Below are 54277 nucleotides of genomic sequence, written 5' to 3' on the forward strand. Positions count from 1 at the left end.
GTTGGCCTTGACGGACTCGGCCTGGGCCAGGCCCGGTACGGCCAGCAGACCAAGGGAGAGCAGAATGGGGTTCAGTTTAAAGAGGCCGTGCTGCAACTGCATTGTCAAAAACTCCATGGATATAACTGAGGTTATGGGGTCCGGATTCTTCTGATCCGGTGCTCACTGACTTCCTTGTCTGGCGGTGCCAGAGGCAGGATTATTGTTATCTCTTGTGCTCTTCAGGCTCCGGATGAGGAACCAGACACCGGCGCAGGCCACCAGGGTGCACGCAATGTTGATCCAGGCCAGGGTGGGGAAACCGTGCAGGGCGCCCCCCTCGTCGGAGACCAGATATCTGGCGGAGAGCAGGCTGCCGAGGCCCGCGGCCACATTGGTGACCGAGCCCTGGAAAGACATGAAGGCGGCGCGCTGGTGGGGGGCCGGAATGGCCGCCGTGACCGCGAGGGTGGTGCTGGCACGGGCGGAGCTCAGGGCCATGAAGAGGGTGAACAGCAGATAGAGAGGCAGGCCTGCCGGCAAGGCAAAGCCCACCAGGGTGATCAGGGCCAGGGCCAGGCTGGTGAGCAGGATGGCGCCCTGGGCGCGGCCCTGATCGATCCAGCCGCCGCACAGGCGCATGGTGGCCATGCTGGCAAGGCCGCCGCACAGATAGAGGCTGGCGATCTGCTCGCGCGGGAAACCCAGGTTGAACTGGAAGTAGTTGGCAAAGTGCGGAATGAGCAGGAAGTGGCCGAACATCTGCAGGCAGAGGATGAAGAGGGCTCCCTGGCAGAGCGGTGACCCCAGCAACTGGCGCATCCCCTGGCCTGCCGGGGCCCGGTTGACCGGCAGGGACGGCAGCCAGATGGCACACAGCAGGGCCAGCAGCAGGCCGCCTGCACCAAACAAGAGGAAGGGGCTCTGCCAGCCAGACCGCTGGGCCAGCACGAGGGCCGCGGGCACGATCAGAATGGCGGCCAGGGAAAACGCCATGCCCACGTAGGCGAGGCGGCGGCCCCGCTCGGCGGGCGGTACCAGATCCAGCACCGCCGCCATCAGGATGGCCCCCAGGGGGCCGGCCACGCAGCCGGACAGGATGAAAAGCAGCAGCAGTGTCTGGCTATCCTCGGCCAGGGCGCAAGCCATCAAGAGCAGGAAGCGCAGGACCAGCAGTACCAGCAGGGCGGGTTTGCGGTTGACCCGATCGAGCCAGGGGGCGGCCAGGAGGCCCAGCAGGGCGGCGCCCAGGGTGGCGCCGCCGCTGAAGTAACCTGTCTGCTCCGGCAGCATCCCCAGGCGGGTTACCAGTTCCGGGCCAAGGGGCATCACCATCATCATGCAGCCCATGGAGAGCATGTTGATGAGCAGCGCCAGGTGGATGGCGGCAGGGGTGGATGCGACGGATTCTGGCTTCATCAGAGGCTGACTCGAAAAAATGAGTCCGAATTGTATCCGAGGGTTTTTGTTGTGACAACAAATGATAACCATTTTTATTTGTATTGATTGGTATCTTAACGAGTCTTTATCTGGTGCCTCTGTGTGGGGATGCATACCAGGCCCGTTGCAATCGGGGCGCCATGGACCATGATGGCAGGAAGCGAGAGGGTGGCGGTGAACGCCGGGAGGAGAAGATGCGCGCAGGATCAGGGTATTGGGGGCTGGGGTGCTGCCTGTTGCTGGCATTGCCCCTGAGGGCCGAAGTGAAGGTCATACCGGTATTCGAGGCGGATGCCGCGGTGCAGACGCTCAAGGAGATCTACCCGGATCTCGGGGTGAGCGCCATGGGCAACCAGCTGGTACTGAGCGGAACCCCCGCCCAGTTGCAGGAGGCCGAGCGTACCCTGGCGCAAGTGAACCAGCCGCCCCAAAGCCTGCTCATCGAGTGGCGGGTGGATGGCGCCTCCAGCCGTCAGCAGGCCGGAGTGGGGCTGGGCCTTGATGCCAAACGGCAGTGGCTGCTGGAGGGGGATGCCCGGCACTATGAACGCAGCCAGAGTGACAACTGGCAGGTGCGTGGCCTCTCCGGGCGGCCCGTGTTGTTGCAGATGGGGTCCTATCAGCCGGTCACCTTTTACCAGTGGCAGGGGGGAAGGGTGGTGGGCATGATGCCGCTGATGAACGGTCTCTACGCCACCGCGACCCTGATAGGGGACAGGGTGCAGGTGGCCCTCAGCAGTGAACAGGCAAGAGTGGAGCGGGGCAACATACACACCGGCCAGAGTGCCACCGAGGTGAGCGGCGCCCCGGGCCAGTGGCTGACGGTGGGGGAGCTTTCCACAACCCAAGGCAGCCGGGAGGCCGCGATCGCCAATCCATCAGGCATGGGCGGGGCCAGCGGCAGCGAGCGCCAGACTCTGCAGATCCGGGTCACGCGCCAGTGAACCAGTCTGTCAGTGGGGCTGATCCAGGGCGTAATCCCGCAACTGGCGGCTTCTTAGCAGATACCAGAGCGCCCAGAGGCTGGCGATGAGCACCAGGGCGGTGGGCCAGTTGAACGACCACTGCTGCAGATTGAGGCTGTGCAGTTGCATCAGAAGGCCGCTGACGGCAGAGCAGAGCAGCAGCAAGGGGCTGTGGCGTCTGAGCCAGGCTCTGGCACTGTGGGTCTGGCGATGGGTGCCGCCGCAGGCGAGCAGCGCCAGCATGGCGGGCACGTCCGTCAGCAGGCTGACATAGAGGGTGAGCTTGTCCGGGTAGAAGAGGGTCAGGATGGCGCTGCCACTCTCCCGGGTGACCCCCGCCATCAGAAACAGCCAGACCGAGCGGGTCAGCAAGAGGGCGATGGGCCAGAACCAGAGCGGGGGGCGCAACTGGCCGTGATCGTCGTAACGGTGTTCGGGGTAGAGGGTCATGGTGGCCCGGTATCCATTCATGCAGTGCGAGTGATGAAGGGGATATGGGGCACAGGGCAGGCCATTGCAAGGCCGGCAACGGCCGGGAATTAATCGGGGGGCCAGGCCCCCCAATCCGCAGTCTTTAGTTGCCGGGTTCCGGCGTCACAGCCAGCCTTTTCGCTTGAAGAAGAGACCGGTGCCCAGCGATGACATCACCATCAGCACCAGGGAGAGGGGATAGCCATACTCCCAGGCGAGCTCCGGCATGCGGCCAAAATTCATGCCGTAGATGCTGGCGATAAGCGTCGGCGGCAGGAAGATCACCGCGGCTACCGAGAAGATCTTGATCACCTTGTTCTGCTCCAGATTGGTCACCCCCATGGAGGCCTCCAGCTGGAAGTTGATCTTGTCGAACAGGAACTGGGTATGGGGCAGCAGGGATTCCACGTCGTGCAGCATCTCGTCGATCCACTTGTTCTGCTCCCCCGTCATGCGCTGGCGCAGACTGCGTTTGAGGAAGCGCAGGGCGCGGCGGGTATCGTGCAGGGAGAGACGGATCTGGCCGTTGGCCTCTTCCTGGGCCATCAGCTCCTTGAGCATGGGGTTGATCTGGTCCGGCTCGAAGATCTGATCGGCGGTGTTCTCCAGGGTCTTGTAGCCATCCTCGATGAGATCTGAGAGGTACTCCACCTTGAGGTTTTGCACCTCCAGCAGGATGTCGAGGGCGTCTTCGACCTCCAGCCTGTCCTGGCGCATGTAGTGGCGCAGCAGACGCACCAGGCCGATGTCATCCTCGCGAATGCTGATCAACAGGTTGTTGCGCAAGGTAAAAGAGACGTGCACACCCTTGGTGTCGCGACCGATGCGCTGGGGAAACAGGGAGTGGATGTGCAGACCGTCGGTGTCCCAGTAGAATCGGGCGGATGCCTCGATGTCATCGAGCTCCTCCTTGTCCGGCACCTCCTCCAGGAACAGGCCCGTCAACCATTCTCGCTCCGCTGTGTCCGGCTTGTAGGCATCCAGCCAGACGGTGTTGTCGGGAACGATGTCATCCGGCCCGAGCGTGACTATGTCCAGCACCTTGTTGTTGAGAATGTAGGCGGTGATCATCTGTCCCCCCTTAAGAAGTCATGGGTAATCAGGGATGGTTGCACAGGTTCATGCGGCCTTAGATCGCACGGAAAGCGATCCCATGAAATAGCATAACGAGGCCGATGGACAACCTGAATGCGGCGAACTATACAGGGGCGGGACCCGCTTGTCAGGGCCTATTCATCAGGGGTTCAGCCTGTTCGCTCAAAAAAGCGGCGAGGTCGGATCAGCCGTGGCGACCCCGATGCGGGCGATCCCGGCGTCGCCTCCTTTGTTCGCCCTGGTGTGGGGGAGGGCCCGGGCTCACCGGCGGGAATGGCGGGTTGCTGGTCGCCCTGCGACAGCCCCCGGCCAAGCGCAGGAAACGGTCTCCGGGCGGTGTTCCGGGGCTGCGTCTCCTTGTTATCTGCTCTGGTTTGCGTGGGCAAGCCTGTTACAGATTGGGGTAGTTGGGGCCCGAGCCGCCCTGGGGCGGCGTCCAGACGATATTCTGGCTGGGATCCTTGATGTCGCAGGTTTTGCAGTGAATGCAGTTGGCGGCGTTGATCTGCAGCCTTGGCCGGGTATCCCCATCGAGGATCTCGAACACCCCCGCCGGGCAGTAGCGCTGGGCGGGTTCGGCCCAGGTGGGCAGGTTGACCTCGACCGGAATACGCGCGTCCTGAAGGGTCAGGTGACAGGGTTGATCCTCGTCGTGGCTGGTGCTGGCCAGATAGACGGAAGAGAGCTTGTCGAAGCTGAGCTTGCCGTCGGGTTTGGGGTAGTCGATGGGCTGGCAACGGCTGGCCAGGCGCAGCTGGCGGTAATCCGGCTCCTTGTCCAGCAGAGTAAAAGGAGGAGTCCGGGCAAAGAGTCGCTGCTCCAGCCAGTTGAAGGCGCCGCCGAGCCAGGGGCCGAAGCGGTGCAGGGCGGCCCCAACGTTGCGGGCCCTCTTCAGTTCCCGGGTCAGCCAGCTTTGCAGCAGCGCGTCCTGAAACTCGGCCAGATCCCGTCCCCCTTCATCCCCTCCTCGCAGTGCCATGGCGACCGTCGCGGCCGCCACCATGCCGGACTTCATGGCGGTGTGGATCCCCTTGATGCGGGAGAAGTCCAGGGTGCCCGCATCACAGCCGATGAGCAGGCCGCCCGGAAAGTGCATGCGCGGCAATGAGTGCCAGCCCCCCTTGGTGATGGCCCGCGCGCCGTAGCTGATGCGCTCGCCCCCCTGCAACGTTGCCGCGATGAGGGGGTGGTGCTTGAGACGCTGGAATTCGTCAAAGGGGCTGAGCCAGGGATTCTGGTAGTTGAGATCGACGATAAGGCCGACCGCCACCTGATCCTGGGCCAGATGATAGAGATAAAAGCCCCCCTGACTCTTGTTGCCCTTTCCCTCACCAAGGGGCCAGCCGCTGCCATGGAGCACCCGCCCAGGATGGGATTGTCCCGCAGGCACCTGCCACACCTCCTTGAAGCCGATGGCGTAATGCTGCGGCTGGGCGGTATTTTCCAGATGGAATCGGGCGATCAGCTGTTTGCCGAGGTGGCCGCGCGCCCCTTCGGCAAACAGGGTATAGCGGCCATACAGGGCCATGCCGGGCACGTGATCCGGCTTGGGGTTGCCCTCCTTGTCGAGGCCAAGATCGCCGGTCACCACCCCGCGCACCCGGCCCTCCTCCACGATGAGGGTGCTCGCCGCAAAGCCCGGGTAGATCTCGACACCGAGGGCCTCGGCCTGCTTGCCGAGCCAGCGGCAGAGGGTGCCGAGGCTGATGATGTGGCTGCCGTCATTGTGCATGCGGGGTGGCACCGCCCAGTGGGGCAGTTGCAGGGAGCGGCTGTCGCTTTGCAGCAGATGGACCTGATCATCCGTCACCGGCACGCCGAGGGGGGCCTCCTGCCAGCTCTCTGGCAGCAGCTCCCTGAGGGCGACGGGATCGAGCAGGGCGCCGGAGATGACGTGGGCACCGATCTCGGCCCCCTTCTCCAGCAGGCAGACCGAGAGGGCCGGGGCCTGCTGCTTCAATGCGATGGCGGCGCTCAGGCCTGCCGGGCCACCACCGACGATGACGACATCAAATTCCATTGCTTCGCGTTCCATCTTGCCTCTGCGCTCGACTTGGCCTAGGGTAGTGCTGGTAGTTTACGTAAACGTAAACCGCTTTGTCAGCAGAAAAGTGAGTGACGACAAGGTGGACCCACACAACAGGTATGAGGGATGACCGCCATGAAGCTGCTGGTCGCAGTCAAACGGGTCGTTGATTACAACGTCAGGATCCGGGTCAAGGGGGATGGCTCCGATGTGGAGCTCGCCAATGTGAAGATGGGCATCAACCCGTTTTGTGAAATCGCGGTGGAGGAGGGGGTCAGGCTGCGGGAAGCCGGCGTGGCATCCGAGCTGGTGGTGGTGACCTTCGGCCCCGAGGCGGCGGCCGAGCAGTTGCGCCATGCCCTGGCGCTGGGGGCGGATCGGGCGCTGCACTATGTTACCGGCGAGTCCCTGACTCCGCTCACCGTGGCCCGGGCCCTGCAAACGGTGTGCGGGCAGGAGCAGCCCGATCTGGTGCTGCTCGGCAAACAGTCCATCGACTCTGACAACAATCAGGTAGGGCAGATGCTCGCCGCCCTCAATGACTGGCCGCTTGCCACTTTCGCCTCCGCCATCAGGCTGGTGGAGGGGGAATTGCAGGTGACCCGCGAGATAGACGGTGGCCTCGAGACCCTCGGCATGGCGCTGCCCGCCGTGGTGACCGTGGACTTGCGCCTCAACGAGCCGCGCTTCGCCTCCCTCCCCAACATCATGAAGGCCAAGCGCAAGCCGCTGGAGAGCCAGCCGTTCGCCGCCCTCGGGGTGGTGCCGGCCGGCCAGACACGGCAGCTCGGAGTGATGGCGCCGCCGGTGCGCAGCGCCGGCATCAGGGTGGGCTCGGTGGACGAGCTGCTGGACAAGCTCAAGCACGAAGCCCGGGTGCTCTGATGGGCAGGGGCATGAGAGGGATGCCTCCCGCAGGCGTGAGCGCCATGCATGGGGCAGCGGCCCCGGGGAGCAAGGGATCAATGGATGACATGAAGGTGCTGCCATGAGCGTACTTGTGATTGCGGAACATCATCAGGGGCGGATCGCCGACAACCTGGCCCAGCTGGTCACGGCGGCGGGGCGCCTGGGGGGCGAGGTGCATCTCTTGCTGCTGGGGCAGGGGCTGACGGAGGCGGGGGAGCAGGCCGCCGCCCTCACGGGGGTAAACCGGGTGCTGCTGGCGGAACATCCCATGCTGGCGGAGGGGCTCAACGACGGGGTCGACAGACTGCTCGCCGAGGTGGCCAGGGACTACCAGCACTGCCTGATGGCGGCCAGCAGCCAGGGCAAGGATCTGCTGCCGCGGGTGGCAGCCAGGCTCGGGGTGGAGATGATCGCCGAGGTGACCGGCATCGAGGGGCCCGACACTTTCCTGCGTCCCATCTATGCGGGCAACGCCATCGCCCGGGTGGCAAGCAGCGCCCCCGTCAAGGTGCTCACCGTGCGGCCCACCGCGTTCGCCAAGGCCGGGTCCGGGGAGGAGCGTGCCGTAATGGAATCGCTGCCGGTGGCCGAGGTGCGCTGCCGTACCCGGCTCATCGAGCGGCGTGCGGTGCGCTCCGCCAGACCCGAGCTCGGGGCGGCCCGGGTGGTGGTCTCCGGCGGGCGGGCGCTCGGCTCGAAAGAGCACTTTGCCCTCATCGACGCTCTGGCGGACAAGCTGGGGGCTGCCGTCGGGGCATCGCGGGCCGCCGTGGATGCGGGTTATGTCTCCAACGACCTGCAGGTGGGGCAGACCGGCAAGGTGGTGGCCCCCGAGCTCTACATCGCGGTGGGCATCTCGGGCGCCATCCAGCATCTGGCGGGGATGAAGGAGTCCAAGGTGATCGTCGCCATCAACAAGGACGCCGATGCCCCCATCTTCCAGGTGGCGGACTACGGTCTGGTGGGGGATCTCTTCACCCTGCTGCCGGAGCTCACTGCCAAGCTGTAAATTTGCCACAAAGGGGCGAAGAAAGCCGTCCGTGCTGTCTTGCCCCCGTTTCCATGCATATTCTCTGCAAGCCCTGGCCCGTTCAGGGCTTTTGTCTGATGGGGGCCCGGTGGCGCCGGGGCAAAAGGTTGCGCTGGATCCCAAAAAGCCTTTGCCCCCACGGGGGGCTGTCGTGTAAAAACGTTCGAGTCACCGATCACACACATCCATTCACGGAAAGCGTCATGAGCAAACAGATTTACAACTTCTGCGCCGGCCCCGCCATGTTGCCGGTTGAAGTCATGGAGCGCGCCCAGCGCGAATTTTGTAATTTCCAGGGGCTGGGAGCCTCGGTCATGGAGCTTTCCCATCGCGGCAAGCCCTATATGGCGGTCGCCGAGAAGGCCGAAGCGGACCTGCGCGACCTGCTGGCGGTGCCGGACAACTACAAGGTGCTCTTCATGCACGGCGGTGGCCGCGGCCAGTTCTCCGCCGTGCCCATGAACCTGCTGGGTGGCGCCAACAAGAAGGCGGATTACCTGGTGACCGGCGTCTGGGCCCAGAGCGCCGTGGATGAAGCCCAGAAATACGGTGACATCCAGACCTTCCAGGGGGTGGCCAAGAACGAGCAGGGGGTCTCCCACCTGCTGCCAACGCCGGCGTTTCGCACCGATGCTGCCTATGTGCACTACTGCCCGAACGAAACCATCGATGGCATCGAGATGTTCGACATCCCGGCCACCGGCGATGTGCCCCTGGTGGCGGATCTCTCCTCCACCATCCTCTCCCGTCCCCTCGACGTGAGCCGCTTCGGCATCCTCTACGCCGGTGCCCAGAAGAACATAGGCCCCTCTGGTCTGGCCATCGCCATCGTGCGCGATGACCTGCTGAACCAAGCCCGCGCCGATGTGCCGTCCATCTTCGACTACCAGCTCACCGCCAAGAACGACTCCATGTTCAACACGCCCCCCACCTACGCCTGGTATCTGGCCGGTCTGGTGTTCGAGTGGCTGAAAGAACAGGGCGGCCTCGAGGCGATGGAAGCACGCAACAAGGAGAAGGCCGACTTCCTCTACGGCTACCTCGATCAGTCGAGCTTCTATGGAAACAAGGTGGATGTGGCCTGCCGCTCCCGCATGAACGTGCCCTTCCAGCTGAAGAACGAGGCTCTGGACAAGCTGTTCCTGGCGGAATCGGAAGCGGCCGGTCTGCTGGCCCTCAAGGGACACCGCATCGTCGGTGGCATGCGCGCCAGCCTCTACAACGCCATACCCCTGGAAGGGGTCAAGGCCCTGGTCAGCTTTATGGATGATTTTGCCAAACGCCACGGTTGAGGCGTGCCTCCCCATTGCCAGACGCCGGGGACTCCCCGGCGTCTGTTTTTCAGACCCATCCTGACCCAGGCTGCCCTCTCCCGCGGTCGTGCCACTGTCGAACTTGCCGCGGGGGACGCGGGCTGTTAACGTCCGGTCAGGTGATTTAATTGAGATCGAACAGGAAGTCTATGAATTCGTTGCGTTTGGAACCCATTTCTAGCGTGGCCGGGGTGGTCAATCTGCCCGGCTCCAAGAGTGTCTCTAACCGGGCTCTGCTGCTGGCGGCCCTGGCCCGGGGCACCACCCGGCTGACCAACCTGCTCGACAGCGATGACATCCGCCACATGCTGGCGGCGCTGACCCAGCTCGGCGTCAAGTACAAGCTCTCCGCCGACAAGACCGAGTGCACCGTGCACGGTCTGGGTCGCAGCTTCGCGGTCTCGGCGCCGGTCAACCTGTTCCTCGGCAATGCCGGTACTGCCATGCGCCCCCTGTGCGCCGCTCTGTGCCTGGGCTCCGGCGAGTACACCCTGGGCGGCGAGCCGCGCATGGAAGAGCGCCCCATCGGCCATCTGGTGGATGCCCTGCGCGAAGCGGGTGCCCACATCCAGTACCTGAAGAAAGATGGCTATCCGCCCCTGGTGGTGGATGCCAAGGGGCTCTGGGGTGGCGATGTCCACATCGACGGTTCCGTCTCCAGCCAGTTCCTGACGGCGTTTTTGATGGCTGCCCCCATGGCAGCCGGCGACACCCGCATCCACATCAAGGGGGAGCTGGTCTCCAAGCCCTACATCGACATCACCCTGCACATCATGAAGCAGTTCGGGGTGGTCATCGAGCACGACGACTACAAGGTGTTCTACATCAAGGGCAACCAGACCTATGTCAGCCCGGGGGACTTCCTGGTGGAAGGGGATGCCTCCAGCGCCTCCTACTTCCTCGCGGCGGGCGCCATCAAGGGCAAGGTGCGGGTTACCGGCATCGGCAAGCACAGCATTCAGGGCGACATCCACTTCGCCGACGTACTGGAGAAGATGGGGGCCCGCATCACCTGGGGCGATGACTTCATCGAGGCCGAGCAGGGGCCGTTGCACGGCATCGACATGGACATGAACCACATCCCGGATGCGGCCATGACCATCGCCACCACGGCGCTGTTTGCCGAGGGCACCACCACCATCCGCAACATCTACAACTGGCGGGTGAAGGAGACCGACCGCCTGCACGCCATGGCGACCGAGCTGCGCAAGCTGGGCGTGGAAGTGGAGGAGGGGCACGACTTCATCACCGTGATCCCGCCCGCACAGCTGACCCACGCGGCCATCGACACCTACAACGATCACCGCATCGCCATGTGCTTCTCCCTGGTGGCGCTCTCCGATACGCCGGTCACCATCAATGATCCGGGTTGCACCTCCAAGACCTTCCCGGACTACTTCGACAAGCTGGCCAGCGTCAGTCAGGCCTGAGCCCTTTCGGCCCGCTTCGTGCGGGCCTTTTCATCTCTGCCCCCCGCTTTTTTCATGCCTCCTAGCAGCATTATGCAAACTTGCAAGGTGCGATAATAAAATTCCTTGCCGAAGAATGTAATTTTCTATTTACACCGACCCGGCACAGGGCTAGATTGAGATCTCTTTATCGCAGTCATCTAGCAGGAAACTTGGTCATGCAGCATCAAACCGACGACGTTCGTATCAGTGAAATCAAAGAGTTATTGCCCCCGGTTGCGGTGCTTGAGAAGTTTCCGGCGACCGACACCGCCTCGGCCACCGTGTTTGAATCCCGTCAGGCCATCCACAACATCCTGGCCGGCGACGATGATCGCCTGCTGGTGGTGATCGGCCCCTGCTCCATCCACGATCCGGTCGCCGCCCTGGAATACGGCAAGCGCCTCAAGGTGCTGCGCGACGAGCTGAAAGATCAGCTGGAGATCGTGATGCGGGTCTACTTCGAAAAACCCCGTACCACAGTGGGCTGGAAGGGGCTGATCAACGATCCCTACCTCGACAACAGCTGCCAGATCAACGACGGCCTGCGCCTGGGTCGCAAGCTGCTGCTGGATCTCAACGACATGGGGCTGCCGACCGCCTCCGAGTTCCTCGACATGATCACCCCGCAATACGTGGCGGATCTGATGAGCTGGGGTGCCATCGGCGCCCGTACCACCGAATCCCAGGTTCACCGCGAGCTGGCTTCCGGTCTCTCCTGCCCGGTGGGCTTCAAGAACGGCACCGACGGCACCATCAAGGTGGCCATCGACGCCATCGGCGCCGCCAGCGCCCCGCACCACTTCCTGTCGGTGACCAAGTACGGCCACTCCGCCATCGTCTCGACCGCCGGCAACCCGGACTGTCACATCATCCTGCGCGGTGGCCGCGAGCCCAACTACAGCGCCCGTCACGTGGATGAGGTGGTGAGTGGTCTGGACAAGGCCGGTCTGCCCCAGAAAGTGATGATCGACTTCAGCCACGCCAACAGCAGCAAGCAGTTCAAGAATCAGATGCTGGTGGCCGAGGACGTGGCCGGTCAGCTGCGTGCCGGCAGCAAGGCGGTGTTCGGCGTCATGGTGGAGAGTCACCTGGTGGAAGGGCGTCAGGATCTGGTGGACGGGTGCGAACTCACCTTCGGCCAGAGCATCACCGACGCCTGCATCGGCTGGGCCGATACCGAGGTACTGCTGCGCAACCTGGCGGACGCCGTGGCCGCTCGCAACGCCCTCTGAGCCCAAGGCGCCCCGTTGGCGGGGCAATAAAAAAGCGCGACCCTGGGTCGCGCTTTTTGTTTGGCCATCTCTCGGCAGGTCGCGGTTTACTTGGCCCGCTCCTGGTGGCCGCGCAGGCGGATGTTGATCATCTCCACCACCAGCGAGAAGGCCATGGCGAAGTAGATGTAACCCTTGGGAATGTGCAGATCCAGCCCTTCGGCCATCAGCGCCACCCCGACCAGGATAAGGAAGGAGAGGGCCAGCATCTTGATGGTGGGGTGGGTATCGACGAAGTCGCCGATGGCCTTGGCGGCAAACATCATGACGCCGACGGCGATGATGATGGCCAGCACCATGACAGGGACATGATCCGCCATGCCCACGGCGGTGATGACGGAGTCCAGGCTGAAGATGATGTCGAGGATGGCGATCTGCACCAGGGTGGACAGGAAGCCCGCGGTCTTGCTCACCACACCCGCCTCTTCGGCAGCCCCTTCCAGGCTCTGGTGGATCTCGTGGGTGCTCTTGGCGATGAGGAACAGACCCCCCACCAGCAGGATGAGATCCCGTCCCGAGATGGCTTCCCCCAGCACGGTGAAGAGGGGCTCGGTGAGGCGCATCACCCAGGCCAGGGAGAGCAGCAGCAGGATGCGGGTGCCCATGGCGAGCCCCAGCCCCAGGATGCGCGCTTTCTGGCGCTGGGCTTCCGGCAGGCGACCCACCAGGATGGAGATGAAAATGATGTTGTCGATGCCGAGCACGATCTCGAGCAGGGTCAGGGTGGCGAGCGCGACCCAGGCGGAGGGGTCCGCAATCCATTCCAGCATGATTGAACCTTGGTTGAACAGTGATTGAGGTAGAAGCCGCGCATTTTAGCAGGGGGTCATGGCTTGTCCCAGTGGCGGGAAAAGATAAAAATGGCGGCGATCCAACAGGAGGGAAACATGTTTCGATTAGGGCTCATCATCAACCCCGTCGCCGGAATCGGCGGGGCAGTCGGTCTCAAGGGCAGTGACGGCATGGTCGCCGAGGCGCTGGCGCGCGGGGCCGTCCCCAAGGCCCGGGAGCGGGCTCGCCAGGCCCTGTTGCCCCTGTGCGAGCTGACCACCCCCTTCGAGCTGCTGACGGTGGCCGAAGAGATGGGGGCCGACCTCGCCGCCGAGCTGGGGTTGCCCCATCGCATCGTCCATCGGCCTGCCGGGGCGCAGACGAGCGCCGAGGACACCCGGGCTGCCGCCCTGGCCCTGCGCGATGCCGGGGTGGATCTGCTGCTCTTCGCCGGTGGCGATGGCACCGCCCGGGACATCTGCGCGGCGGTGGGGGAGTCCTGCCATGTGCTCGGCATCCCGGCGGGGTGCAAAATCCACTCCGGGGTCTACGGGGTGACGCCGGCGGCGAGTGGCCGGGTGGCGGCCAGAATGATCGCAGGGGAGCTCCTGAGCCTGGTGGATGCGGAGGTGATGGACATCGACGAGGAGGCGTTTCGCGCCGGCAAGGTGCGCGCCCGCCACTACGGCCAGTTGCTGGTGCCCGGGGATCTGCGCTACGTGCAGGCGGTCAAGCAGGGGGGACGGGAGTCCGAGGAGCTGGTGCTCGCCGATCTTGCCGCTGGTGTGGTGGAGCAGATGGAGCCCGATACCCTCTACCTGATGGGGTCGGGGAGCACGGTGGCCGCCTGCATGGGTGAGCTGGGTCTGGAAAATACCTTGCTCGGTGTGGATCTGGTGGAAAATGGCCGGCTTATCGGGCAGGATCTCAGCGCCGCCGAGATCCTGACCCGGATCCGCGGCCGTCGCTGCCGCCTGATCATCACCCTGATCGGCGGTCAGGGACATCTGTTCGGGCGCGGAAATCAGCAATTGAGTCCAGACGTGATCCGGGCCGTCGGGCGCGAGCATATCCAGGTGCTCGCCACCAAAGCCAAGCTGGCGGCGCTAAAAGGCCGTCCGCTGCTGGTGGACACCGACGATCCGGCACTGAACCGGTCGTTGAGTGGTTATCTGCGCATAACCACGGGATACAAGGATCAGGTCATCTACCCGGTGGCCAACCCGGAATAGGACATCAAGGATGCGGCTGGCCTGGCGCCAGAGAGCCGCGATCAACCGGATCGCGGTTCCACTCCCCGAATTTTTTGCCGGCAACCCCGGAAATGAGGCTGCGTTAAATGACGATTCACGATTTTGAACACAAGTTGTTGGGACTGATCGACGCCATGGTCGCCACGGCCAGCGAAGACGAGCTGTTTGCGGGTGGCTATCTGCGAGGGCACATCTCCCTTGCGGTGGCGCGCGCCGAGCTGGAGGGCAAGACCCTGGTGCGGGACGTCAAGAGCTATGTGCTGCGCAGCCTGAACGAGGCCATCTTGCAGGGTGAGCTCTCCGAGCAGGACGAGGTGCTGGTGCAGAAGATGTGGAAGCGTCTGCAGGCCCAGGCGGAAGCTTGATCCCATTCGCAGTTCAAACACAAGTTTAAGTAATCTGCTTCCCTGAGTGTTATCAAAAGGTTAATAATGAGGCTCGCCTTTTGTTTCAGGGATTAAACCATGGCCTCCACCTCACGCATTGCCACCAGACTGCCGCTCGAGATGCTCTATCACTGGGAGCGGCAGTGTCCCGACCGAATCTACCTGCGTCAGACCATCCACCGCGAATACGTCGACTTCACCTGGGGTGAGGTCGCCGACGAGGCGCGGCGCATGGTGACGGCACTGCGTGCCCTGGGCCTGGTGCCCGGTGACAAGGTGGCCCTGCTCTCCAAGAACTGCGCCCAGTGGTTCATCGCCGATCTGGCGATGCAGATGGGGGGATACGTGAGCGTGCCCATCTACCCCACCGCCAACGTCGACACCATCGAATACGTGCTGCGCCACAGCGAAACCAGGGCGATCTTCGTCGGCAAGCTGGACGACTGGAAGAGCCAGGAGGCGGGGGTGCCCGGGGATCTGCTGCGTATCGCCCTGCCTTACGACACCATGCCGGCCGCCCACCAGTGGGACGATCTGCTGGCGCAATACGACCCCATCCCGGACAGCCCGGTGCAGGCGCCGGATGCCCTGCTGAGCTTGGTCTACACCTCCGGCAGTACCGGCAAGCCCAAGGGGGCCATGCTGAGCGTGGAGCGCTACGCCTGGTCCTGCGAGAAGCTGGTGGAGGCGGTCTCCCTCACCGCCGAGGATCGCGGCTTCTCCTACCTGCCCCTTGCCCACATCACCGAGCGGGTCTACATCTACGGCGGCAGCCTGTTCAGCGGTGCCACCATCGCCTTCCCCGAATCCCTCGACACCTTCATCGAGGACGTCAAGCGCTGCCGTCCCACCGTCTTCATCTCGGTACCGCGGCTCTGGGCCATGTTCCGCATCAAGATCCACGAGAAGCTGCCCCAGAGAAAGCTGGCGCTGCTGCTCAAGATCCCCCTCGTCTCCAGCCTCATCAAGAGCAAGCTGCAAAAGGGGCTGGGGCTGGATCAGGCGCGGGTGCTGGGCTGCGGCTCGGCGCCGGTGGCCCCGGCGCTGCTGGAGTGGTATCACAGCATCGGCATCCATATCACCGAAGCCTGGGGCATGACCGAGAACCACGCCTACTCCACCCTCAACTACCCGTTCCGGGCGGACAAGATAGGCACCGTCGGCAAGGCCGGGCCCGGGGTGACCATCAAGATCTCCGACGAGGGGGAGATACTCTGTCGCTGCGACGGCATGATGGTGGGCTACTACAAGGATCCCGAACACAGTGCAGAGGCCATCGACGCCGAGGGCTGGCTGCACACCGGTGACATGGGCAAGCTGGACAGGGAGGGTTACCTCACCATCACCGGCCGCATGAAGGACGTCTTCAAGACTGCCAAGGGCAAGTACGTGGCCCCGGTGCCCATCGAGGGGATGCTCGGGCAGGAGCCCATCATCGAGCAGCTCTGCGTCATCGGCTACGGCATGCCGCAGCCGGTCGCGCTGGTGCAGCTCGCCGAGAGCGCCATGAAGGGGGGCAAAGCCGGGGTGGAAGCCCAGCTGGAGGCCGCCCTCAATCGGGTCAACGACAAGCTGGAATCCCATGCTCGCCTGCGGGGCATCCTGGTGGTCAAGAGCCCCTGGAACATCGAGAACGGGGTGCTGACCCCCACCATGAAGATCCGCCGCCACCTGCTGGAACAAAAATACGCGGACATCGGCGAGCGCTGGTCCGGCAGCCAGCGCATCCTGTGGGAGTCCTGACAGGGGTCGGTGCCGCCATATGGGCCACATCAATGACAGCGGGGGAGCCAGTGGCTCCCCCGCTGTATTTCAGGGGGGAAGCAAGCCGACAGGGGGCTGGGGCATTGACCCCTTACCCGATGCTTCCCGCTGCCGCCATACCGCCCCGCGTCGGGGGAACAGGCAGGGAAAGGTATTTGCAAAATCCATGGAAAGGCGGGATCCCAGTGGCTTGGCAAATGCATCTTGGGGTCACACACGGGGGCCGCAAGGGGCAGGGTGGGGCATTGACGCCTTCTCCGATGCTTCCCGCTGCCGCCATGCCGCCCCGCGGCGAGGGAACAGGCAGGGAAAGGTATTTGCAAAATCCATGGAGAGGGGTGATCCCAGTGGCTGGGCGAATGCATCTTGGGGTCACACACGGGGGCCGCAAGGGGCGGGGTGGGGTATTGACCCCTTAACCTGGGCTTCCCGCCACCGCAGAGGAGGTCTGCCAATAAGGTCATCGGAGGGAGACCGCCCTCACATGGGGCAGGTGGGCATCTGATGCACGGCGCCAGAGGCGCAGAGAAAGAGGGTGAGGGGCAGGATGAGAGCCGCAGAGAGCAAGAAGGGGAGCCGCAGCTCCCCTTCCCGTTGGCGGATGCCGGGGTCAGACGGCTTTGTACTCAAGCTCGACTGAACCCAGGGCCTTCAGGGTGGACTGGGCCGAATCCCGCTGACTGATCTGGCCATCCTTGCTCTCCAGCAGCACGGCGCGGCGCACGGTGGCGAGATCCTCGCCACCCAGCACCGCGTGGGCGCAGGCCATCTGCATCGGCGGCAGGCTCGGGTTGAAGGCGGCGTTCTCGGCATAGCGGCCGCAGAAGATGCGCCCGTCCTCGAACTGCAGCGCCACCGCGGCATAGCCCTGGCTGTAGGGGGCATAGCTCTGGCGGGCGGCGGCGAGCGCAGCCTGCCACAGGGGGTCGTCGCTCTCGAGCACCAGCTCGTCATGGGCCTGGGGGCTCATCAGGGCATCGGTAATCTCGAGATCGGCGGGGCCGAAGGAGTGGGGCAGGAAGGATTGCAGCTCGCTGAGATCGTCCGGCAGGGAGACCTTCAGGGTCTTGGCGGTGCTCAGCTCGTTCATGAACTGGCGGCAGTGGCCGCAGGGGGTGTAGTTCACGGTGATCTCGGAGATCCCGGTCTCGCCACCCAGCCAGGCGTTGGAGATGGCGGACTGCTCGGCGTGGACCGAGTGGAACAGCCCCTGGCCCGCGAACTCCATGTTGGCGCCAAAGTACCAGGTGCCGCTCAGGCCGCAGGCGATGGCGCCGACGAAGAACCTGGAGATGGGGGCCACCGAGCAGGCGGCCGCCAGCGGCAGCAAGGCCAGACGCAGGGCCCTGTCATCCAGCCCGGTGGCGGCTTTCAGGGTCGCGACCTGGTCCGGGGTAAAACGGGCCTGGAAATCGTCCCCCAGCATGGGCAGCAGGGCGGCCTGGAGCGGGGCGGAAAGGGTCTCGAATGGCTTGGCAAAGCGGGGATGCATACTGTGTCCTCAAAGGCCAATTGGGGGGCCATTGTAGGGAGCAAGCGCGGCGAATTGTGTGAGCGCGCTCACGCCTTGATGGGCAAAGGGGCGGGGATGGTAAAGGAAACGTTTGTCTTTCGCAATCTGTGCGCCAGCTCCCGGCATCAGGGAGGTGAGGGTATCGGATGGAAACGGTGAAAGGGCACAGAGGCCATGGCCGCAGGGGCGGCCATGGCAACGGGGATCAGGTCAGCCAGTGGTAGAGGGCGAACAGCAGGGGGGCGATGGCTGCGGTCAGCACACCGCACACCACCATGGCCAGCGACGAGAAGGCGCCCTGGGTCACCCCCTGCTCGGCGGAGGCGGCGGTGCCGATTGCGTGGGCGCAGGCTCCCATGGCGAGCCCCTGGGCCTCGGGGTCGGTGACCCGCATCAGCTTGAGCAGGGGATAGCCCGCCAGGGCCCCCAGGATCCCCACCACCACCACCACGGCGGCGGCGATGGCGGGAATGCCGCCGAGGGACTGGCTGACGCTCATGGCGAGCGGCGTGGTGATGGACTTGGTGGCGATGGAGGCGAGCAGCGCCGGATCCGCCCCCATCAGGTGGCCGACCCCCAGGGTGGTGCAGACCGAGATGAGCACCGCGGTGAGGGTACAGGCCAGGATGGGTGTGAGCTTGTCGCGGATCTGGCGTGCCTGCTGGTAAAGCGGCAGGGCCAGGGCCACCACGGCGGGTTCCAGCAGGGCGGTCAGGGGCGAGGCCCCCTGCTGGTACTGATCCAGAGGCAGATCGAGCCAGAGCAGCAGGCCGATGATGACGGCGGTGGGGATCAGCACCGGATTGATGACGGGCCAGGGCAGGCGGCGGTAGAGGGCCCGGGTCATGAAATAGAGCGCCAGGGTCAGGGGAATGGCCAACCAGAAGATCATGGCTGCATCCTTGTGATGACAGGGTAAGGTGAGGTGAGGGGCAGGGCAAACCAGAGGATCATGGCTTGTTCATCCTTTGATAGAGGTGGCCAACCGCGCCCAGGATGAGCACGATGCCGAGCACGACGCAGAGCATGATGAGACCGAAGGATTGGCGCAGGGGCTCGAGCCAGGCCACCAGGCCCACCGCCACCGGCACGAACAGCACCCCCATGTGGCGCAGCAGCAGGCCGCCCCCCAGCTCGACCCAGGAGAAGCGGACGATCTGCAAGGAGAGCAGCACGAACAGCAGCAGCATGCCGATGATGCTGCCGGGGAAGGCGAAGGGCAGGATGGCCGCCACGGCTTTGCCTGCCAGCAGACAGGCGATGATGACCAGAAAATCACGAAGGTAGCGCAGGGTGCGTTGCAGCAGCACGGGGGCCTCATCTTGGCAAGTGTGAGCAAGGTCGCAGTTTAACAGGCACGGGGGGGAGGGAACAGGGTCAACTGGCCCGCAGGGGATACAATGGCCCCGGCTTCATCCCCATTCACAAGAAGGAGTTCCCATGTCGACCCCCTCTCTCCTGGCCCGGTTGCGTCAACTGCCCGCCGATCCCGCCCTCCCTGACACCCTGCTGCAAACCCGCCAATGGGAGGGGCCGCTTTGCCGGGTGAGGCTTGACAACACCGGGAAGCAGTCCGAGGCCGTCCACCACTGGCGGCTGTTTGAGGGGGATCTCGGACTTGCGCCCGACGCGGCCATCTACGGAGAGGGGTTCCAGATGCTGGCCCAGACCGGGGGACGCTGGAATGCCCCCGAGCACCTGGGCCGCTGCCCCGATGCGTCTGTCTATCGCATCACCGCCGACCATGGCTACCACACGGTGCACAATCTGCTGCTGGTGGCGCAGGAGGGGGGCTGGCTGCTGCTGGCCTTTGCGAGCTGCCAGCGCTTTGGCGGGGAATTTCGCCTCCATCCCGACGGGCGCCTCGAGATCGTGATGAACACCGAAGGGCGCACCCTGGCGCCGGGTGCGTACTGGCAGAGCGAGGCGCTGATCTGCCTGGAGGGGCCGGACAGGGAGGCCCTGCTCGCGACGCTGGCGCAACATATCGCCGCCGAGCACGGCTCCCTGGTGGGGGAGGTGCCCACGCGCCCGAGCGGCTGGTGCTCCTGGTATCACTACTACGCGAACGTGAGCGCGGCGGACATTCGCGAGAACCTGGCGGTGCGGGCCGAGCGTTTCCCGGCCCTGCGCTACGTGCAGATAGACGATGGCTATCAGGCCAGGATGGGGGACTGGCTCACCCCTTCCGCCAAGTTCGAGGAGGGGGTGGCGGCCCTGGCAGGGGAGATCCGCGCCGCCGGTTGCGAGCCTGCGCTCTGGGTCGCCCCCTTTATCGCCGAGCCCGGCTCGCAAGTGTTCCAGGATCACCCTGACTGGTTCGTGAAAGGGGAGGATGGCCTGCCGCTCCCCTCGGAGCGGGTCACCTACGGGGGCTGGCGCTGCACCCCCTGGTACGTGCTGGATGGCACCCACCCCGAGGTGCAGACGCACCTGGAGCAGGTATTTCGCACCCTGCGTACCCAGTGGAGCATTCACTACTTCAAGCTCGATGCCAACTTCTGGGGGGCCATCCACGGTGGTCGCTTCCACGACCCCGCCGCCACCCGGGTGGAGGCCTATCGGCGCGGCATGGCCGCCATCCTGCGCGGTGCCGGGGAGGGGGCTTTCCTGCTCGGCTGCAATGCGCCGCTGTGGCCGAGCCTCGGCCTGGTGCACGGCATGCGGGTGAGCGATGACGTGGAGCGCCAGGGCCCCCGTTTTCGCCAGATAGCGCGAGAAGCCTTCTGCCGCGCCTGGCAGCACGAGCGGCTCTGGGTGCTGGACCCCGACTGCGTCTGCCTGCGGGATATTCCGGGCCAGCACGGGAGCCGCGCCGAGTACGACTTCCACCTGGCCGCCCTGGTGGCGAGCGGTGGCATGGTACTGGCGGGGGACAGATTGCAGGATCTGGACGAGGCGCAAGGGGCGCGCCTTGGCAAGCTGCTGGCCCTGTGCGCCGCGCGCACCCCGGCGGCCCGCTTCGAGGGGATGGCATTCGAGCGCGGGCGGGTGGCGCTGCCCGGGGGCGGCGAGCTGCTCTGCCTGTTCAACTGGGGGGAGCACCCCTGCGAGTTCCCGTTGGCGCCGGGGGGCACGGACTTCTGGGACGAGACGCCCCTGGGGAGCACCCTGGTGCTGCAAGGGGGGCAGGGGGCGGTGATCCGCTACCCCTGATGGCGTTGCACTGCAAAAAGGCTCCCTCGGGAGCCTTTTTTACGTGGCGAAATGGTCTCTAGAAGTGCCACTCCATCCCGATGGCGTAATTGGCGGAGCCATAGCCCGGGATCTCGTTGCTGGAGGCGAGCGCCTTGACGGTGAGGCGGGTTGTCAGGGGGATGCCGAGCCCCATGCCGATGGCGATCTCGTCGCTCTGATCCCCCATCATGTCCACCCGCAGGGTGCGATAGAGGGAGAGATCCTGGCTCATCTGGGCATAGATCTGGGACGACTTGTTGTAGAGCTGGCCGAACACCTCCATCTGGAAGCCGTTTTGCGGCGTGATGGCCAGGGGAATGCCGGCGAAGCGGTAGAGATCCGAGTGGTTGAAATAGCTGTTGGTGATTTGCGGGGTGAAGTCGGTCTGCTGGTAGAGGGTGCTGAAATTGCGCTCGATGAGCCGGTAGGTCTGCTCCGGCAGGCGCAAGAGGTAGTCTGGCACCTCGAACCGGGCGCCAGCGAGGGCGGCCTGGGGCAGCAGGGCACAGGCGACGAGTGTCAAAGCAGGCAGAGCTGAACGCATAAAACGAGAGTTCCCCAACAGTCGAAAGCACGGCATCCATGCCGTCAGCGTATCTAAATATTCACACTATCAGGAGCTTGGGCTCCCTGCCCATTATGTCGCGAGCCAGGGAAACGCATCGGTTTTTAACTGTGAAACGGCTCACATCTCACAGATTTTCAAGGTAGTGATAGAGACTCTTTAGAATCGCAAAGTTCCGTTCGTTCCCCTGGTTCTGTTCCGCCAGGGCTTCCAGGCGCGGCACATAATCCGGCAGGCGGCGGCTGAAGTAGTCGCTGCAGTGCAGGCGCCAGCGCTTCTGCTCCGCTTCGCTCAAGGTGTGAGGCCAGTTGCGGGCGCGGTAACGGAACAGCATCTCGGGCAGACGGGGATCCGTGAAGGCAAACTCCCGCTCCCCCAGCAGATCCGCCGGGGTGGCGCGCACCAGATCCATGGTGGACTTGTCGCCGTGGCCGAAGAAGCCGGCGTAGAGCTGGGTGTCGGGGTCGCCGTCGGTGCTGCCGGCAAACTCCTGGTTGAACACCTCCACCAGTTTTTCCCGCACCTCGGGGTGGGCCCGCAGCAGATCCAGGCTCTTGCGGCACTGAGCCCGATTGATGCCCAGTTCGTCCGCCCGCTCCGGCGTCAGGGTGGCGGCCGGGGCCAGCACCGGGCACTTGTTGATGTGCACCAGTTTGACCGGAATGCCGGCCAGATCCCCCAGCTCCTCTTTTTTGGTGTAGAGGCGCTCGCGGATCTCCTCGCAGGAGAGCTCGATGAGCGGAGTCGGGTCACGGGTCAGATCCACCATGATCACCGCGTTCTGGTTGGTGGGATGCCAGGCGAGCGGCGACACCCAGCTCGCACACCCCTGCCAGGGGGAGAACATGCCGGAGACGTGCACCAGGGGTTTCATGGTCACCACGTCGATGAGGGCCTTCACCTTGTTCTTGTTGCGAAGATCAAAGAGGTACTCGAAGAGCTTGGGCTGGGCTTTTTTCACCAGCCTGGTCATCTCGATGGTGGCCAGCACATCCGAGAGCGCATCGTGGGCGTTGGCGTGGGCCACGCCGTTGGCCACCGTCAGCTTCTCCAGCCTGAAGCTCGGCTTGCCCTCTTCATCGAAGGCCCACTCTATCCCCTGCGGGCGCAGGGCGTAGCAGGCCCGCAGCATGTCGAGGATGTCCCAGCGGGAGTTGCCGTTCTGCCAGGCGTAGGCATAGGGGTCATAGAAGTTGCGATAGAGGGTGTAGCGGGTCACCTCGTCATCGAAGCGGATGCTGTTGTAGCCGAGCACGCAGGTGCCCGGGGTGGCGAACTCTGCGTGGATCTGGCGGATGAAGTCCGCCTCGCACAGTCCGTCCTTCATCGCCTTTTGCGGCGTGATGCCGGTGATGAGGCAGGCTTCCGGCTCCGGCAGGTAATCCGCCGGCGGCTTGCAGTAAATCACCAGCGGCTCGCCGATGACGTTGAAATCCGCGTCGGTGCGAATGCCCGCAAACTGCGACGGCCTGTCTTTGGCCGGACTGATGCCGAAGGTCTCGTAGTCGTGGAAGTAGTAAGTGGGCTGGGTGGTCTGCTTCGCTGATGTGCTCATGTGTTCTTGTGTGTTCGCGCTTCTGATTGATTTTTCAGGGTTTAGTGCTGTTCTGGTGAGGTGCAAATTCCGAAGACACTTTCATCGTTCACCCAAACCTGACGTTGTTCAATGGCCTGCTGGTACATTATCTGGTACAAAACACCCCATGAGAGTGGTACATAATTTTAATGGGGTAGCAATGGCGTTATCAGATAGCTGGCTTCGAGGGGTGAATGGTAAACCATATGCTGGCCCGAGCGAAGTGAGCGACGGTGATGGGTTGAGTGTCCGGGTCTCACCGAAGGGGGTGGTTGCGTTCCAAGTTCGGCATGTAGTCGACGGGAAGCGGGTTCGGACCTCTCTTGGTCGGTACCCGGCTCTGACCTTGCGAGAGGCCCGGATAAAGGCCGATGAGCTCAAAAGCGGTGTTGCGCCGATCAGTGCCTCGGGCGACGAGCCTACGCCTGCAGCCTTGTTTGATGAGTGGTTCGAGAAGTACGTGATGCGGGAGTGCCGAGAAGGCACCCAGAAATACTATCGCTATACCTTCTCGTCAGTGAAGAACCGCTTGCCAGACCGGCCAATCAACCAGATCACCATGGACATGTGGTTGAGCTATTTCGATACCATCAGTGAGCGGGCACCAGGGGTAACCCGGGCTGTGATCACTGCATTGAAGGCGTGCTTCAACTGGCATGCTCGCCGCGGCACGATCTATATGCCCAACATGATGAGTCTGCGGGCCAGGGATGTTGGCGCTCCCGCTAAGACCGGTCACCGGGTGTTGACGGTGCCAGAGGTTGCGAAGATCTGGCGGGCCATCGAGGCCAGCCGGGCTGGCACCAGCAACAAGGTGATTCATCTGCTCTGCCTGGTCTATGGGTGCAGGCTTTCCGAGGCCAGAACGCTCAAGCGTCAGGACCTGGATTTCGAGTCTATGGTCTGGACCGTGCCGGCGGAGATCAGCAAGACGGGCCGGCCTATCCGCCGCCCGATCACATCGGTGGGCAAGCAATTGTTCGAACGAGCCTCCATGGCGTCGGTGGACCCGGTCTATCTGTTCCCTGGGCAAGGGGAGGGGAATGGGCCGTTGGAGATCCACTCGTGCAATCGGTTGGTGAGCCGCTTGCGCAGCAGCCTGGGGATCCCCCATTGGCGGATTCATGATGCTCGTCGAACGCTGTCGACCCGGTTATCGGAAATGGGGGTGTCGCCCCATATCACCGAAGTGATGCTGGGGCACACCCTGCTTGGCGTGATGGCTGTTTACAACAAACATGACTGGCTTGAGGATCAAGCGGCTGCCTATGAGCGCTGGTGGACAGTGATCCAGCGGGAGCTAGGCGTTGCCACTGATCCGGTTGTGGCTGTCAATCCAGGCCATGATGTGTGATTTGATCCAGCGCAGTGGCTGGTGGTCGATGGGTTTGGGAAAGGTGGTATCCCTCATGCGCAGGTGATACAGCGCTGTGCGCCCTTTTCCCAGCATGACCATCAGCTCTTTCTGCTCAATTTTTTCAATGGGTTCTAACATGTGTCCCCCGGTGATCTAGAACGGCAGATCGTCGTCGTAATCGATGGGTGGCTCGTTATAACCACCTTGATTCGGATTGGCAGCCGGTTTCGCTGCCGATTTGCTTTGTTGCTGGCGCGGTGGCTGAGGCGCCTGATTACTTTGCCCTGAGCGGCCCAGCATCTGCATCACGCCGCTGAAGCTGTCGACCTGCACCTCGGTGGTGTAGCGGTCCTGACCGCTTTGGTCCTGCCACTTGCGGGTCTGCAGTTTCCCTTCCACATAGACCTGTGAACCCTTCTTCAGGTACTGGCCCGCCACTTCGGCCAGCTTGCCCACAAGCACCACCCGGTGCCACTCGGTACGTTCCTTCTGCTCGCCGGTCTGCTTGTCGCGCCAGCTTTCGCTGGTGGCCAGAGAGAGGGTGGCGATCGCCATGCCACCCGAGGTGTATCTGATTTCAGGATCCTGACCCAGGTTGCCGATCAGGATGACTTTGTTGATGCCTTTCATTCATTACCCCGCGACACTTGTCCTTCTGCCAGCTGCATCTGTTCGGCATCCCGGATACAGTCATGAAGTGAGTGATGGGGGACGAACCAGTCTGGCTTTTGCCACTCATCCAGATACCCCTTGCTGCCACCAGATAGCGCATCGATGTAGGTCCGTACATCCCGCACCTGGTTGTATTTCCATGGAACCGGCAGGCTGAAGTCCTCGAACAGGGAGACCAGAATCGGCGGATCAAAGTCGGTGCCGCGGGCAAAGGGCTGTGCTCCCTTCATGAAATAGGAGAGCAGGATCAGCGCCTCCCGCACCGGGGTATTGCTGCCGTTGATGATACCGTCACGGGCCTCTTTACCCTGCTTGTTCCACCAAGCCACCGTCCCCGGGTCAACGGTGCGACCCGCCAGCAACTGCTCGGTCACATTCAGCTTGAGGTGCAGGACGTTCTCGCCCTCGGTGGAGAGGCGGCCATTGTCGATGGTGATCCCCACCTCGGCATCGTGCTTGTTGAAGCGGACGGCAGAGAGAGTGAGCACCACCGCCTTCTTGTCCATGGCCAGGGTTTCGGTATCGAATACCACGGTGTCGCCCTGATACCGCTCGGCTTTATCGTTCATGTCGTGATTTCCTCTGGACGGTCAGCTGTTCGTGATGGTTGCAAGCAGGGCATGGATTGCGTTGATTGATACCGCCTTGTCCGCATCAGGAGCAGGAAGGGATCGCATAACCCCCTCCATCTGGCGCAACTCGGCCTCGGTGTTAACACCGATCAAGCCAGCCAGCGCCGAGCGCAGCAAGGCAATGTCAGCCTCGGCCTTTCGCAGCGGATGCGCCTTGCACACTTTGATGTGATCGGTCAGGACTTGGCTGCCATGTGCCGGGGTATCCTGCGGATATTCGTGGCCACAATACACACAGGTGAGAATTCTTTCGTTCATGTCGTGTTTTCCTCTAACCATTCTGTTCGCTTGATGCGACCGCCCAGCGATAGCCGCCGTGGGTCGCCTGAGAGTTGTTCAGGCACCGGGTGATGCTGACCCGCACAAACCCGCCTGTTCGTTCCGCCTCGACAATGCTGTCGAACCTCACAATCTGCTGCTCGTCGTTGATGCCGATCACTGGCGTCTTGTGCCATTGCGGATCCCGCACTTGGTCCACGAAGAGGCGGCGAGTGTGCCGCCCTCTGCCGTTCTCCCCGACCATGCAAAAGTGCTCAACCCGGGTGGTGAAGCGGGCCTCCCTGTGTATCTGGCCCATCACGATGCTGGCCTTGCTGACCGTGAGGGAGAAGGCCGCAGCCACCTCTGCGCTGATGGCGCCATCGGTTCGGGCATGAACCCACTCGGCAACCTCCTGAATGATGCTCATGCGCCCACTCCTATAACAGTGCCAGCGCAACGAGCGCGGCCAGTGTGTTGAGTGCCAGGATGGTGATTCCGGCCGTTTGCTGCTTGGTCATTTTTTCATCTTCTTCACCATTTCGAGAAACTGCTCGGGATGGCCTCTGAGGGTGAGCAGATCCGCCCGCACATAGGGCACCTCGCAGGCCATCACCGAATTAGCGCACCAGCTCACTTCGCTGGTATCTGATGGGAACGGCTCGCTGTGGTAGTGGAGCTGATCGCCAACCTGCAACCAGATCCGCTCCGGCGCAGTGCGAATGGTTTCGGTTACGGTCACAGCAGGATCCGGCAACTGGCCAGCCAGCACGGAGTCGATGCTGGACACTATCGACTGCACGATCTGTATTTCAGACTCAGGGCACGATAGCGGAGAAACGTACCTGCGCGCACGCCGCAACAACTCCGCCAGCGCCTGCTCGCGCTTGTGGTGGTTGGCCAGCAGCTCAAGGCGTGATCGTAGAGGGTGCTGTTCTGGCACGATGCCGGAGAGGATGGCCTTGTCGATGGCAAGGCCGGTGCTGTTGCGCTCTGCAAGGAGCTGCTGGATCCGTTGCTTGCAGTCGAGCAGGCTTTGCCTTGATGCCAACAGCTCACGGTATGCGTTTGCCTGTGGGTTGTTGCCGCACACCATTCCCACCAGATCTTCATCGCTGAAACTATTGGCGCTTTGTTCCTCTGTTAAACCAGTGCGTTTGATCATGCTGCGACCTCGTCTTGCTGGGTGATGGCGTTTATCAGGATGCGTTGTCGGTCGAGGCGGCGGATCTTGGGGTTGTCCTCGATGGCCTGCAGCAGGGCGGCCACGCCAGCCTGACGCTGCGAGTCGGTGATAGCAGGGGCCTGCCGCTCGACGAGTGCCAGTATGGCGACGCACTGACGCAGCTGCTCCTTGGTCTCCTCGTCCAGAGTGGTGTATTCGTCCATCAGCTGCTCGTCGCTGACCGAGATGGCGATGGCCACCTCGCGGGCGCTGTAGGTCTCCTTGATGCCGTAGAGCACGGTCAGCACGGCGACAAAGCACGACCACTCGGCGCCGCCCAGATTGAGCTGGTCGTTCTGGTAGTCGAAGGCCCAGTCCTCGAGCGGTTTGGTGCTGAACTCCTCGGCCACCTGGTGGGCATCCGGTTCTTGTCCCGGAACATCGACCATATCGAGCTGCTGCTCGGCATGGTCTGGCTCGGGGCTGGTGGGCTCGGCGCTTTGGGCCAGCAGCTCGGCGGCCTTGGCGGTGGCCAGCGTCAGCAGATCGCCGGGGGCCGTCAGGTTGTCGATGATCCAGGCGGCCAGCTCTGCAGTCTTGGCTGGGGTCAGGATGTCGGCATCGTCGATCTGGTAGATGATCGCCTTCACTGCTGGGTGACGCTGCCAGCGGGGCAGGGTGGGGCGCGGTTATCTTCCATGACAAAGCCCTGGTGGATAGGCTGACCGGCCAGCAGGTTGGCGGCGGCCAGCTCGAGCCGATAGAAGATCTCGGAGAGCGGATAAGGCTCGTCCAGCCAACCCTGCACATAGCCCCTGACCGTATCCTGTTGCTCTTCGCCGAGATAAACGCGCCCAATCTGCTTGGCCATGATGCTGCTGGCATCGGCATAGCCCAGTTCGGCCAGCTTGGTGCTCGCACTGGTGGGGATCGTCTGCTCCAGCATTGCCAGCTCGCTGGCAGCTGCGGCGTTGGTTGCCTCATCGCTGGCCACTGGTGGCTCCCATGCTGCTGGCTCGGCTACCGCGGGTTGCTCCTGCATCATCGCTGGCTCCAACGCGGTCTGGGCAACCATGTTGTTGGTGTCGCCGATATGGTTAGGCTCGACCATTTTCCCGGCGTCGGGAACATGGCCCTGACGGGTCTTCGCGAGGGAGTACTCGGCCTCCTCGATAAGGGTCACCGCCTGGCGGTGGATCATATCGAGGATGATCTGACCGGTGGTGATGAGGTCGTCACGGCGCAGGCGTGCCTCGGGGCGTCGCTCGCCCTGCCAGCCAGCGTCGAAGATCACCACGGCTGAGGCGAAGCCGCTAGAGCTGGGCTTGTCCTTTTTGGGATCGCGAGGCACGTACCAGCTCGGTACCTCAAAGCCGATGCGACCGCTGATGAACTGGATGAAGTCGGCATCTTCTGGCCACCAGGTTTCGCTGGTGGCAGCCTTGATGAGCAACATGATCTTGGCGCCCAGCGCCCGTTGCTCGCGGCAGTAGTTGAGGATGGCCTCCATCCCGGTGATGGGGTTCCCCTCGCTATCCGTGCAGGGGCGCGAGTAGGGCGGGTTGGCGTAGGCAGCTCCACCGAGGCGGCGCAGGTCGGCGGCCAGCTCCTGGGTGAGGGCGTTGTCTTCGGCATCGTAGTAGTGCGGCACCAGGTGGTTGCAGTCGTCGGCGAACATGTCGAGCACCACCGGCCCCAGGGTGGGGGCGAACTGGTGGAACAGGCCCCAGGCCAGCGCCTTGGGGGTCTGCCATTGGTCGCCAATCTGCTTGAGCTCGTGGTCAGGCTGGGCCTGCAGTTCGGCCAGCGCTTGGGCGTAGTGGTTCATGCCGCCACCTCCGGGCTGGTGGGGTACCAGGCAAAGCCGTCTTCGGCTTGGCGGATGACTTTGCCGCACTTCATGGCGAGGTGGAACTCGGCGGTGGCGCCCTGGCTATCGCGCCAGCCCGGGAGCATGACCAGTTCGTCGGCGAGCATGACCATGGGCAGGCAGCAGGCCATGTACTCGGCTTGGTTCAGGCCCTCGGGGAGGGTGGCAGGGTTGAGCGGGATATGGCCGCGATCACGCTGGTGGTTGGCCTCGGCATGGAAGGCGGGGCGGTTGCAGTCAGGCAGGCCCGACATGGGGCCGGCGATGTAGATGCGCTTGTGGTGTTGCTGGTTAGACATGGTTTATCCCGTTCACTGGTGTGTCTGGGGTAAAAATACGATATGTATTCATGGTGGTCAATACGATTTGTATTTTTTGGTGTTTGGACATGAAAAAGCCCACCATGCTGGTGGGCTTAGCTGATCATTGGCTAACTGCAAAGCACCATCATGATTGAGCCCAGTGCGGCATCTGAGCCAGAAAATAACGCGGACGACCGTTACCAACTTGCGTTTTGGTGACGTCGATCTGCACGGCTTGGTGCAAATGGCTATTGATGGCGTCCACGTCTTGCACCCGTGGGGAGACTTTGCCACGGACAATCTGCCCATCGCCGACGAGTCTGAATTCAAAGCTGCGGCTGTTTGGCAACACGCCGACGAATTCGCCCTGTAACTGTTCCACGCTTTCGTGCAGGTTGTCTGCTTCCAGTCGCGCCAGACTACGGCTGACCTGCCCCACATCGGTAAAGCGGACACCCTGACCACCATATTGCAATGCACAGACAGCACCATTGTCTGCCAGCACTCTCAAGAAGTTACGCACCTTATCCAACGCACGCGGATCGGTCTCCGAGGCAATATCTGCAAGAGCATCGTCATCGCCCAAGGTGCTTTGCAGCAATGCCTGTGTACGCTCCAGCGCGATGGCTACTGGACTCGCATTCTCTAGCCCTAGCACCAGTTGCTCTGCGCTATGCTCTTCCAGTTCAAACCCGAATGAACCCACGGCGGTACTAGTGATCAGCAACTGGTTCTGATCCCGGTTGGGTATGCGGCCCATGGCTGCCAAGGGGGTGGTGAGCGAGGCGGCTATGGATGCTACCGCATCGGTAAAGCTGCTCACGGCCTTCATGCCAAAGTCGGCGAAGATACCATGGCTGCGGATCACGGGGACGCCGTCAAACGTCAGTTTGGCGCGGGCAAGCACTCGTTCATCTGCGGGCAGTGCCGCGAGCTGTGCCTCGACTGTGTGCAAGCGGGCTTCTTGACTCATTCGGGTCAGGCGTGCCGTGGTCGGCGTGTCAGCCAGCATCCGTTGCAGGAAAGTGCGCTCAGCCAGCAGGTGCTGGCGATCTTCGTTGTTCATGGCTGCACCTCCGGAGTATTGAGTTGGTTTAGTCTGGCACGAGCATCCGCATCGTAGGCGGGGTTCAGGTCGATTTGCAAATACCCTTTCCAAGCCTGATTGCGACGGTGTGACCACATGCTGTACCAGTATGCGCTTTGCTGGACGATGGCTTCGAGCGGCAAGAAATTGAGTTCGACGATATAACTATCCACCAGAAAGCTGGCCTTCGCGGTATCGTGATCCAGTATCTCAAGTTGTGCATCAGACGGGGCAAAGTCATCAGGGGTATGCAAGAAGGTCACCACGTCGATGTCTCTTGGTGGACGGCGCTCCAGGGTTTCCACCTGTTCTGTGAAGCTGCCATCCAGCCACTGAAAACCGTTGACCAGTCCCATGCCATGCAAGGCTGCGCGATAGTCCAGAAAGCCCAGCAGCACCTGGCGGCGCTCGGGCGATGTGGCAAAACGCATGATGACGTCCAGTAGCGCAACGTTATAAGGAGAGCGCTCGGGACTGATTGGGTTAGCCTGATTAATGGGGGGTAATAGGCCCACGGTGTTCCATTCAGGAATGGAAACAATTGTCATGCCATAACTCCTTACTCTACCCCGGCATATGCGGGTAGAAATACGATGTTGGTGATCTTCCAGCCAAACAACCCCTGCCTGCGAAGGATCCAGTCCTCTATATTGACACCGTCGTATTCGACATTGATCACAAATTTATCAAGGGACTCGTAGGACAGTGATGCATCAGCGAATGCCTTTCGGTTTGAAGAGGTAGCGTTACCCGAGCTTTGAATTGAACTCTGCCTAGGCTCCAGAGCAGGTTTTTCGCTGGATATCAATTCAACTATCCGAGCCGGTGTCACGTAGGCATCGACCATCTGTTCCACCATCCTACCGCCAAGCGCTGCACCTGCTTTTGCAAATGGGTTATTTTTCATTTCTTCATTTTCGGCCATATCTTTTTCCAGCATGGCAGTTATCTGGCCTTTGTAGCTCTGGCGGAGGCTAGGAAAATCAATATATTCAGACAGTGTGGTCGCGTCATTATTCTCTGCGGCAGATTTAATTTGATAAACGGTTATATAGGGTGATGCGAACATGTATGCGGCAAAGAGCCCTGCTGCGACCCCAAGTGCTAATTTACCTTTGCTCATAATTTTTTGCCTCACTACCGCCGTTTTCTGCGCCTGCGGTGTTCCACCATGGTGCCGATGATCTGGATATGCTGGCGATCGGAGCGCATGGTGGGGTAGTCGTCATTGAGAGGTGCCAGCTCGAAAATCTCCTGGCCATCTTCGCCGTAACCCCGGGGGCGGTACTTCTTGAAGGTGGCTTCTTCTTCGCCGTTCTTGGCGACCACGAAATCCCCCGGGTGGAGTGGCTCGTCCGGGTCGATCAGCACCAGGTCTCCTTCGGTAAATTCCGGCTCCATAGAATTGCCCCTGATCACGATAGCGAAGGCACGCTGGCCCAAGTCCAGATCGGTGGTGACATAGGCCATGTTGCCATCACACTCGCGGATCTCGCTGGTTTCAGTCCAGACCCCGGCCTGCACATAGGTGATCACCGGGATCCGGTGAATATCCGGCGGGGCGAGCTCCATATTCGGTTCGTCGCTGACGATGCTGCCATCTACCCCGATATTGATGCTCTTGAGATCCAGGGCGCCCATTATATCGAGGATTACATCCATCGCTGGTTCGCGACGCTTGTTCAACCAATGCCCAATCGCACCCTGAGTCACCCCCAGCTTTTCAGCTAGTTGCTCCTGAGTGATGCCGAGCTTTTTCATCCGGCTCTTGGCCAGGCTGTGCCATGTATCTTTTTCCATGCTGAAAATATTACGTTGCGTATTGTTTTTCTCAACGCACAAATTGTTATGGCTGCAAATCGTGTTATAGTACATATCGTATTAATTAACCCCAGAGAGAATGGAGTTGTCGATGAACAACATCAAGGAACTGCGCGATCAGGTGGGCAAGACGCAGTCTGATTTGGCCGCTGAGCTAGGAATCACTCAGGGGGCGGTTGCTCACTACGAGAAGAGCCGTCGCAAACCCGGGTTGGACACCTGTAGAAAGATTGCTGCTGCCATTAGTCGTTGGGGGATTCAGTGCTCTATCAATGATGTTTTCCCCCCTGAGAAGTGATGAGAACCATCATGACAAAACCCACCAGAACAACCACGAGAGTGAAGCGGGATCACTCCCACCTTTCTGACCCTATTGACGCCGCTTATCAGTTGAGCCGCAGCTACAACGTCACCGAGCTGGCAAGACTGATGGGCAACAAGCGCCCGACCACCCTGAACAACAAGTTCAATCCGCAGTGTGAAGACCACCACTTGTATCTGTCTGAGGCGATCGCCGTGACCGAGCTGACCGGTGACAACGCCATTCTGCAAGCCTGGGCGCTGTCTCGTGGCCAAGTGCTGGTGGCCCTGCCGGATACCACGGTGACCGAGGAAGAGCTGGCTGACCAGGTGATGACGGTCACCTCTGTGGTGGGGGCGGTGTTCGGTGAGCTGCATCTGGCGCGTCAGGATGGGGTGATTGACCCGATCGAGCGGCAGGCGATCACGGCGGCGGTGCATCGCGCCATCAGGGAGCTGTTGAGTTTGGAAGAGTCAGTGGCAAGTCAGGTTCGTCCGTTGCCAGTGGCTGTGCAAGGAGGAGCGAAGTGATGAACGTCGTTGAAATGAATCGGGCCCGCGCTGCGGTAACAGCCGGACCCACGGTCGATTTCACTGGAGAAAACAACATGGATAAGCGTATCGAAGCTGGCGACAAAGCGCAAGGCAAGCGGCGCAACGTGATCCCGGCTGTGATCCCGCGTCTGGTGGAGAGTCAGGGCCAGTCCTATCTGGTCTATGGCGGTCTGCTGCGCGGCATCAAGATCCCGGCAACCAAAGAGCAGGCCAAGCGTCACCTGAACTGCCTGATGCAGCACCTGCAGGAGGTGGCTCATGGGTAACCTTGCCACCGTTATTCAATTCCCAGCCCATAGCGCACCAGCGAAGCCACAGGAGGTCATGGTGGCAGATTGTGATGATGGTTACACCAGACTGGCGAACGACCTGCTCGACGCGCTGATTGAGGCTGACCTGACCAAGCACCAGTACAAGGTGGCCCTGGCTGTCATCCGCAAGACCTACGGCTTCAACAAGTCTATGGACTGGATGACCAACGAGCAGATTGCCGAGGCGACCAATATCCCTGCCACTCGGGTAAGCACTGCCAAGAATGAGCTGTTGCGCATGGGTGTGCTCATCAGTCGTGGCCGTAAAACTGGCCCGAACAAGGTCATTTCTGAGTGGCAAACTCACATTCCCCAAAATGGGGAAACATTCCACAAAACAGGGAAGGAAAGTTTCCCCAAAACAGGGAAGGCATCTTCCCCGAAACAGGGATACACAAAAGACACTATTCAAAAGACAAGAAAGACAAAAGATCAAAACACTAGCGCCGAGCCCGCTATCGCGGCCTCCACGCCGGTGGTGATTGAATCTGTTTCTGCTGAGCCTGTTTCTGCTGAGCCTGTTTTACTGCCAGCCAAGCTGTCAGCACAGCAGGAGCCTGTGGTGATCACCATGCCGCTAAACAGCGGGGAGCATCAGGTCACCGAATCGTTCGCTGCCCAGATGCAAGCCCTGTATCCGGCGGTGGATGTGGCTCAAGAGCTGCGCACCATGACTGGCTGGCTGATTGCCAACCCCACCAAGCGCAAGACCAAGACCGGCATCAACCGGTTTATCAACGCCTGGCTGTCGAAGTGCCAAGACCGTGGTGGCAGCAATGGTCTGCAGGGCTTCACTCCGCGCCGCAATGATCACACCGACCTGACCCAGACCATGACGGCCGCTGAGCTCAATCAGCGCATGCAGGAGGGTTTCTGATGACCATGAAACCACTCAGTGCCGTGCTGCTCGAGATCGCCACTGTGCCGACCGTGGAGACCATCACCCAGCAGCAGCGCCCGCTGACCGATCGGGATTCCAAGATGGTTGCCACCCTGTTCGAGCAGCTCAAAGCGGTGTTCCCGGCATGGAAACAGGCATTCCCCACTGACGACCATCAGCGCCGCGCGCTGGCCGAGTGGACCCGCGCCCTGGTCGATGCCGGTTGCACCAGCCGCGAGCAGCTGCAGCTGGGGATGCGGATGGCCCGTAGCCACGGCGGGGACTTCTTCCCGAGCACCAGCAAGTTCATCAAGTGGTGTGAGGTAACGCCGGAGTCACTCGGCCTGCCCACGCTGGATAGCGCGCTGGTTGAGGTTCGCACCCGCCGTTACACCCATCCCGCCGTTGAGCTGGCCGCCAAGGCGACCAGCTGGGAGCGCCAGACATTGAGCGCAGACGCTTACCGCGCCGTGTTCGATCAGGCCTATGCCCAGCTGGTGCGCCGGATGATGGCCGGTGAAGACCTGAACGCCGAGGTGATGAAGGGGCTGCCAACCCGGGCGCAGATCCAGCACAGCCCTGAGTTTTACCAGCAGGCAGGCCAGCGCGCCGTGGCAAACCTGAAAAAGCTGTTCAAGCGGGGAGGTGAGCATGGTGGCCAATAAACACGAGCTGATCGCCAATGCGGCGATGGCTCAGCTGCACAAGATGTGGCCCTGCACCTTCGATATCGAGATCCCTGAGGCGCCCGCCGGCTGGAGCTGGACGATGGCGCAGAAAGCGGGGGAGTTCGAGCCGGTGCCGGCCCGCATCGGTGAAGGTGACGATTTCGAGTTGTCATCGGTCGAGGTGATCACCAAGGACGCAGTGGCGCTGCAGGCCTCGCTGCTCAGAGCAAACATCAGTTGTCTGGGGGTGCAGTGATGGCAGTGACATTCAGTGAAGCTTGCGAGCGGGATATCAAGGCCGCCAAGCATGTGCGGGTGGCTGTGTACCCCGAGGTGAAGGATTGGCTGCCGGTACAGGTGCGCCTTGAGGTGTCGGATTGTCCGCGCCAGCTGGGGGCTACCTCTGCCGCCCACCGTGCCGGGCACTACCTGGTGCAGGATGCCGATCTCGGCGAAGTCATGGCGGCGGTAAACGCCCTGCGCGGCCAGCAACAGCGGCCAGCCACGCTGGAGATGATCCCATGCGCGATTTCATGAGGGGTACCCTGATGGTGGTGGTGCTGGTGGGGTTAGCGGTGTATCTGGCCGCGAATGTGTCGATGGGGGTGAGGTGATGGAACTGATGATGCGGGGGGCAACCCCTTTGACGATGACCAGCGTGGAGATCGCCGAGCTGACCGGAAAGCGCCACGACAACGTGATGGCCGATATCCGCAAGATGCTGGTGGAAATTCAATCTCCTGAGAAGTCAGGCGATTACCAGGATGGCCGTGGTCGCACCCAGCCGTGCCTGTTGCTGGACAAGGACGAGACCCTTTGTCTGGTGGCCGGTTACAGCGCCCAGTTGCGGATCCGGATTATTCGCCGCTGGCAGGAGCTGGAGCAGCAAGCCCACCAGCCCGCGATGATGATCCCCCAGACCCTGCCGGAGGCACTGCGCCTTGCTGCCGAGCTGGCCGAGCAGAAGATGGCGCTGGAACAGAAGGTGGCGATGGATGCCCCGGCGGTGGAGTTCGCCAAGCAGATCGCCAGTGTGGAGAAGGGGATCACCTTGTCGGCGTTCGCCAAGACGGTGGGCCTTGGCCCCAATACCCTGTTCACCCTGCTGAGGGAACGCAAGATCTTGATGAGTTGCCGCGGGGAGCGCTGGAACCTGCCGATGCAGGAGTATGTGGACCGCGGGCTGTTCGCGACCCGGGAGAGCTCGTTTGACAGCAACGGCGAGCGGCGGATCAGCTTCACCCCCCTGATCACCGGCAAGGGCCAGCAGTGGCTGGTGGAGCGACTGATCCGTGACGGCATCCTGCGTGGGGTGGCGGCATGAGTCACAACCTGGCCCTGTTGCCATCAGCTGAACGGCAGCGCATCGAGTTGATCAAGCAGGCGCACCTGCTGGTGTGGCGCCGTCGCCGCAACGAGATCGGGCGTGAGGTCGTGGTGGCCGCCATCGATGAGGTGGATGAAGAGCACCGTGAGTGGTTTCGCCAACAGTTGAACGCGATCAGGGGGCAAGCGTGAGCGCAGGTAACGCCGTGTTTGTCGAAGCGCTGGGGCTGGCCCTGGTGCCGCTGGGCGACAGCCTGCCGGCGGTGAGGCGCCAACTGGCTGGCAAGCCGGTGCGTCTGGTGAGCGATCAGGGGGCTGACCTGCTGGCCCAGTTCTCTGAGTTGGTGTCGGCCCTGGCCTGCGCCGCGGTGGTCAATGCCGCCGGTGGGGAGCTGCTGACCGCCAATGCCACTGCTTGCGTGATAGCCGATGGCTGCATTGGGGAAACCGTCACCGCAGAGGTGGAGGGGGTCCATCTGCCTTTGTGCTGGCATCACGACAACGAGCACCGCAATGGGCAGTTACCGATCCGCCTCGCCGATGTGGCCGGGTGGCTGGCGCAGCTTGTGCTGCAGCGGGTCGCTGGCTGGTGTGGGGTGGCCGCTGCTGACCTGACTGCCCGGGATCTGTGCTGGTGGGCGACCGTCTATAAGGTGCTGCCTTCATTGCCGGATCCGCTGCTGCGCTCTGCCTGTCGCCTGGCACCCATCGAACCGGATCGGAAGTGGTCGCCCCGTGGTAACCGGGAGACCGATGCTCGCTATCGTGATCATCACCTTGAGGTGGCAGAGCGCGATCCACTGGCCGATCTGCGGGCTCGCATCAATGCCAAACCGGCCATTCGCCAGATTGATCCTGAGCCTGCGGCCTTGCATTTAGGCAAGCCCAAACGACAGCGCTGGGAGTGTGCGGCCTACTTGGCTTTTGTTCGACAGTTGCCCTGTGTGGTGACGGGCCAGCGCGAGGGCATCGAGGCGCACCACGTTGTGGGTCACGGGATGAGTGTGATGGGCAGCAAGGCGCATGACCTGATGTCGTTCCCACTCGCCCACCAGCCACACATGGAGTTGCACCGGATCGGGTGGAAGGCTTGGGAGGCCAAGCACGGTTCGCAGTTGGAGCACGTTATCAACACACTGGAGCTGGCTTGCTCCTTGGGAGTGTTCAATGCCAAAAGCTGATTCATGGACAGTGACCCTGCCATGGCCCCCTTCAACCAACCTGATCTGGCGCAATGTGGCCGTGAGCGGTAAGCCCAGAACCCTGCTGAGCCAGGAGGGGAGGGTTTATCGCAAGGCTGCGGCCGATGCCTGCCTGGTTGCCAAGCTGGCCGGCAAGCAGATTCCCGATCGGCTGGCCTTGCGGCTGGTGGTGCAGGCCCCTGACCGGCGAGCCCGGGATCTGGATAACACGGTGAAGGCGGTGCAAGACGCCCTGACCCACGCCGGGGTGTGGCTGGACGATAGCCAGATCGACCGGCTGCTGGTGGAGCGCGGGCCGGTAGTGAAAGGGGGAATGGTGTCGGTAACTGTGGAGGTGATGAGTGCGCTTTGAATATGCAATTACCGTAGGGGATCCGCGTTCTGTGATGCTGCAGGCCTATCAGGCCCAGTCAACGGGGCGTTCTCATCTGACAAAGAGTGATGTGATGACGGCATTGGGAATGGTTCAGAAGCACAATGGTGCCGGCATGGCGCTGGTGATGGCGCGTTACTGCAAAGACCTAGTGGATGCCAAGAAGGCCCTGCTAGCTGTGCAAGCCGAGTGCACCAAGATTGCCCCCCGCTATGTGGGGGCCAACAAGGAACGTGGCCATGGCATGGCCTTGCGCCGGGTGGCCGAGCTGGCCCTGGAACACTACTGCCGCACTGCTGACACTCCTGGGGCTTCCTGTCACCCGCAGTTCTGCCGGGGGCGGGGAGTGATCCGCGACCTGGAACTGAGCCGCCTGCACGGCAAGGCGATTGATAAGGTGTGCCCACGCTGTGGTGGTACCGGGCTACGCCCCATCCCGGGTACTCAGATCAGACGCGCCATTGAACCGTTGGCTGGTGGACTGACCCGTGGGCAATGGGAGCTGGGCTGGTATCCGCTCTATCTGGCCGTGCTGGATTGGTGCCACCAGCAGGAGTCAGCGGCGCAGACGCGCTATTGGTATACGACGCGGTAAGTCACTTGCCCCTAGAACCCCGCTTCGGCGGGGTTGTTGCTTGTGCAGGTGAGGGTGGCTTGACGGCCACCTGCAATTTTGTGTAGGCTGATTGCCAACGATGGAAGACTGCACCCGAAAGGTTGCGGTTTTTTTTGTTTCTTGCTCTCAAACCTCGGCTAAGCCGGGGTTTTTTCGTTTCTGGGGTGGATTCATGAATCAAGGCCATGAGCAGATCGCTACCACTGTGGCCGGTGAAACTGCGAAATCTGCCCCTCCTGTAGCGGTGGTGAGTATGTCGTGGGCTGGTGTCTCTTTGAATGACTGGGTGCTGATCGCGACGCTTGTGTGGCTTTCGGTTCAGATCGGCTGGTTTATCTGGTCGAACATCATCAAGCCACGCGCCAAGCAGGTGGGGTAGGCATGACAAAAGTACGAATTGCCATAGCGGCGCTCACTCTCAGTGCTGCCGGCTTTGTGGGGATCCTGAATCGGGAGGGGTTTGAGCCGACGGCTTACCCCGACCCCGTACACGGTACCAAGCTCCCCACTATCGGCTTTGGGAGCACCGAAGGGGTCAAGATGGGTGACACCATCACGCCCGTCGCCGCGGTGAACAGGAGCCTTCGGGAGGTGCGGGTGTTCGAGAATGCCCTCAAGGCCTGCATCAAGGTGCCACTCCACCAGTATGAGTTCGACGCCTATGTCGAGCTCTCCCACAACATCGGTCCCGGCGCCTTCTGCCGATCCACCATCGTGAAGCGCCTGAACGCTGGCGACTACCCCGGGGCCTGCGAGGCGATCCTGCTATTCAAGCGTTCCGGCAACCAGGACTGCTCGGTACCGGGGAACCGGGTATGCCCCGGGCTCTGGAAAGACCGGCTGCGCCTCAATGCGAAGTGCAAGGGGGTGTGATGGGAGTGACTCAGCAGAGCAAGGTGCTGCCGTTCCTGGCCGGTGCCTTGGTGATAGCCGCCCTGGCCGGCGGTGGGGTGGCGCTCTATCGCTCCGGTCATGCTGCTGGGGAGGAGGGGGAGCGCAAGACCTGGCAGGCAAAGTGGAATGAAGAGGCTGCCCGCCTTGCCACAGCCAGAACTAAGGCTGAGCTGAAGGCTCGGGAGGAAGAACTGCGCCGCCAGGCAGAAATCGATGAGGTAAGAGAGCATGCGCAAGAACAAATCGCCCAAGCACAAGCTGATGCCGATGCTGCTAGCCTTGAGTCTGGCCGGCTGCGCGAGCAAGCCCGCCGCCTGGCAGCCCGAGCAAGTCAGTGCGCCAGCAATCCCGGGGCTGCCCAAGGAGGCCCGGCAGCCGGACATCCTGCCATGGTGCTCGCCGACCTGCTCAGCCGGGCTGACGAGAGAGCGGGTGAGCTGGCAGCAGCGTATGACCGAGCTCGAGCGTCAGGATTGGCCTGTGAAAGAGCCTATCTCTCATTGACTCAACCCCGTTAACCCAACTACCGCAATACCCCACCCCCCAGGTCAAAGGTACTCCCCCCAGCCCCCCGGCCTTACGGGTCGGACGGGGCGCGGATTTTCACTACATATGAAACCCCAAAAAGCGAGGTTGTTGTTTCAATGTCAGAGCCATCAGACAAGGGGCTCGCAAAGCCAGGGTGGCTCAATAAGTCCGACATGGCCGCCAGCCTTGGCATATCAGTTCAAGCCTTTGATAAATGGGGGGTTAAGCCGGTCAAGAAGATTGGCCGCAATGTCTATTTTGATGTGCGCTCGGTTGTGGATAACCGACTAGAGAATGTGATCCAGAAACACCAACCAACGGATCCGCAATACATGGGTGAGGATCAACTGGACTTCCAGCGGTGGCGACTCACCAAGGAGCAGGCCGACAAGGCCGAGCGCGAGAACAAAATCGCTGAGCGCCACCAGGTGCCAACCGAATTTGCCACCTTCGCCTTAACGCGCATTGCCGCCAAGGTCAGCAGTCTGCTCGACACCGTTCCACTCACCATGCGCCGCCGTTACCCCGAATTGCAGACCAAGCACATCGAGGGGATCCAGCGTGAACTGGTCATAGCCAGCAACGAGGCGGCATCCCTGGGTGATCTGCTGCCGGAGTTACTGGATGAATATATCGACAGCACAAGTAAGTAGCCTGGCGGCTGCCGTCACACTTGGTCTGTCGGCCCTGCTCCGCCCGCCGGTTCAGACTGCCGCTGAGTGGATGGATGAGCATTACTATCTGCCGGTTGAGTCCTCCTATCAGGAGGGCCGCTGGAAGTCGCTGCCGTTTCAGGTGGCCATCATCAACGCGATGGCCAACGACGATATCCGCGAGGTCAACTTCGTCAAGTCGGCGCGGGTGGGGTACACCAAGATGCTGCTTGGCGTCGCCGCCTACTTGCTGGAGCACAAGAAGCGCAACGGCCTGATCTGGCAGCCGACCGATGGCGATGCCGAGCTGTTCGTCAAAAAGCACGTTGAACCCATGATCCGGGATGTGCCGAAAATTCGGGCGCTCGCCCCTTGGTATGGCAAGAAGCATCGGGACAACACCCTGGAGCTAAAGCGCTTCGCCAACGGTCGGGGACTTGAGCTGCGGGGAGGGAAGGCCGCCAAGAACTACCGGGAGGCGTCGCCTGACTTCGGGATCTATGACGAGCTGGCCGCCTTTGATGATGACATCGAGAAGGAGGGCTCGCCCACCTTCCTGGGTGATAAGCGGATGGAGGGTTCGACCCATCCCAAGTCGATCCGTGGTTCAACTCCCAAGATTGCAGGCCAGTGCCAGATAGAGCGGGCGGCGAGTGAATCGCCACACCTGATGCGCTATCACATCAAGTGCCCTCATTGCGAGGCCGAGCAGTACCTCAAATGGGGCGGCCCGGATGCCGAGTTTGGCATCAAGTGGGATGGCACCAACCACCACTCGGCGTTCTATCTCTGCGAGGCAAATGGCTGCGCCATTCGCCAGCATGAGATGGATTACGAGACGGTGGAACGCTGGATCTGCGAGCGCACCGGCATCTGGACGCGGGACTCCATCGACTGGTTCGACAGTGATGACCAACCGATCCCTCCTCCCGAGTCGGTGACCTTCCATATCTGGACGGCCTACAGCCCGCTGACGACATGGGTGCGGATTGTCTCTGACTTCCTCAAAGCGAAGGATGACCAGGGCAAGCTAAAGACCTTCGTCAACACCACGCTGGGCGAGACCTGGGAAGAGGAGACCGGTGAGAAACTGGAGTGGGAGGCGCTTGCCGCCCGCCGCGAGGTATGGCCGCACCCCGTCCCTGATGGGGTGCTCTATATCACTGTCGGGGCTGATACCCAGGATGACCGTTTCGAGTTCGAGATCACCGGCTGGGGCGTGGGGGAGGAGCATTGGGTGCTCGACTACCAGCGCCTGTACGGCAACCTCGGGCACACCGAGATCTGGGATCGACTGCACGAGCAGTTCTCGCGCCAGTTTATCAAGGCCAACGGTGAGGTGATGGATATCGGCCTGGTGCTGATTGACTCGGGTGGTCACTACACCGATGAGGTCTATCAGTTCTGTCGCCGCAACCCGCGCAAATATATCCCTATCAAGGGGGCCACGGTGATGGGCAAACCCATCATCACCTTCCCGCGCAAGAAGAACCGGCAGGGTGTTTACCTGTCGGAGGTCGGCACCGACACCGCCAAGGACGTGCTCTATGCCCGTCTGGCTGATTTGCCTCCATCGCTATCGGGTGCGCTGCCTGGTTATCGGCATCACCCTGTCGCCGAGTGGGCAGATGAACCCTATTTCAAAGGACTGACCTGTGAGCGCAAACGGGTTGAGTTTATCAAGGGCCGCCGAGTGTATCGCTGGGTTAACCCCTCCGGCGCTCGCAACGAGCCCACCGACTGCGCTGTTTACTCCCTGGCCGCCGTGCGCCTTGGCGTCCAGCACAAAGGCTGGCGCCTGGTCGCTAGGCATCAGCCAACCACCATCAACCACACCGAGCCAGCATCCCGTCAGCAGCCCAGGCAGGCGGCGACAGGTAACACCTGGCTTGGCACGAAACCAGGAGGCTGGCTGTGAAGCTGTGCGATATCGACACCATGATCGAGCTGTACCTGCAGGCCGAGCGCGATGTGCTGGCCGGCAAACAGGTAACGTTCCAGGGCCGTACTGTGACCTCTGAAAACCTCAACGAGATCCGCTCTGGCCGGCGAGAGTGGGAGCAGCGCCGCGCCAGCGCGGCCAATCCTGTCCGTCAGCCCTATGCCGCCGCGAGGTTCACATGAGGGCCATTGATAAGTTGGTCGGGTTTATCTCACCCGGCTGGGCGGCCAACCGGATGCGCGACCGATTGCGAATGATGGCCTATGAGGCAGCGATGCCGTCCAGAACCCATCAGGCCAAGCGGGAACGGCGTGGCGCCAACGTGGCCACCCAGCAATCGGCGATCAGCTTGCGCGAGCAGGCCAGAGCTTTGGACGAAAACCACGACATAGTGATCGGCCTCCTCGACAAGATGGAGGAGCGGATTGTCGGCGGCAAAGGTATTCAGATCGAGCCGCAGCCCCGTTCTGTCGATGGCCAGCTGCTGGATGATCTGGCCAAGGATATCCGCCGGCGCTGGGCGACCTGGTCGCTCAAACCTGAAACCACCGGCACATTCACCCGCCCCGCGATGGATCGGCTGGTCTGTCGTACCTGGTTGCGGGATGGTGAGGTGTTTGGCCGCCGCCTGCTCGGCACCATCAAGGGCTATCAGCATCACTCGGATACGCCATTTTCAGTGGAGGTGCTGGAGCCTGACTTTGTACCGTTCGACATGAACAGCGTGGCGGATGGGGTAAGGCAGGGCATCAAGGTCGATACCTGGCGCCGTCCGAAATCCTACTTTGTGATGTACGATCACCCCGGAGAGATGCAGGGCTATCGCTATCGCACCAAGGAGATCGACGCCAGCGAGATGTATCACCTGGCGCTGCGCAAGCGGATCCATCAACTGCGCGGGGTTTCGCTGCTGCACGGGGTCATCACCCGACTGGCTGATCTCAAGTCGGTGGAGGAGGCCGAGCGCGTAGCCGCCAGGATAAGCGCTTCGCTCGCCTTCTTCATCAAGAAAGAGGACCCGCAGGGATATCAGCCTCCGCCAGATGGTTCGCCGGCTCAAGCGCAGCGAATGATCGACATCACGCCGGGCATGACCTTTGACGACCTGCGCCCCGGCGAGGATGTCGGGGTTATCCAGTCCAACCGGCCAAACACCGCACTGAATATCTGGCGAGCTGGCCAGCTGCGCTCATCGTGTGCCGGCACCCGCAGCCAATATTCGAGCGTGGCCCGTGACTATGACGGCACCTATTCCGCCCAGCGCCAGGAGCTGGTCGAGGGGTGGGAAGGTTTCGCCGTGCTACAGGATGAGTTTGTGGCCAACTGGTCGCGCCCTGTTTTTCGGGACTGGCTGCTTGCCGAAACCCTGCGCAGCAAAGACCCGCTCAAGTTGCCCCCCGAGCTGGATATGAAAACCCTGTTCGATGCCATCTATCTGGCACCTGTCATGCCCTGGATTGACCCTGAGCGTGAGGCCAACGGCTGGAACAAGGTTATTCGAGGTGGTGCCGGTACTGAAACCGAGTGGATCCGGGCTCGCAACAAAAACCCTGACGAGGTACGAGCCCAGCGGGTTTCCGAACTGGAATGGGCAGAGCAAAACAACATTGTCACCGATACCAACCCAGCCAATGACCCAGGAGCACAACCCCGTGAAAAAGCACCACCTGACGGCGGCGATCCAGAACGCGCTGATGCCAGCGCGAGCGGAGGCCGCCAGCGACCAACCCGCCGCCGATAACCAGAGCACCCGCAGCTGGTACACCATCAGCGCCCTGGCCGGCTCAGAGCCCGCAGTCGAGATCTACATCTATGACGTGATCGGCTACTGGGGCATATCGGCCCAGCAATTCATCTCGGATTGCAGGGCCGCCGGGGTGTTTAGTGCCAAGCAAATCAATCTGCACATTCACAGCCCAGGCGGCGATGTGATGGACGGGTTTGCCATCTACAACACCCTGGCCCGCCTCACCTGCAAGATCGACATCTGGAACGATGGCCTGGCGGCCAGTATGGCCTCGGTCATCCTCTGCCTGCCCAATGCCACCGTGCATATGCCGAGCAACGCCTGGGTGATGATCCACAAGCCATGGTCTGGCACGGTCGGCAACGCTGACGATTTGCGAGATACAGCCGACTGGCTCGACCGCAACGAGGCGCTGTTGCTCAACGCCTACGAGAAGAAAACCGGCAAGCCCCGCGAGGAGCTGGCCGCGCTACTGTCGGCAGATACCTGGCTCGATGGCCACCAAGCCAAAGAAATGGGCTTTGTCGATGTCCTGGAAGAGCCGATCTCGGCTGCCGCCTACGTTAACGAGAACAAGATGAAAGACTTTAACAATATGCCCACTCCGGCCCGAGCGATGTTCGGTGCCAACGCGAACGCCGGCGCAGCAGCACCCGCACCGGCAGATCGCGCACCCGCAGCTCAAGCTCAGCAGCCGGCGCCTGCTGGTGAGGATCCTGTCGCAGCCTTCAAGCTCAAGGAGCAGGCCCGCCGCAACGACATTCAGGATCTGTTCGCCCTGACCGGTGGGCGCTTCCCGGAGCTGATGGCCGACTGTCTGGGGGACATGGAGATTTCCGCCTCTGCAGCCAAAGAGAAGCTGAAAGCGGCGCTCGGCACCAATGCCAGCGCCACCGGCCCGCTGGGTTCTACTGCTCACATCCATGCCGGTAACGGCAACCTGATCGGCGACTCTGTTCGCGGTTCTCTGATGGCCCGCTGTGGTCATGCGGAGAAGGAGCGTGACAACCGCTATGACGGTTTCAGCCTGCGCGAGCTGGCGCGGGCATCACTGGAAGGTCGCGGGGTATCCACCTCCGGCATGAGCCCGATGAACTATGTCGGCATGGCCTTCACCCACACCAGTTCCGACTTTGGCAAGATCCTGATGGATGTCTCCAACAAGTCAGTGCTGGAAGGTTGGGAATCCGCCAACGAGACCTTCGAGAAGTGGACGCGCAAGGGCACCTTGTCCGACTTCAAGGTAGCCCAGCGTGTCGGCTTGGGTGATATCGCTAGCCTGCGCAAAGTGCGCGAGGGTGCTGAGTACAAGCACATCACCCTGAACGACACCGGTGCCACCATCCAGCTGGCGACCTACGGCGAGCTGTTCTGCATCACCCGCCAGGCGATCATCAACGATGACCTCGACCTGCTGACCCGCATCCCGAAACTGATGGGGGCGGCGGCGCGTGGCACCATCGCAGATCTGGTCTATGCCGTGTTGACCCAGAACATCAAGATGCCGGACAACAAGCAGTTGTTCCACGCCGATCACCACAACCTGCTGAGCGGCGCAGACTCTGCCATGAGCATCAAGGCACTCTCTGCTGCCAAGGCGCTGATGCGCAGCCAGAAGGCGGCCGCAGAAGGTGGCAAGGGTCGCGCTCTCAACATCCGCCCGGGCTTTGTTCTGGTGCCGATTGAGCTGGAAGATACCGCGCTCCAGCTGATCAACAGCACCTCCGTCCCCGGTGCCGATGCCAACTCCGGCATCAGCAACCCGCTCAAGGGCTTCGCCGAGGTGATCGGTGAGCCGCGCCTCTCCGATAGCGATGTGGCCCAGTGGTTCCTGGCTGCGCAGGGTGGCGACACGGTTGAGGTTGCCTATCTGGACGGCATGGATGCGCCCTGGATTGAGCAGCAGGAAGGCTTCACCGTTGACGGCGTGACCACCAAGGTTCGCATCGATGCGGGGGTTTCTGCCCTCGACCATCGCGGCCTTGTCAAGGCTGCCGGCAAGTAATCGGAACGGCCCGCAACATGGCGGGCCATCTTTTGGCAAACAAACAGGAACAGCAACATGGCAAAGAATTTCGTTTGTACCGGCACCCAGCTGGCGTTTGCAGCCCCGGCCGGTGGTGTGGTTGCCGGCAAGCCTATCAAGATGGGCGCACTGACCGTTGTCCCACTGGAGACCGCCGCCGCTGGCACCGAGTTTACCGGCGCCCTGTCCGGTGTCTGGTCTCTCCCATGCGACACCGCATTGGCTATCGGTGCGGCCGTCAAGTGGGATGGTGCCAAGCTGGTCGCGGACACCACCAAGGACGCGGACGACTTCGGCAAGCTGGTTAGCAGCGGCGCCAGCGGTTACGCCGACGCGCTGATCGTCCAGTAATGGTGACCGGCTCCCGCTGGCAGCGGGCGGTCAGTCGCCTCAACGTGGCCGTTGATCAAGCCATGGGTATCGATGCCGTTGTCGCCGGTCAGCCGTTGACCGTGATCTATGACGAACAGCCTGATGCATTTGCCCAGGTGGCGACAGTGCTGCGCGAGCTCGCTGTGAGCAGTCCGCCGCCCGGGGTGCGTTTTCGTAATGGTGACAAGGTAGAGGTGCCAAGCCTTGGCCTGGTGACCACTGTCAGAGACGTGCCATACATGCGGGCTGGCCAGTTGATCATCCCCATCAAGTGAGGAAGCCATGCCCATCAAGCAAGACTTGGACAAGGCGCTGGCGAACCTGAATCTGCTGCCGACCAAGCTGGTGCCGAAGGCGAGTGCCCAAGCGGTCAACCGGGTGGCGGCTGGCGCGTCCAGTCGGGCTATCCGGCTGACCGCCAAGGATAGCCGCGTGCAGGTGCCCGCCAAGTTGCTGCGCCCTCGGGTGAAGATCTTCAAGGCGTCTCAGCAGAAGCCATCAGCCACGATCCGGGTGCGCCGCCGCCCTATCCCCTTGATCAAGGTAGGGGCCGTCCAGCAGCGCCTGGTGCGCTATCGACACACCGCCTTCACGGGGATTGGGGACATGCAGGTCGGTCGTCATCGTGTGCCTGGTGGCTTCATCGCTGACGGTGGCCAAGGCTTTGGCGAATACCGCCGGGGAGGTGGCTATGCGGCCACCAAGCTCAAGAGCTGGCAGATCTTGCGCCGGGTCGGCAAAGGCCGTCATGCCCTGGAGGTGATGCGGATCCCGCTGGTGACCCCGATCACCGAGCACTATGAACGGGAATCAAAAGCAGGGATGGCCCGTGACATGCCCCGCGAAATGCAGCGGGCGCTGTTGCGTCAGCTTCAGTTAACATTCAAGTGACAATACAAACAGTAATGTGGCCTGCGAATGGGATTACTTACTTTCCCCTATTACCCATTGAATATCTTTAGTTCCAAACGGTATCCTGTCTCTCTTTAAAATAAGGGGGGTAAAATGAATAAATGGATCCTAGGTGCTGTCGCGGCCGTCAGTTTGACAGGGTGCGTTAGTGCTCCCGCTGATAAACCTGTCAACCCAGCGGACACTGAATTTGCTCAAGTCTATGACGCGCCTGGTATGTCTAAGGGCCAGATTTATGAAGGGACTCTTAAATGGATCGCGGAGAATTTCAAGTCAGCGAAATCTGTAATTGAGTATCAAAATGCCAACGATGGAGTGCTGATAGGGAATGGGATGCTTAACTACCCCTGCAACAGTTTTGATTGCATAGGCAAAGCAGCATGGAAGGTTAAGTTCACCATGAAAGTGGAAACGAAAGACGGTAAGTTCAAAACCGATTTCAAAAATCTGCTCCTCGACATTCCTGCTGTGGTCAATCAATTTGGCTCATATCCAGCAATGGAAACGCCCATACAGACTCAAGGGGATTTGGATGCAGTGAAACCCAAACTTCTTGAATTTGGCAATCAGATAAAAAGTAGCCTCACTACAGACAATCCTGACTGGTAATAATCAACCATCAACCCCGCTCAGGCGGGGTTTTTTATTGGACCCACTATGACAATTCGAACCGACATCCGGGCGGCCCTGGCCGAACGGGTGCGAACCTGTGTGCCCGATCTTCGTGAGGTGTACCCCTCCCGCCCGGTAGACGTCGCCGAAGAAGACCTGCCCATGGCGTTCTGCTACTTCCTGGAAGGGGGCGATGGTGAGTTCTCCCTGGATGGGGAGAGCGAGCAGGCCCTGCTGATGGTCTCCCTCTATGTGGCCGAAACCAATCAGGCAGACGCCGATCTTGACGAGCTGGCTGAGAAGCTGGCGCCGCTGGCTGGGGACGCCCTCGGTGGGCTGCTGCTCGAAGGGCTGGCCTCGGCGGGCTGGCAATACGGGGCAGATGATCGGGGCACCGGCCTGGCTTCTCTGACCCTCAATTTTAACGCGACCTGGAGCAAACCCTGATGACAACTGATGCAACCAAGCCGGTGAAGGGCGCCGGTACTCAATTTTTCATGGCGGCCGCTGCTGGCACCGAGAAGCCTGACCCCACCACCGGCAATGCGGTTATCCGTCTGGCTGATGTCAAAGAGCTGACGCCGCCCGAGATGAGCGCCGAAGAGCAAGAAGATGCGTACCTGGACGCACCGGATCCGCAGTGGAAAGAGAAAACACCCGGTCAAATTGACCCGGGTCAGCTCTCGGTCACCCTGGCCTGGAAGCCTGCGGAAGCGACCCAGAAACAACTGGTGAACCTGCTTGCCCAGGCACCTCGCTGGTTTTTCATCAAGTACCCCAATGGGGCGTGGGATGGTTTCTATGGCTTTGTCAGCAGCGTTGGCAAGGCTATCCCGGCGAAAGAGACCATCACCCGTTCGGTAAAAATCTCCCTCTCTGGCCGCCAGTCCCCGGCAGAGACTGACTGGAACCCTGTCGCATGACCGAGCCGCACATTGATAGCCGCACCATCAAGCTGCGCACCCCCCGTGGCTTGGAGTCTGATGTCACCGTGCGGGCGCTGACGGCCCTGCAGCTGTTTGAATATCAGACCTACCTGGTCGATGTTGAGTGGCCCGCGCCGCCCCAGGAAGGGGATAAAAAGGCCCTCGATAAATACACCCTGCAGGTGCAAAAGGCGCTCTATGAGCTGAATGCCACCATGGCAGCGTTTGGTTTGCAGTACCTGCATCCGGCGGACTCCATCGAGGAAGTCAGATCCCGGGTGATCCGTTCCTACCCCCTGCCCGATCACATCATGCGTCTGGCGCTGGCGGTCAAGGAGCTGAGCGGCCTGGCACAGCCGCCCGCTGCCGATGAAGAGAAAGCGGTGGAAGAGGGTGAAGCACAGGAGCCAGCTGACCCAAAAAAAGCCTAGCGGCCGAAAAGGCGTTCATCCTGAGCCTGGCCCGCCAGTTTGGTCGAGCAGACTGGCGGCGCTGGCTGAGCGAGTTTTCGGCTGCTGAGTACCTGGACTGGGTGGCTGATTTCTCAAAGCATCCGACCGATTATCGGATCCGCCAATACGAAACCGGCCAGATCTGCGCCCTGCTGTTGAATGTCCACCTCAAGGCCGAGCACTGGGTCAGTCCCTCAGAATTTTTCTATAACCGCCCCGAACCCGTGGTGGTTGAACAAAGTGACGAGGAGATCGCCAACTTGGCCGCCTTTATCCCGGGAGTAGAGAGAACCTATGTCATCGACCCAGATTGCTGACCTTCGGGTGCTCCTCAGCGCGGATCTCTCGTCCTTGCCTGCCGATGTCCGCTCCGCAGCGAACGTGCTGAAAAGCTATGCTGCCGACGCCAAGAGTGCCGAAGACTCGACATTCAATTTTGGCCGCTCGTTCGGGGAAACCGCCGATCTGCTCTCGCAGAAGTCCCAGGCCATCATCGGTGGTTTCAGCCTGATGCAGGGAGCCGTGCTCGGCGTGGTGGGCGCGGCGGTCGGCATGGCCTCGGCGGTCAGTTCGTTGGCCCAGCAGGGACGCGAACTGGAGCAGATGTCCAACAAGGCGGGGGTGACCGTCGAACGGATGCAGGAGCTGGCCTACGCCACCGAGCAATACAATGTCAGCGGCGATCAGTTGGCTGACATGCTCAAGGACGTGCAGGACAAGTTGGGCGACTTCTCGGCCACCGGCGGTGGCGAGTTTGCCGACTGGATGACCAACATCGCCCCCAAGGTGGGGCTGACCATCGAAAAACTGCAGCAGATGAGCGGCCCCGATGCCCTTATCGCGATGCAGGATGCGATGGACAAGACCAACGTTTCCGCCGCCGAGCAGGTGTTTTACCTAGAGTCCATCGCCAACGATGTCTCCACCCTGCAACCCCTGCTGCGCAATAACGGCGACGAACTTCAACGCCTGACCGGGCACTATCGGAATCTCAACGCTGCGCTCTCCGAGACCGATATCAGTCAGCTAAAGGAGATGGATCAGCAGCTCCACGATGTGGGCCTGAAACTGCAAGGGTCGTTTGCCAAAGCGGTACTGGGGGCCTCGGAGCAGATCGACTGGCTGACCGACAAGGTGAGTTACGCGGTGGGCTACTGGGGGACGCTGTTCGACAGCTGGGCCGACAACCCCCGCACCATCGACGGCATGAGCCGTCGCCTCGGGAACCTGCGTGAAGAACTCAAGGATCTGGATGACCAGATCAAAGAGACGTCGGAGCAAAAGGCATTCGGCGGCGTCGGCCTGCTTGACGCCATCTTGGGCGATACGGCGGGCCGTTCTGCCCTGCCGGAGCTCCAGCAACGCCGCGCCGAGATTGAGGCCGAGATAGACCGGATTCAGGAGGCGTATGGCAAGAAGCGCTTCGGGATTGGTGAGCAACCGGAGTACCAGCCCCCGGAACCGGTCAGCTCTCGAGATACCAGCGCTGACAACAAGAAGCTGCTGGATCAGGGGGAGACGCGCCTCAGCGCCCTGGACATGCAATATGCCAGTGAGCTGGACAAGCTGCGCCTCTCCCATGAGGAGCGCCTGGCAGAAATCGATAGTATGCAGGTCAGCGAGGCCGAATTGCGGCGCCGCGGCTATGAGAGCCTGGGGGAGCTGCGAGAGGAGTACCGCCAGAAGGAGGCGGATTACTTCGCCGAGCAGCAAGCTGACTACATGGCCAAGCGTGAAGAGGCGATGGCCAAGGAGCTGGAGGCGGATCAGCGCAAGCAGGATCAGCTTGCCGAGCAGGAGCGCCAGCGCGTTGAAAGGCAGAAAGCGGCCCAGCAACAGGCCGCCCGCGACATGCTCAACTTCACCAGCCAGACCCTCAGCCTCACCACTGACATGCTCCAGCAGTCGGGCAAAGAGCAGACCTTCATCATGAAGGCCCTGCTGGCCGCTCAGAAGCTGCTGGCAATTCCGTCGATCTTGGTGGCCGGTGAGCAAGCAGAGGCCGGGGCGGCGGCGTTTGCCGCGATGACCGGCGGCCTGCTCGCGGCAGAGTCTGCCCGCGCAATGCTCAAGGCCCAGACCATGATATCGGTCGGCATCGTCGCCGGGACGGCCATTGCAGGCATGGCCCACTCAGGGATTGAAGAGATCCCCAGCGAGGGCACCTGGCTGCTCGATAAAGGCGAGCGGGTTTACACCAACAAGTCCGCCCAGCGTATCGATCAGATGTACGACCAGCTGATGACTGGGGGAGGCGGGGCGGCCAGCGGCGGCGCGGTGTTTGAGCAGCACTTTCATTTCAGTGCCGACATGACCGACACCGACCGCAATCAGGTGATCACAGAGGCCGCCAATCGGGGTTATCACATGTTCATCGAAGACCTTGGCAGCAATGGCCAAGCGCGTCGAATGCTGGGGGTATGACGATGGAAATCTATGACTGGCCCGCCGAGTTCAGAGTGCGGGAAAACTCCCTCGACCTTGAAACCATGGGGCGGGTATTTGAATCGCCGTTTGACGGCTCAGAGCAGACCGTCGCCACCCCGGGCAGCAAGTGGCTGATGGAGCTGACCATGGGCAAGATGGAGCCCGCTGTTGCCCGTCGCCTGGAAGCCTTCATCGCCAAGCTGGATGGCAAAACCAACCGGGTCAGGTTGTGGGACTTCGCTCACCCCAAACAGCCGGTACATGGTGCCCCTATCGTCAGTGAGGCGCTGAACATGCGCACCGCGATGACGAGCAGAGGGTGGAAGCCCTCGACCCTGGTACTGCGGGATGGCGACTGGCTACAGGTGGGCGATGAACTCAAGCGGGTCACGGCAGATGTTTGGTCGGATCAGTCTGGCGCGGCCCGGATTGCGTTTGCCCCCATGCTGCGCAAGAGCCACCCGAGCGGCACCCCCCTGGTGGTCGAGCGCCCCATGGGGGTGTTTCGCCTCGATGGCGGTGGCAAATCTCGTCGCCCGTCTGGCCTTCGCCGTGATCTCGGCACCCTCAAGTTCAAGGAGAGTTTCTATCCATGATCACCGGCCTTGATCCTGATGTGATCGCCGCCCTCAATCAGCCAAACGTGACAGCGCTCTATGCCCTCAAGCTGGACTTGGTGAGCGGTATGAGCCGCCTTCACTCGGGCTTGGGGGAGCTGGTGCTGGGTGGTGAGGTGTATTACGGGGTAGGTGCCCTGGGGGCGGTCAGCCCCCAGAAAGAACAGATATCCACCTCGCCAACCAAGCTGAGCGTCACCCTGACGGGGTTGGACAACGCCCTGCTGGCCGAGGTGATGAGGGAGCGCATCGTTGACCGAATGGCGTGGCTTTATCTGGTCGTGCTTGGCCCTGATGGCACCCCCCTCAATGCCTGTTTGCAGTTTAGCGGCAAGATAGCGCAAACCCCCATCAAGGCAGGGCGAACCAACACCATCCAGCTCACCATCTCGAACAAGTTTGAGGACTGGCAGAAGGGCCTCAACTTGCGCAACACCGACGAAAGCCACCGCCGCATTCACCCGAATGATCGCTTCTTCCGCTATCAGAACCAGATGGCTGACCGATCCATCTACTGGGGATCCAAGAAAGATGCCCCGAGTTTCAACTATGAGGACTGACCGCCATGCGCCACCCAGATTGGCAAATCCGCATCATCACCACCATTCAGGCCGCCACCGAGCGGCCTTTTTGTTGGGGTGAAAATGATTGCTGTCTGTTTGTCGCTGACGTGTGTCTTGCCGCTTGCGACAAGGATCCCGCAGCCCAGTATCGGGGGCGCTACACCACCGAGATCGGCGCCAAGCGGGTGCTTGCCAAGACCCACGGCAGCATTGAGGCCGCCCTCGATGCGCTGTTTGTCCGTGTACCAATTGCCATGGCCCAGCGCGGCGATGCCCTGGTGTTTGATGGCCCAAACGGGTTGACCGCCGGGGTCATGTGGGCTGGCCAAGTCTGGGCCATGACAGAGCAAGGCGCCCGCCCCATCCCGGATCAAGTCCCCCTCATTGCCTGGAGAGTTGAATAATGCCCGCCGCTGCCGTCCCTCTTATCGCTGGTGCCGCTGCTGGCGCGGGCGCTTATGCTGCCGTGACGGCTGTCACGGTGGGCATGGCCCTTTCCATCGGCACAGCGGTGGCCACTGCCACCATGATGTTGACGACGAAAAAGCCGTCGCTCTCTGACTATCGCAGCGCGAGCGAGCGTAGCCAGGTGCTGCGTGCTGCCGCCAGCGACAAGACCTGTGTCTATGGCCGCGTGGTGTCCTCCGGTCTGCTGTCGTTCGCCGCCGAGCAGGCCGGCGAGCAGGATGAAGGGGAGTGGCTGCACCTGGCCCTGGTGATCGCCGGTCACAAGCTCTCCCGCGTTGGCGACATCTGGCTGGGTGACGATCTGATCGGCACCTTCTCCGATCTGGTCTCCTACGAACTCCATGCCGACCGCAAAACCTGCGACCCCTTCATGTTGGCCAAGTGTGCCGATTGGAAGGAAGACATGATTGGTCAGGGGATTACCTGGCTGCGCCTGTCACTCAAGTTCGACCCCCAGAAGTTCCCGGCGGGGCTCCCCAACATCAAGGTGGAGAAGTTCGGAAAGGAGGTGTGGGATCCCAGGGACAGCAAATGGAAGTGGAGTGATAACGTCGCCCTGGTCATCCTCGACTATTACCGCTCCTGGCTGAACGTGCCGGACGATGAGATCCGCATGAACGAGTTCATCGTGGCTGCCAACATCTGCGATGAACTGGTCACGCGCCCGGATGGGACGCGGGAACCCCGCTATACGGCCAACGTGGAGTTCGATCTGGGCGAAGCCAGATCCAAGGTGTTGGAAGCACTCCACATGGCGTGTGCCGGCCAGCCGACTTACATAGGCGGCA

Annotated in this window: 68 protein-coding genes (2 of these 68 only partly in view); 44 read left to right on the plus strand and 24 right to left on the minus strand. The window is 61.8% G+C overall.

What is annotated here, in order from left to right; all coding sequences use genetic code 11:
• Both HKD46_RS07640 and HKD46_RS07645 read right to left on the minus strand, forming a co-directional pair.
• A protein-coding gene (locus HKD46_RS07640) for a siderophore amonabactin TonB-dependent receptor (protein ID WP_010674445.1) crosses the window boundary here: on the minus strand, positions 1-102 show its start. Its footprint begins 1872 nt before the window's first position; only the first 102 of its 1974 coding nucleotides appear in the window; its start codon is at positions 100-102; the stop codon falls past the left edge of the window.
• A gap of 60 nt (positions 103-162) precedes the next feature.
• Positions 163-1398 carry an MFS transporter gene (locus HKD46_RS07645; RefSeq protein WP_171865093.1) on the minus strand — a complete coding sequence of 412 codons (1236 nt, stop codon included), beginning with the start codon at positions 1396-1398 and terminating at the stop codon, positions 163-165.
• A 215-nt stretch (positions 1399-1613) separates the two neighbouring features.
• Between HKD46_RS07645 and HKD46_RS07650 the strand changes: the two genes are divergently transcribed.
• Positions 1614-2363 carry a hypothetical protein gene (locus HKD46_RS07650; protein WP_103259986.1) on the plus strand — a complete coding sequence of 250 codons (750 nt, stop codon included), beginning with the start codon at positions 1614-1616 and terminating at the stop codon, positions 2361-2363.
• Between the two features lie 9 nt (positions 2364-2372).
• Here the strand turns inward: HKD46_RS07650 and HKD46_RS07655 are convergent, their stop codons facing one another.
• From HKD46_RS07655 to HKD46_RS07665, 3 genes are all read right to left on the minus strand, one after another.
• Positions 2373-2834, minus strand: coding sequence for a DUF2919 domain-containing protein (locus tag HKD46_RS07655; RefSeq protein WP_171865095.1), 462 nt, complete (start codon positions 2832-2834; stop codon positions 2373-2375).
• A gap of 144 nt (positions 2835-2978) precedes the next feature.
• On the minus strand, positions 2979-3926 hold the full coding sequence (corA, locus tag HKD46_RS07660) for a magnesium/cobalt transporter CorA (RefSeq protein WP_005301617.1): 948 nt from the start codon (positions 3924-3926) through the stop codon (positions 2979-2981).
• A 415-nt stretch (positions 3927-4341) separates the two neighbouring features.
• Positions 4342-5985: an electron transfer flavoprotein-ubiquinone oxidoreductase gene (locus HKD46_RS07665; RefSeq protein ID WP_171865097.1), complete on the minus strand. Its 1644-nt coding sequence runs from the start codon at positions 5983-5985 to the stop codon at positions 4342-4344.
• Between the two features lie 126 nt (positions 5986-6111).
• On the opposite strand from HKD46_RS07665, the gene HKD46_RS07670 reads away from it, so the two are divergent.
• The 5 genes from HKD46_RS07670 to aroG all read left to right on the plus strand — a co-directional run bounded on the left by HKD46_RS07670 (position 6112) and on the right by aroG (position 11911).
• A complete protein-coding gene (locus HKD46_RS07670; RefSeq protein ID WP_161469562.1) occupies positions 6112-6861 on the plus strand; it encodes an electron transfer flavoprotein subunit beta/FixA family protein in 750 nt (249 codons plus the stop codon).
• A 103-nt stretch (positions 6862-6964) separates the two neighbouring features.
• Positions 6965-7894 (plus strand): electron transfer flavoprotein subunit alpha/FixB family protein, encoded by a 930-nt coding sequence (locus tag HKD46_RS07675; protein WP_161469563.1) that lies wholly within the window; start codon positions 6965-6967, stop codon positions 7892-7894.
• A 224-nt stretch (positions 7895-8118) separates the two neighbouring features.
• On the plus strand, positions 8119-9207 hold the full coding sequence (gene serC, locus HKD46_RS07680; RefSeq protein WP_161646488.1) for a 3-phosphoserine/phosphohydroxythreonine transaminase: 1089 nt from the start codon (positions 8119-8121) through the stop codon (positions 9205-9207).
• Between the two features lie 170 nt (positions 9208-9377).
• Positions 9378-10658 carry a 3-phosphoshikimate 1-carboxyvinyltransferase gene (gene aroA / locus HKD46_RS07685; protein WP_041212941.1) on the plus strand — a complete coding sequence of 427 codons (1281 nt, stop codon included), beginning with the start codon at positions 9378-9380 and terminating at the stop codon, positions 10656-10658.
• Positions 10659-10855: 197 nt separating this feature from the next.
• A complete protein-coding gene (gene aroG / locus HKD46_RS07690) occupies positions 10856-11911 on the plus strand; it encodes a 3-deoxy-7-phosphoheptulonate synthase AroG (RefSeq protein ID WP_041212942.1) in 1056 nt (351 codons plus the stop codon).
• A gap of 86 nt (positions 11912-11997) precedes the next feature.
• On the opposite strand, the gene HKD46_RS07695 is transcribed toward aroG, so the two are convergent.
• Entirely contained in the window at positions 11998-12720 is a 723-nt protein-coding gene (locus HKD46_RS07695; RefSeq protein ID WP_010674455.1) for a TerC family protein, read from the minus strand.
• A gap of 117 nt (positions 12721-12837) precedes the next feature.
• On the opposite strand from HKD46_RS07695, the gene HKD46_RS07700 reads away from it, so the two are divergent.
• From HKD46_RS07700 to HKD46_RS07710, 3 genes are all read left to right on the plus strand, one after another.
• Positions 12838-13953, plus strand: coding sequence for an ATP-NAD kinase family protein (locus HKD46_RS07700; RefSeq protein WP_171865099.1), 1116 nt, complete (start codon positions 12838-12840; stop codon positions 13951-13953).
• A 107-nt stretch (positions 13954-14060) separates the two neighbouring features.
• Entirely contained in the window at positions 14061-14339 is a 279-nt protein-coding gene (locus HKD46_RS07705) for a YfcL family protein (protein ID WP_171865101.1), read from the plus strand.
• 99 nt (positions 14340-14438) lie between these two features.
• Positions 14439-16103, plus strand: coding sequence for an AMP-binding protein (locus tag HKD46_RS07710; protein WP_171865103.1), 1665 nt, complete (start codon positions 14439-14441; stop codon positions 16101-16103).
• Positions 16104-16604: 501 nt separating this feature from the next.
• Here HKD46_RS07710 and HKD46_RS07715 read toward each other — a convergent pair.
• The 4 genes from HKD46_RS07715 to HKD46_RS07730 all read right to left on the minus strand — a co-directional run bounded on the left by HKD46_RS07715 (position 16605) and on the right by HKD46_RS07730 (position 18947).
• Positions 16605-16754 carry a hypothetical protein gene (locus tag HKD46_RS07715; protein ID WP_171865084.1) on the minus strand — a complete coding sequence of 50 codons (150 nt, stop codon included), beginning with the start codon at positions 16752-16754 and terminating at the stop codon, positions 16605-16607.
• Entirely contained in the window at positions 16735-17616 is an 882-nt protein-coding gene (cdd, locus tag HKD46_RS07720; RefSeq protein WP_010674459.1) for a cytidine deaminase, read from the minus strand. Before cdd ends, HKD46_RS07715 begins: the two co-directional genes overlap by 20 nt.
• Before the next feature lie 226 nt (positions 17617-17842).
• Positions 17843-18529, minus strand: coding sequence for an LrgB family protein (locus HKD46_RS07725; RefSeq protein ID WP_151027702.1), 687 nt, complete (start codon positions 18527-18529; stop codon positions 17843-17845).
• A 58-nt stretch (positions 18530-18587) separates the two neighbouring features.
• Positions 18588-18947 carry a CidA/LrgA family protein gene (locus HKD46_RS07730; RefSeq protein ID WP_010674461.1) on the minus strand — a complete coding sequence of 120 codons (360 nt, stop codon included), beginning with the start codon at positions 18945-18947 and terminating at the stop codon, positions 18588-18590.
• A 130-nt stretch (positions 18948-19077) separates the two neighbouring features.
• Here HKD46_RS07730 and HKD46_RS07735 point away from each other — a divergent pair, with 130 nt between their 5' ends.
• Positions 19078-20793 carry a glycoside hydrolase family 36 protein gene (locus tag HKD46_RS07735; RefSeq protein ID WP_171865105.1) on the plus strand — a complete coding sequence of 572 codons (1716 nt, stop codon included), beginning with the start codon at positions 19078-19080 and terminating at the stop codon, positions 20791-20793.
• Positions 20794-20851: 58 nt separating this feature from the next.
• On the opposite strand, the gene HKD46_RS07740 is transcribed toward HKD46_RS07735, so the two are convergent.
• The gene (locus tag HKD46_RS07740; RefSeq protein ID WP_039038881.1) at positions 20852-21358 is read right to left on the minus strand and encodes a hypothetical protein; all 507 of its coding nucleotides are present in this window, start codon (positions 21356-21358) and stop codon (positions 20852-20854) included.
• Positions 21359-21506: 148 nt separating this feature from the next.
• On the minus strand, positions 21507-22934 hold the full coding sequence (gene sbcB, locus HKD46_RS07745; RefSeq protein ID WP_171865107.1) for an exodeoxyribonuclease I: 1428 nt from the start codon (positions 22932-22934) through the stop codon (positions 21507-21509).
• A 181-nt stretch (positions 22935-23115) separates the two neighbouring features.
• Here sbcB and HKD46_RS07750 point away from each other — a divergent pair, with 181 nt between their 5' ends.
• On the plus strand, positions 23116-24309 hold the full coding sequence (locus tag HKD46_RS07750) for a site-specific integrase (RefSeq protein ID WP_171865109.1): 1194 nt from the start codon (positions 23116-23118) through the stop codon (positions 24307-24309).
• Positions 24310-24465: 156 nt separating this feature from the next.
• Here the strand turns inward: HKD46_RS07750 and ssb are convergent, their stop codons facing one another.
• The 12 genes from ssb to HKD46_RS07810 form a co-directional block, all read right to left on the minus strand.
• Positions 24466-24942 (minus strand): single-stranded DNA-binding protein, encoded by a 477-nt coding sequence (ssb, locus tag HKD46_RS07755; RefSeq protein WP_171865111.1) that lies wholly within the window; start codon positions 24940-24942, stop codon positions 24466-24468.
• Positions 24939-25553 carry a 3'-5' exonuclease gene (locus HKD46_RS07760; RefSeq protein ID WP_171865113.1) on the minus strand — a complete coding sequence of 205 codons (615 nt, stop codon included), beginning with the start codon at positions 25551-25553 and terminating at the stop codon, positions 24939-24941. Before HKD46_RS07760 ends, ssb begins: the two co-directional genes overlap by 4 nt.
• Before the next feature lie 21 nt (positions 25554-25574).
• A complete protein-coding gene (locus HKD46_RS07765; RefSeq protein WP_041205538.1) occupies positions 25575-25874 on the minus strand; it encodes a hypothetical protein in 300 nt (99 codons plus the stop codon).
• Positions 25875-25887: 13 nt separating this feature from the next.
• Positions 25888-26304, minus strand: a complete 417-nt coding sequence (locus HKD46_RS07770) for a hypothetical protein (RefSeq protein WP_161470043.1) — start codon at positions 26302-26304, stop codon at positions 25888-25890.
• Positions 26305-26391: 87 nt separating this feature from the next.
• Positions 26392-27039, minus strand: a complete 648-nt coding sequence (locus HKD46_RS07775) for a hypothetical protein (protein WP_171865115.1) — start codon at positions 27037-27039, stop codon at positions 26392-26394.
• Positions 27036-27689 carry a hypothetical protein gene (locus HKD46_RS07780; RefSeq protein WP_171865117.1) on the minus strand — a complete coding sequence of 218 codons (654 nt, stop codon included), beginning with the start codon at positions 27687-27689 and terminating at the stop codon, positions 27036-27038. The genes HKD46_RS07775 and HKD46_RS07780 overlap by 4 nt, the downstream gene beginning before the upstream one ends.
• Entirely contained in the window at positions 27686-28867 is a 1182-nt protein-coding gene (locus tag HKD46_RS21315) for a phage N-6-adenine-methyltransferase (protein WP_235673810.1), read from the minus strand. The genes HKD46_RS07780 and HKD46_RS21315 overlap by 4 nt, the downstream gene beginning before the upstream one ends.
• Positions 28864-29208, minus strand: a complete 345-nt coding sequence (locus HKD46_RS07790) for a DUF4406 domain-containing protein (RefSeq protein WP_171865119.1) — start codon at positions 29206-29208, stop codon at positions 28864-28866. Before HKD46_RS07790 ends, HKD46_RS21315 begins: the two co-directional genes overlap by 4 nt.
• 148 nt (positions 29209-29356) lie before the next feature.
• On the minus strand, positions 29357-30277 hold the full coding sequence (locus HKD46_RS07795) for a hypothetical protein (protein ID WP_042047493.1): 921 nt from the start codon (positions 30275-30277) through the stop codon (positions 29357-29359).
• Positions 30274-30846, minus strand: coding sequence for a DUF6932 family protein (locus HKD46_RS07800; RefSeq protein ID WP_042047492.1), 573 nt, complete (start codon positions 30844-30846; stop codon positions 30274-30276). Before HKD46_RS07800 ends, HKD46_RS07795 begins: the two co-directional genes overlap by 4 nt.
• Before the next feature lie 11 nt (positions 30847-30857).
• A complete protein-coding gene (locus HKD46_RS07805; RefSeq protein WP_171865121.1) occupies positions 30858-31421 on the minus strand; it encodes a DUF2939 domain-containing protein in 564 nt (187 codons plus the stop codon).
• A 14-nt stretch (positions 31422-31435) separates the two neighbouring features.
• A complete protein-coding gene (locus HKD46_RS07810; protein WP_235673811.1) occupies positions 31436-32098 on the minus strand; it encodes a LexA family transcriptional regulator in 663 nt (220 codons plus the stop codon).
• Positions 32099-32210: 112 nt separating this feature from the next.
• On the opposite strand from HKD46_RS07810, the gene HKD46_RS07815 reads away from it, so the two are divergent.
• From HKD46_RS07815 to HKD46_RS07975, 33 genes are all read left to right on the plus strand, one after another.
• Positions 32211-32417 carry a helix-turn-helix transcriptional regulator gene (locus HKD46_RS07815; protein ID WP_171865123.1) on the plus strand — a complete coding sequence of 69 codons (207 nt, stop codon included), beginning with the start codon at positions 32211-32213 and terminating at the stop codon, positions 32415-32417.
• A gap of 11 nt (positions 32418-32428) precedes the next feature.
• A complete protein-coding gene (locus tag HKD46_RS07820) occupies positions 32429-32950 on the plus strand; it encodes a phage regulatory CII family protein (RefSeq protein ID WP_185219228.1) in 522 nt (173 codons plus the stop codon).
• A 77-nt stretch (positions 32951-33027) separates the two neighbouring features.
• Complete coding sequence (locus HKD46_RS07825; protein ID WP_171865125.1) at positions 33028-33240, plus strand: hypothetical protein; 213 nt, start codon at positions 33028-33030, stop codon at positions 33238-33240.
• Positions 33233-34162, plus strand: coding sequence for a replication protein (locus tag HKD46_RS07830; protein ID WP_171865127.1), 930 nt, complete (start codon positions 33233-33235; stop codon positions 34160-34162). Before HKD46_RS07825 ends, HKD46_RS07830 begins: the two co-directional genes overlap by 8 nt.
• Positions 34162-34830: a replication protein P gene (locus HKD46_RS07835; protein ID WP_171865129.1), complete on the plus strand. Its 669-nt coding sequence runs from the start codon at positions 34162-34164 to the stop codon at positions 34828-34830. The genes HKD46_RS07830 and HKD46_RS07835 overlap by 1 nt, the downstream gene beginning before the upstream one ends.
• The gene (locus HKD46_RS07840) at positions 34817-35089 is read left to right on the plus strand and encodes a hypothetical protein (protein ID WP_171865131.1); all 273 of its coding nucleotides are present in this window, start codon (positions 34817-34819) and stop codon (positions 35087-35089) included. Before HKD46_RS07835 ends, HKD46_RS07840 begins: the two co-directional genes overlap by 14 nt.
• Complete coding sequence (locus HKD46_RS07845; RefSeq protein ID WP_171865133.1) at positions 35089-35370, plus strand: hypothetical protein; 282 nt, start codon at positions 35089-35091, stop codon at positions 35368-35370. Before HKD46_RS07840 ends, HKD46_RS07845 begins: the two co-directional genes overlap by 1 nt.
• 76 nt (positions 35371-35446) lie before the next feature.
• A complete protein-coding gene (locus tag HKD46_RS07850; RefSeq protein ID WP_041205556.1) occupies positions 35447-36157 on the plus strand; it encodes a phage regulatory protein/antirepressor Ant in 711 nt (236 codons plus the stop codon).
• Positions 36154-36351 (plus strand): DUF3283 family protein, encoded by a 198-nt coding sequence (locus tag HKD46_RS07855; protein WP_005324004.1) that lies wholly within the window; start codon positions 36154-36156, stop codon positions 36349-36351. Before HKD46_RS07850 ends, HKD46_RS07855 begins: the two co-directional genes overlap by 4 nt.
• Complete coding sequence (locus HKD46_RS07860; protein ID WP_311698125.1) at positions 36348-37340, plus strand: DUF968 domain-containing protein; 993 nt, start codon at positions 36348-36350, stop codon at positions 37338-37340. Before HKD46_RS07855 ends, HKD46_RS07860 begins: the two co-directional genes overlap by 4 nt.
• Positions 37327-37713 carry a RusA family crossover junction endodeoxyribonuclease gene (locus HKD46_RS07865; RefSeq protein ID WP_185219229.1) on the plus strand — a complete coding sequence of 129 codons (387 nt, stop codon included), beginning with the start codon at positions 37327-37329 and terminating at the stop codon, positions 37711-37713. Before HKD46_RS07860 ends, HKD46_RS07865 begins: the two co-directional genes overlap by 14 nt.
• Positions 37714-37807: 94 nt before the next feature.
• On the plus strand, positions 37808-38329 hold the full coding sequence (locus HKD46_RS07870) for an antitermination protein (RefSeq protein WP_235673812.1): 522 nt from the start codon (positions 37808-37810) through the stop codon (positions 38327-38329).
• Positions 38330-38522: 193 nt separating this feature from the next.
• Positions 38523-38729, plus strand: a complete 207-nt coding sequence (locus tag HKD46_RS07875) for a hypothetical protein (protein WP_171865135.1) — start codon at positions 38523-38525, stop codon at positions 38727-38729.
• A gap of 2 nt (positions 38730-38731) precedes the next feature.
• Positions 38732-39223 (plus strand): lysozyme, encoded by a 492-nt coding sequence (locus HKD46_RS07880; RefSeq protein WP_045525021.1) that lies wholly within the window; start codon positions 38732-38734, stop codon positions 39221-39223.
• Positions 39223-39762 carry a DUF2514 family protein gene (locus HKD46_RS07885; protein ID WP_171865137.1) on the plus strand — a complete coding sequence of 180 codons (540 nt, stop codon included), beginning with the start codon at positions 39223-39225 and terminating at the stop codon, positions 39760-39762. Before HKD46_RS07880 ends, HKD46_RS07885 begins: the two co-directional genes overlap by 1 nt.
• Before the next feature lie 183 nt (positions 39763-39945).
• Positions 39946-40425: a terminase small subunit gene (locus tag HKD46_RS07890; RefSeq protein ID WP_171865139.1), complete on the plus strand. Its 480-nt coding sequence runs from the start codon at positions 39946-39948 to the stop codon at positions 40423-40425.
• Between the two features lie 70 nt (positions 40426-40495).
• Positions 40496-42343, plus strand: a complete 1848-nt coding sequence (locus HKD46_RS07895) for a phage terminase large subunit family protein (RefSeq protein WP_171865141.1) — start codon at positions 40496-40498, stop codon at positions 42341-42343.
• Positions 42340-42549 (plus strand): hypothetical protein, encoded by a 210-nt coding sequence (locus tag HKD46_RS07900; RefSeq protein ID WP_171865143.1) that lies wholly within the window; start codon positions 42340-42342, stop codon positions 42547-42549. Before HKD46_RS07895 ends, HKD46_RS07900 begins: the two co-directional genes overlap by 4 nt.
• Entirely contained in the window at positions 42546-44108 is a 1563-nt protein-coding gene (locus HKD46_RS07905; protein WP_171865145.1) for a phage portal protein, read from the plus strand. The genes HKD46_RS07900 and HKD46_RS07905 overlap by 4 nt, the downstream gene beginning before the upstream one ends.
• Positions 44020-46119, plus strand: coding sequence for a ClpP-like prohead protease/major capsid protein fusion protein (locus HKD46_RS07910; protein WP_311698134.1), 2100 nt, complete (start codon positions 44020-44022; stop codon positions 46117-46119). The genes HKD46_RS07905 and HKD46_RS07910 overlap by 89 nt, the downstream gene beginning before the upstream one ends.
• A gap of 57 nt (positions 46120-46176) precedes the next feature.
• Entirely contained in the window at positions 46177-46491 is a 315-nt protein-coding gene (locus HKD46_RS07915) for a DUF2190 family protein (RefSeq protein WP_171865147.1), read from the plus strand.
• Positions 46491-46787, plus strand: coding sequence for a hypothetical protein (locus tag HKD46_RS07920; RefSeq protein WP_005323966.1), 297 nt, complete (start codon positions 46491-46493; stop codon positions 46785-46787). Before HKD46_RS07915 ends, HKD46_RS07920 begins: the two co-directional genes overlap by 1 nt.
• Before the next feature lie 7 nt (positions 46788-46794).
• Complete coding sequence (locus HKD46_RS07925) at positions 46795-47403, plus strand: phage tail protein (protein ID WP_171865149.1); 609 nt, start codon at positions 46795-46797, stop codon at positions 47401-47403.
• Positions 47404-47517: 114 nt separating this feature from the next.
• Positions 47518-48033, plus strand: coding sequence for a DUF4468 domain-containing protein (locus tag HKD46_RS07930; RefSeq protein ID WP_171865151.1), 516 nt, complete (start codon positions 47518-47520; stop codon positions 48031-48033).
• Between the two features lie 48 nt (positions 48034-48081).
• The gene (gene gpU / locus HKD46_RS07935; RefSeq protein WP_171865153.1) at positions 48082-48483 is read left to right on the plus strand and encodes a phage tail terminator protein; all 402 of its coding nucleotides are present in this window, start codon (positions 48082-48084) and stop codon (positions 48481-48483) included.
• The gene (locus HKD46_RS07940; protein ID WP_069784442.1) at positions 48483-48959 is read left to right on the plus strand and encodes a phage tail tube protein; all 477 of its coding nucleotides are present in this window, start codon (positions 48483-48485) and stop codon (positions 48957-48959) included. Before gpU ends, HKD46_RS07940 begins: the two co-directional genes overlap by 1 nt.
• Positions 48956-49393, plus strand: a complete 438-nt coding sequence (locus HKD46_RS07945) for a hypothetical protein (protein ID WP_069784443.1) — start codon at positions 48956-48958, stop codon at positions 49391-49393. Before HKD46_RS07940 ends, HKD46_RS07945 begins: the two co-directional genes overlap by 4 nt.
• Before the next feature lie 26 nt (positions 49394-49419).
• Positions 49420-49731, plus strand: a complete 312-nt coding sequence (locus tag HKD46_RS07950; protein WP_223918242.1) for a phage tail assembly protein T — start codon at positions 49420-49422, stop codon at positions 49729-49731.
• Complete coding sequence (locus tag HKD46_RS07955; protein WP_171865155.1) at positions 49709-51838, plus strand: hypothetical protein; 2130 nt, start codon at positions 49709-49711, stop codon at positions 51836-51838. Before HKD46_RS07950 ends, HKD46_RS07955 begins: the two co-directional genes overlap by 23 nt.
• Positions 51839-51840: 2 nt before the next feature.
• Positions 51841-52437, plus strand: coding sequence for a hypothetical protein (locus tag HKD46_RS07960; RefSeq protein ID WP_173418141.1), 597 nt, complete (start codon positions 51841-51843; stop codon positions 52435-52437).
• Positions 52434-53018, plus strand: coding sequence for a hypothetical protein (locus tag HKD46_RS07965; RefSeq protein WP_171865159.1), 585 nt, complete (start codon positions 52434-52436; stop codon positions 53016-53018). Before HKD46_RS07960 ends, HKD46_RS07965 begins: the two co-directional genes overlap by 4 nt.
• 5 nt (positions 53019-53023) lie before the next feature.
• A complete protein-coding gene (locus tag HKD46_RS07970; RefSeq protein WP_102948362.1) occupies positions 53024-53425 on the plus strand; it encodes a DUF6950 family protein in 402 nt (133 codons plus the stop codon).
• Between the two features lie 83 nt (positions 53426-53508).
• Positions 53509-54277: part of a hypothetical protein coding region (locus HKD46_RS07975; protein WP_171865160.1), annotated on the plus strand (this coding region is incomplete at its 3' end). 4056 nt of the annotated region lie beyond the right edge of the window; the window shows 769 of its 4825 annotated nt.

Source organism: Aeromonas sp. TW 6, from assembly GCF_013168745.1.
In the GTDB taxonomy this organism is placed as follows: Bacteria; Pseudomonadota; Gammaproteobacteria; order Enterobacterales; family Aeromonadaceae; genus Aeromonas; species Aeromonas caviae.

Coding starts and splice junctions, on each gene's coding strand:
- HKD46_RS07920 (WP_005323966.1), top strand. CDS start 46,491: ATGGTGACCGGCTCCCGCTGGCAGCGGGCGGTCAGTCGCCTCAACGTG.
- HKD46_RS07800 (WP_042047492.1), bottom strand. CDS start 30,846: ATGACAATTGTTTCCATTCCTGAATGGAACACCGTGGGCCTATTACCC.
- HKD46_RS07965 (WP_171865159.1), top strand. CDS start 52,434: ATGATCACCGGCCTTGATCCTGATGTGATCGCCGCCCTCAATCAGCCA.
- HKD46_RS07885 (WP_171865137.1), top strand. CDS start 39,223: ATGGGAGTGACTCAGCAGAGCAAGGTGCTGCCGTTCCTGGCCGGTGCC.
- HKD46_RS07830 (WP_171865127.1), top strand. CDS start 33,233: ATGGGTAACCTTGCCACCGTTATTCAATTCCCAGCCCATAGCGCACCA.
- HKD46_RS07840 (WP_171865131.1), top strand. CDS start 34,817: ATGGTGGCCAATAAACACGAGCTGATCGCCAATGCGGCGATGGCTCAG.
- HKD46_RS07795 (WP_042047493.1), bottom strand. CDS start 30,277: ATGAACAACGAAGATCGCCAGCACCTGCTGGCTGAGCGCACTTTCCTG.
- HKD46_RS07645 (WP_171865093.1), bottom strand. CDS start 1,398: ATGAAGCCAGAATCCGTCGCATCCACCCCTGCCGCCATCCACCTGGCG.
- HKD46_RS07970 (WP_102948362.1), top strand. CDS start 53,024: ATGCGCCACCCAGATTGGCAAATCCGCATCATCACCACCATTCAGGCC.
- HKD46_RS07665 (WP_171865097.1), bottom strand. CDS start 5,985: ATGGAACGCGAAGCAATGGAATTTGATGTCGTCATCGTCGGTGGTGGC.
- HKD46_RS07810 (WP_235673811.1), bottom strand. CDS start 32,098: ATGGAAAAAGATACATGGCACAGCCTGGCCAAGAGCCGGATGAAAAAG.
- HKD46_RS07750 (WP_171865109.1), top strand. CDS start 23,116: ATGGCGTTATCAGATAGCTGGCTTCGAGGGGTGAATGGTAAACCATAT.
- HKD46_RS07845 (WP_171865133.1), top strand. CDS start 35,089: ATGGCAGTGACATTCAGTGAAGCTTGCGAGCGGGATATCAAGGCCGCC.
- HKD46_RS07945 (WP_069784443.1), top strand. CDS start 48,956: ATGACCGAGCCGCACATTGATAGCCGCACCATCAAGCTGCGCACCCCC.
- HKD46_RS07905 (WP_171865145.1), top strand. CDS start 42,546: ATGAGGGCCATTGATAAGTTGGTCGGGTTTATCTCACCCGGCTGGGCG.
- HKD46_RS07705 (WP_171865101.1), top strand. CDS start 14,061: ATGACGATTCACGATTTTGAACACAAGTTGTTGGGACTGATCGACGCC.
- HKD46_RS07655 (WP_171865095.1), bottom strand. CDS start 2,834: ATGACCCTCTACCCCGAACACCGTTACGACGATCACGGCCAGTTGCGC.
- HKD46_RS07760 (WP_171865113.1), bottom strand. CDS start 25,553: ATGAACGATAAAGCCGAGCGGTATCAGGGCGACACCGTGGTATTCGAT.
- HKD46_RS07695 (WP_010674455.1), bottom strand. CDS start 12,720: ATGCTGGAATGGATTGCGGACCCCTCCGCCTGGGTCGCGCTCGCCACC.
- HKD46_RS07865 (WP_185219229.1), top strand. CDS start 37,327: ATGCCAAAAGCTGATTCATGGACAGTGACCCTGCCATGGCCCCCTTCA.
- HKD46_RS07925 (WP_171865149.1), top strand. CDS start 46,795: ATGCCCATCAAGCAAGACTTGGACAAGGCGCTGGCGAACCTGAATCTG.
- ssb (WP_171865111.1), bottom strand. CDS start 24,942: ATGAAAGGCATCAACAAAGTCATCCTGATCGGCAACCTGGGTCAGGAT.
- HKD46_RS07650 (WP_103259986.1), top strand. CDS start 1,614: ATGCGCGCAGGATCAGGGTATTGGGGGCTGGGGTGCTGCCTGTTGCTG.
- HKD46_RS07825 (WP_171865125.1), top strand. CDS start 33,028: ATGGATAAGCGTATCGAAGCTGGCGACAAAGCGCAAGGCAAGCGGCGC.
- HKD46_RS07960 (WP_173418141.1), top strand. CDS start 51,841: ATGGAAATCTATGACTGGCCCGCCGAGTTCAGAGTGCGGGAAAACTCC.
- HKD46_RS21315 (WP_235673810.1), bottom strand. CDS start 28,867: ATGAACCACTACGCCCAAGCGCTGGCCGAACTGCAGGCCCAGCCTGAC.
- HKD46_RS07915 (WP_171865147.1), top strand. CDS start 46,177: ATGGCAAAGAATTTCGTTTGTACCGGCACCCAGCTGGCGTTTGCAGCC.
- HKD46_RS07790 (WP_171865119.1), bottom strand. CDS start 29,208: ATGTCTAACCAGCAACACCACAAGCGCATCTACATCGCCGGCCCCATG.
- HKD46_RS07870 (WP_235673812.1), top strand. CDS start 37,808: ATGACGGCATTGGGAATGGTTCAGAAGCACAATGGTGCCGGCATGGCG.
- HKD46_RS07710 (WP_171865103.1), top strand. CDS start 14,439: ATGGCCTCCACCTCACGCATTGCCACCAGACTGCCGCTCGAGATGCTC.
- HKD46_RS07700 (WP_171865099.1), top strand. CDS start 12,838: ATGTTTCGATTAGGGCTCATCATCAACCCCGTCGCCGGAATCGGCGGG.
- sbcB (WP_171865107.1), bottom strand. CDS start 22,934: ATGAGCACATCAGCGAAGCAGACCACCCAGCCCACTTACTACTTCCAC.
- HKD46_RS07775 (WP_171865115.1), bottom strand. CDS start 27,039: ATGATCAAACGCACTGGTTTAACAGAGGAACAAAGCGCCAATAGTTTC.
- HKD46_RS07770 (WP_161470043.1), bottom strand. CDS start 26,304: ATGAGCATCATTCAGGAGGTTGCCGAGTGGGTTCATGCCCGAACCGAT.
- HKD46_RS07815 (WP_171865123.1), top strand. CDS start 32,211: ATGAACAACATCAAGGAACTGCGCGATCAGGTGGGCAAGACGCAGTCT.
- HKD46_RS07725 (WP_151027702.1), bottom strand. CDS start 18,529: ATGATCTTCTGGTTGGCCATTCCCCTGACCCTGGCGCTCTATTTCATG.
- HKD46_RS07735 (WP_171865105.1), top strand. CDS start 19,078: ATGTCGACCCCCTCTCTCCTGGCCCGGTTGCGTCAACTGCCCGCCGAT.
- HKD46_RS07875 (WP_171865135.1), top strand. CDS start 38,523: ATGAATCAAGGCCATGAGCAGATCGCTACCACTGTGGCCGGTGAAACT.
- HKD46_RS07670 (WP_161469562.1), top strand. CDS start 6,112: ATGAAGCTGCTGGTCGCAGTCAAACGGGTCGTTGATTACAACGTCAGG.
- gpU (WP_171865153.1), top strand. CDS start 48,082: ATGACAATTCGAACCGACATCCGGGCGGCCCTGGCCGAACGGGTGCGA.
- HKD46_RS07675 (WP_161469563.1), top strand. CDS start 6,965: ATGAGCGTACTTGTGATTGCGGAACATCATCAGGGGCGGATCGCCGAC.
- HKD46_RS07890 (WP_171865139.1), top strand. CDS start 39,946: ATGGCCGCCAGCCTTGGCATATCAGTTCAAGCCTTTGATAAATGGGGG.
- aroA (WP_041212941.1), top strand. CDS start 9,378: ATGAATTCGTTGCGTTTGGAACCCATTTCTAGCGTGGCCGGGGTGGTC.
- cdd (WP_010674459.1), bottom strand. CDS start 17,616: ATGCATCCCCGCTTTGCCAAGCCATTCGAGACCCTTTCCGCCCCGCTC.
- HKD46_RS07895 (WP_171865141.1), top strand. CDS start 40,496: ATGGATGAGCATTACTATCTGCCGGTTGAGTCCTCCTATCAGGAGGGC.
- HKD46_RS07740 (WP_039038881.1), bottom strand. CDS start 21,358: ATGCGTTCAGCTCTGCCTGCTTTGACACTCGTCGCCTGTGCCCTGCTG.
- serC (WP_161646488.1), top strand. CDS start 8,119: ATGAGCAAACAGATTTACAACTTCTGCGCCGGCCCCGCCATGTTGCCG.
- HKD46_RS07850 (WP_041205556.1), top strand. CDS start 35,447: ATGGAACTGATGATGCGGGGGGCAACCCCTTTGACGATGACCAGCGTG.
- HKD46_RS07855 (WP_005324004.1), top strand. CDS start 36,154: ATGAGTCACAACCTGGCCCTGTTGCCATCAGCTGAACGGCAGCGCATC.
- HKD46_RS07880 (WP_045525021.1), top strand. CDS start 38,732: ATGACAAAAGTACGAATTGCCATAGCGGCGCTCACTCTCAGTGCTGCC.
- HKD46_RS07940 (WP_069784442.1), top strand. CDS start 48,483: ATGACAACTGATGCAACCAAGCCGGTGAAGGGCGCCGGTACTCAATTT.
- HKD46_RS07820 (WP_185219228.1), top strand. CDS start 32,429: ATGACAAAACCCACCAGAACAACCACGAGAGTGAAGCGGGATCACTCC.
- HKD46_RS07955 (WP_171865155.1), top strand. CDS start 49,709: ATGTCATCGACCCAGATTGCTGACCTTCGGGTGCTCCTCAGCGCGGAT.
- HKD46_RS07805 (WP_171865121.1), bottom strand. CDS start 31,421: ATGAGCAAAGGTAAATTAGCACTTGGGGTCGCAGCAGGGCTCTTTGCC.
- aroG (WP_041212942.1), top strand. CDS start 10,856: ATGCAGCATCAAACCGACGACGTTCGTATCAGTGAAATCAAAGAGTTA.
- HKD46_RS07765 (WP_041205538.1), bottom strand. CDS start 25,874: ATGAACGAAAGAATTCTCACCTGTGTGTATTGTGGCCACGAATATCCG.
- corA (WP_005301617.1), bottom strand. CDS start 3,926: ATGATCACCGCCTACATTCTCAACAACAAGGTGCTGGACATAGTCACG.
- HKD46_RS07835 (WP_171865129.1), top strand. CDS start 34,162: ATGACCATGAAACCACTCAGTGCCGTGCTGCTCGAGATCGCCACTGTG.
- HKD46_RS07930 (WP_171865151.1), top strand. CDS start 47,518: ATGAATAAATGGATCCTAGGTGCTGTCGCGGCCGTCAGTTTGACAGGG.